This window comes from Escherichia sp. MOD1-EC6819, from assembly GCF_002965765.1.
Classification (GTDB): domain Bacteria; phylum Pseudomonadota; class Gammaproteobacteria; order Enterobacterales; family Enterobacteriaceae; genus Escherichia; species Escherichia ruysiae.
Genome location: NZ_PTRG01000012.1, coordinates 1 through 56695, shown reverse-complemented (window position 1 = coordinate 56695; position 56695 = coordinate 1). Strand labels below are relative to the sequence as shown.

Genomic DNA, 56695 nt, shown 5'->3' with positions numbered 1-56695 from the left:
ACCACCAGCGTAACCGATAGTGGTAAAAATCAACGCCCAGGCAAATGCGCCGAGAATATTCAGCGGCAGAAAGATTTTCGGTGGCAACTGGCTGGCACCAATCAGTGTCGGGCCAATGACCCGAAAGCCATACATAAAACGCGTGCCAATAACAAACAGATACGGATGGCGCTGGATCAGTTTCTGTGCCCGCTCAATTTTATCCTGATGCTTTGAGATACGACGCAACAGCTTGCCGCCAAACCGCCGTCCGCACAGATAAAGCACCTGGTCGCCAATCATGCCGCCAAGCGCCACAGAAAGAACCACCAGCGGGAATTTTAATAATCCCTGATGTGCCGCAACGCCTCCCAGCAAAGTCACGGTTTCACCCTCTGCCAGACTGCCGAGCACCAGCGCGGCATAACCATATTGTGAGATGAGTGTATTGAGATCCATAGGCCAGTCTGTCTCCCTTTGGTTGCCTGTAAGCATACACCCTGTGAATTGTTTGCGCAGAAAAAGGCGTTTCATCACGCGACGCAAATTTCACAACAGGGCAAAAAATAACCACAAGCTGACTTATACTTGAACTGTCAGGTTCAGCAACTCACAAAAAGGGGGCGGTATGAGCCATGTCTGGGGACTGTTTTCCCATCCCGATCGTGAAATGCAGGTGATTAATCGTGAAAACGAAACGATTTCTCATCACTACACCCACCACGTTTTGCTGATGGCGGCGATTCCGGTGATTTGCGCCTTCATTGGCACCACACAAATTGGCTGGAATTTTGGCGATGGCACTATTCTGAAGTTATCCTGGTTTACCGGACTGGCGCTGGCTGTCCTGTTTTATGGCGTTATGCTGGCAGGGGTCGCGGTGATGGGGCGAGTCATCTGGTGGATGGCGCGCAAATATCCGCAACGTCCATCGCTTGCGCACTGTATGGTCTTTGCCGGATATGTCGCAACGCCGCTGTTTTTAAGCGGCCTGGTGGCGCTTTATCCGCTGGTTTGGCTGTGCGCGCTGGTCGGCACGGTGGCGCTGTTTTACACCGGCTATCTGCTTTATCTCGGTATTCCGAGCTTCCTGAATATCAACAAAGAGGAAGGTCTTAGTTTCTCCAGTTCGACGCTGGCGATTGGCGTACTGGTGCTGGAAGTGCTGCTCGCTATTACCGTTATTCTGTGGGGGTACGGTTATCGGTTGTTCTAGAAAGTTCTTTTGCGTTGCATTGCTGACGTAAATGTCAGCAATGCAGCATTTCCTCACGATTCTCCTTTGACGATCGCACTTTTTGCTCGTTATGATGGCGTCGCTAGCCTCAGTAAATCCTTACTCCGGCGGTGCGCAACCCGTGCGCGTGAACCACTATCTGAATGCTCATCATGCCGAAATTTCGAGTTTCTTTATTTAGCCTGGCTCTAATGCTGGCTGTGCCTTTTGCACCGCAGGCCGTTGCGAAAACGACCGCCGCTACCACAGCTTCGCAGCCGGAAATCGCTTCCGGTAGTGCGATGATTGTTGATCTGAATACCAACAAAGTGATCTATTCGAACCACCCGGATCTGGTGCGTCCGATTGCGTCAATCACCAAATTAATGACCGCAATGGTGGTGCTTGACGCACGACTGCCGCTGGATGAAAAACTGAAAGTGGATATCAGCCAGACGCCAGAGATGAAAGGGGTCTATTCGCGCGTGCGACTGAACAGCGAAATCAGCCGTAAAGATATGCTGTTGTTGGCGCTGATGTCTTCGGAAAACCGCGCGGCGGCAAGCCTGGCGCACCATTATCCTGGTGGTTATAACGCTTTTATTAAAGCGATGAATGCGAAAGCGAAGTCGCTCGGAATGAACAACACGCGCTTTGTTGAACCGACCGGGTTGTCGGTGCATAACGTTTCGACGGCCCGTGACCTGACCAAATTGCTGATTGCCAGCAAACAATATCCGTTGATCGGTCAGTTGAGTACCACCCGTGAAGATATGGCGACCTTCTCTAATCCGACGTACACCCTGCCGTTCCGCAATACTAACCATCTGGTTTATCGCGATAACTGGAATATTCAGTTAACCAAAACCGGTTTTACCAATGCCGCAGGGCATTGCCTGGTGATGCGCACGGTTATCAATAATAAACCGGTGGCGCTGGTGGTGATGGATGCATTTGGCAAATATACCCATTTTGCCGATGCCAGCCGCCTGCGTACCTGGATTGAGACCGGTAAAGTGATGCCTGTTCCGGCTGCGGCGTTGAGCTATAAAAAACAAAAAGCCGCTCAGATGGCGGCGGCGGGGCAGACGGCACAGAACGATTAAGTTTGCTTGCCTGTAGGCCGGATCAGGCGTTTACGCCGCATCCGGCATTCGGGCACGATGCCTGATGCGACGCTTGCGCATTTTATCAGGCCTACAAACGTGATGCGTCTGTAGGCCGGATCAGGCGTTTACGCCGCATCCGGCATTCGGGCACGATGCCTGATGCGATGCTGGCGCATCTTATCAGGCCTACATCTGCATCAGGCATCCGGCTATATTTACTCTGCTTCCTGCCAGTTTTTCCGCTTGCTGGTTTTACCGATCCCAGGGTTCATACTGTTGGTTGGATCGTTCTCGCGATAAAACTTCTGCAACGTCTCCGGTGCTTTATACAAATGACCGACGTTATGCTCGGCAGGATATTGCGCGCCGCGCTGGCGTAACAGCTCCAGCATCTGTTCCTTCAACGCATGTACATCCACACCTTTTTTGACGATGTAATCCTGGTGGAAGACATAGCACATAAAATGGCCGTAATAGAGCTTGTGTACCAACTGGCTGTCGATCTCCGGTGGCAAATGCTCATACCACTCGGTATCGTTACGCCGCAGAGCAATATCCAGAGCCAGAATGTCTTCGACTTCATCGGAATGCACGGCCTGATAACGAATTGCCGCCCCCGCAGCGGCGAAACGGTGTAAAAATGCTTTGCTGCCTTCCTCCGGCGTACAGACAAAGAAATCACCTTCAGCCTGTTTGAAATAATCCACCAGCCACGATTTCGCTTCGCCAATGCCATCGCCCGCCATTTTTAACAGCAGATGATGTTCATATTTATCGCGCCAGTTGTTCATGCGCGGGGGTAAATGGCTGGGGAACAGATGACCGAATTTTTGCATCGCACGGTCGGTAAAATGCGGACGGAAGAATTTCACTTTCTCCAGCATCGCATCGGTACGCCCTTTGATGTTAAAGAAGAGAGGCATCTTGTCGGTGCCAAGTTTATCGATCATCAGGAAGGTGTCTTTGCCATATTTTTCCGCGATATCGTAGATATCCCGATGCATATATTCCCCTGCAACCGGCAGATTTTCGAAATTAGCCAGAATATGGCGGCGGATTTCAGTCAGCACTTCCGGCTGATTGGTGCCTATATAAAACACCTGCTGATTTTTTTCTGCTTCGAAGGTATCAAGACGTACCGCGAATACTGCCAGTTTTCCGGCGCAACCGGAGGATTCAAACAGGCGATCCGGGTCGGCGTTATAACGTGCGGGTGTGTCGGCTTCAATATCCCTAACGCGGTGAACATAATCATAATCGTGGGCGTGACGACCATCGTGGCGAACATCATCTTCTTTGATACGATCGTCATCCAGCTTGCTGAGGATCTGCTCTGGTGTTTCGCCCAGATCAATCCCCAGATGGTTCACCAGCGTCAGTTTGCCGTCTTCATTTATGCGCGCGAATAACGACATTTCGGTATATGCCGGGCCACGCTGCACCAGCGAGCCGCCGGAGTTATTACAGATACCGCCGATGACCGATGCACCTATGCACGACGAACCAATCACCGAGTGCGGTTCGCGACCCAGCGGTTTGAGAGCTTTTTCCAGCGAATAGAGCGTGGTACCAGGATATGCCAGCACTTGTTCGCCCTTGCCGAGAACGTGCAGTTTGTCGAGACGCAGGGTGCTGATGATCACGATATCGCGATCATAGTCGTTACCGTTTGGCGTCGAGCCTTCGGTCAGACCAGTATTGGCGGCCTGCATCAGAATAATTTTGTCGGCGGTGACGCAGGCTTTCAGCACCCGCCATAATTCCAGTAGTGAGCCAGGGAAAACGACAGCCAGCGCGTCGCCCTGACCAGAACGGAAGCCCTTGCGATAGCGGGCCGTTTTTGCGGGATCGGTGAGCAGGTGTGAATGACCGACCAGACGGGCAAGTTCATTCAAAAAGGCTTTATTATCAGTTGTTGTCATGGAAGACATTTTCCACTCCTTGTGGTGGCGAAAAAATATCACAAACTAGAATAGCGCCTTGTATGACAATTCAGCGAGTGAATATTTTGAAAATTCAGACAATAAACTGAGCATTCTTTTTCTCTCTCCATCATGCTTATGGCAAACTACGGTTTTTGCACCATTTTCGCTGCCACGTCGGGCAACAAAGGAAGAAAAATCCACATGAAATGGCTATGTTCAGTAGGTATCGCGGTAAGTCTGGCCTTACAGCCAGCACTGGCGGATGATTTGTTCGGTAACCATCCATTAACGCCCGAAGCGCGTGATGCGTTCGTCACCGAACTGCTCAAAAAAATGACGGTTGATGAGAAGATTGGTCAACTGCGCTTAATCAGCGTCGGCCCGGATAACCCGAAAGAGGCGATCCGCGAGATGATCAAAGACGGGCAGGTTGGGGCGATTTTCAACACCGTAACCCGTCAGGATATCCGCGCCATGCAGGATCAGGTGATGGAATTAAGCCGCCTGAAAATTCCTCTCTTCTTTGCCTATGATGTGCTGCACGGTCAGCGCACTGTCTTCCCGATTAGCCTCGGCCTGGCCTCTTCTTTTAACCTCGATGCGGTGAAAACAGTAGGGCGCGTCTCTGCTTATGAAGCGGCAGATGATGGCCTGAATATGACCTGGGCGCCAATGGTCGATGTCTCGCGCGATCCGCGCTGGGGACGTGCTTCCGAAGGTTTTGGCGAAGATACGTATCTCACCTCAACAATGGGTAAAACCATGGTGGAAGCGATGCAGGGTAAAAGCCCGGCAGATCGCTACTCGGTGATGACCAGCGTCAAACACTTTGCTGCATACGGCGCGGTAGAAGGTGGTAAAGAGTACAACACCGTCGATATGAGCCCGCAGCGTCTGTTTAATGACTATATGCCGCCGTACAAAGCGGGGCTGGATGCAGGCAGCGGCGCGGTGATGGTGGCGTTGAACTCGCTGAACGGCACGCCAGCCACCTCCGATTCCTGGCTGCTGAAAGATGTGCTGCGCGATCAGTGGGGCTTTAAAGGCATCACCGTTTCCGATCATGGCGCAATCAAAGAACTGATTAAACACGGTACGGCGGCAGATCCGGAAGATGCGGTGCGCGTGGCGCTGAAATCCGGGATCAACATGAGCATGAGCGACGAGTATTACTCGAAGTATCTGCCTGGTTTGATCAAATCCGGCAAAGTGACGATGGCTGAGCTGGACGATGCCGCGCGTCACGTACTGAACGTCAAATATGACATGGGACTGTTTAACGATCCGTACAGCCACCTTGGGCCGAAAGAGTCTGACCCGGTGGATACCAATGCTGAAAGCCGCCTGCATCGCAAAGAAGCGCGTGAAGTGGCGCGAGAAAGCCTGGTGCTGCTGAAAAACCGTCTCGAAACGCTGCCGCTGAAAAAATCTGCCACCATTGCGGTGGTTGGGCCACTGGCGGACAGTAAACGTGACGTGATGGGCAGCTGGTCCGCAGCCGGTGTTGCCGATCAATCCGTGACCGTACTGACCGGGATTAAAAATGCCGTCGGTGAAAACGGTAAAGTGCTGTATGCCAAAGGGGCGAACGTTACCAGTGACAAAGGCATTATCGATTTCCTGAATCAGTATGAAGAAGCGGTCAAAGTCGATTCGCGCTCGCCGCAAGAGATGATTGATGAAGCGGTGCAAACCGCGAAACAATCTGATGTGGTGGTGGCTGTGGTCGGTGAAGCACAGGGGATGGCGCACGAGGCCTCCAGCCGTACCGATATCACTATTCCTCAAAGCCAACGTGACTTGATTGCGGCGCTGAAAGCCACCGGTAAACCGCTGGTGCTGGTGCTGATGAACGGGCGTCCGCTGGCGCTGGTGAAAGAAGATCAGCAGGCTGATGCGATTCTGGAAACCTGGTTTGCGGGGACTGAAGGCGGTAATGCAATTGCCGATGTGTTGTTTGGTGATTACAACCCGTCCGGCAAGCTGCCAATGTCCTTCCCGCGTTCTGTCGGGCAGATCCCGGTGTACTACAGTCATCTGAATACCGGTCGCCCGTATAACGCCGACAAGCCGAACAAATACACTTCGCGTTATTTTGATGAAGCTAACGGGGCGCTGTACCCGTTCGGTTATGGTCTGAGCTATACCACTTTCACTGTCTCTGATGTGAAACTTTCTGCGCCGACCATGAAGCGTGACGGCAAAGTGACGGCCAGCGTGCAGGTGACGAACACCGGTAAACGCGAAGGGGCGACGGTAGTGCAGATGTACTTGCAGGATGTGACGGCTTCCATGAGTCGCCCGGTGAAACAGCTAAAAGGCTTTGAGAAAATCACCCTGAAGCCGGGCGAAACTCAGACCGTCAGCTTCCCGATCGATATCGAGGCGCTGAAGTTCTGGAATCAACAGATGAAATATGACGCCGAGCCTGGCAAGTTCAATGTCTTTATCGGCACTGATTCCGCACGCGTTAAGAAAGGCGAGTTTGAGTTGCTGTAATGCTTTAGTAAGGGCGCGACGTTTGCGCCCTTTGCCTGATGCGCTGCGCTTATTAGGTCTACAGAATGGTTACAACTTGTTGATTTTTCACCCGCTGTAGGCCGGGTAAGGCGCTTGCGCCGCATCCGGCAGGAAACGTCGGTCAGTATTTCCCCCTTTAAGTATTTATCTGTTTCTGCAACTGAATCCGCCCAGTCAGGCTAACCCCGCCATTATCAACTATGCTTTTCTCTTAATTCGCTGAAAACAACAGTAAAAGAATGAGGAAAGCATCATGCCACTCTCAAAGGTCTGGGCAGGTTCACTGGTTATGTTGGCAGCCGTGAGCCTGCCGCTGCACGCGGCTTCCCCCGTTAAAGTCGGTTCAAAAATCGATACCGAAGGCGCGCTGCTCGGCAACATTATTTTGCAAGTATTGGAAAGCCACGGCGTACCGACGGTGAATAAAGTGCAACTCGGAACGACTCCTGTGGTGCGCGGGGCGATTACTTCCGGTGAACTGGATATCTATCCGGAATATACCGGCAATGGCGCTTTCTTCTTTAAAGATGAAAACGATGCAGCGTGGAAAAATGCCGGACAGGGCTACGAGAAAGTCAAAAAACTCGATGCAGAGCAAAACAAGTTAATCTGGCTGACGCCCGCACCTGCGAATAACACCTGGACCATCGCCGTGCGTCAGGATGTGGCAGAGAAAAACAAACTCACTTCGCTTGCCGATCTCAGTCGTTATTTGAAAGAGGGGGGCAACTTCAAACTGGCGGCCTCCGCAGAGTTTATTGAACGCGCCGATGCGTTACCCGCTTTTGAAAAAGCTTACGACTTTAAACTCGATCAGGATCAGTTACTGTCACTTGCAGGCGGCGACACGGCGGTGACCATTAAAGCCGCTGCCCAACAAACATCCGGCGTTAATGCGGCGATGGCTTACGGCACTGACGGCCCGGTAGCGGCGCTGGGACTGCAAACCTTAAGCGATCCGCAAGGCGTGCAACCTATCTACGCGCCTGCACCAGTGGTGCGTGAATCGGTGTTGAAGGAGTATCCGCAAATGGCACAGTGGCTACAGCCAGTTTTCGCCAGCCTCGATGAAAAGACGTTACAGCAACTGAATGCCAGCATTGCCGTTGAAGGACTGGATGCCAAAAAAGTGGCTGCCGACTACCTGAAACAAAAAGGGTGGACGAAGTAATTTCTCGTGACTTATCTACGTATTAATCCTGTTCTGGCGCTGCTGCTGTTGCTGACGGCAATCGCAGCGGCACTGCCGTTTATCAGTTACGCGCCTAACCGGCTGGTCTCTGGTGAGGGGCGTCATCTCTGGCAACTGTGGCCGCAAACGATCTGGATGCTGGTGGGCGTTGGTTGCGCCTGGCTGACTGCCTGTTTTATTCCCGGTAGAAAAGGCAGCATTTTTGCACTCATCCTTGCGCAATTCGTCTTCGTATTGCTGGTGTGGGGCGCGGGAAAGGCAGCGACACAACTGGCGCAAAATGGCAGTGTGCTGGCGCGTACCAGCCTCGGCAGTGGTTTCTGGCTGGCAGCGGCGCTGGCACTGCTGGCCTGTAGTGATGCAATCCGCCGAATCTCCACGCATCCGCTGTGGCGCTGGTTGTTGCATATGCAGATTGCCATCATTCCGTTGTGGTTGCTGTACTCCGGCACGCTTAACGATCTCTCGCTAATGAAAGAATACGCCAACCGTCAGGATGTGTTTGATGACGCGCTGGCACAGCATCTGACCCTGCTGTTTGGCTCGGTACTGCCGGCGCTGGTGATTGGCGTGCCGCTGGGCGTCTGGTGCTACTTTTCCACCGCGCGGCAGGGGGCGATTTTTTCTCTGCTCAATGTCATTCAGACCGTGCCTTCGGTGGCGCTCTTTGGCCTGTTGATTGCGCCGCTTGCCGCGCTGGTTACGGCCTTTCCGTGGCTGGGGAAGCTCGGCATAGCAGGAACCGGAATGACACCCGCACTGATTGCGCTGGTGCTCTATGCCTTGCTGCCGCTGGTGCGCGGCGTGGTAGTCGGTTTGAACCAGATCCCGCGCGATGTGCTGGAGAGCGCCAGAGCGATGGGCATGAGCGGGGCGCAGCGTTTCCTGCATGTTCAGTTACCGCTGGCGTTACCGGTATTTCTGCGCAGCCTGCGGGTGGTGATGGTGCAAACCGTCGGCATGGCGGTGATTGCGGCGTTAATCGGCGCAGGCGGTTTTGGTGCGCTGGTTTTTCAGGGGCTGTTAAGCAGCGCCATTGATTTAGTGTTGCTGGGGGTGATCCCGGTAATTGTTCTGGCGGTGCTTACCGACGCGCTGTTCGATTTGCTTATCGCACTGCTGAAGGTGAAACATAATGATTGAATTTAGCCATGTCAGCAAACTGTTCGGCGCACAAAAAGCCGTTAACGATCTCAATCTCAATTTTCAGGAAGGGAGTTTTTCGGTGCTGATTGGCACCTCTGGCTCCGGCAAATCCACCACCCTGAAAATGATCAACCGCCTGGTGGAGCATGACAGCGGCGTGATCCGCTTTGCCGGTGAAGAAATTCGCTCGCTGCCAGTACTGGAGTTGCGCCGCCGGATGGGCTATGCCATTCAATCTATTGGCCTGTTTCCCCACTGGAGCGTGGCGCAAAACATCGCTACCGTGCCGCAATTGCAAAAATGGTCGCGGGCGCGGATTGACGATCGTATCGACGAATTAATGGCGCTACTGGGGCTGGAGTCAAATTTGCGTGAGCGTTATCCGCATCAGCTTTCCGGTGGTCAGCAGCAACGTGTGGGAGTGGCGCGCGCACTGGCTGCCGATCCGCAAGTCTTACTGATGGATGAACCGTTTGGCGCGCTGGATCCGGTGACGCGCGGCGCGTTGCAACAAGAGATGACGCGCATTCACCGTTTGCTGGGGCGCACCATTGTGCTGGTCACTCATGATATTGATGAGGCGCTACGGCTGGCAGAACATCTGGTGTTGATGGATCATGGTGAAGTGGTGCAGCAGGGCAATCCGCTGACGATGCTTACTCGTCCAGCGAATGATTTTGTCCGCCAGTTTTTTGGGCATAGTGAACTGGGGGTGCGCCTGCTTTCGTTACGTAGTGTGACTGATTATGTGCGCCGCAACGAACGCGCTGAAGGTGAGGCGCTGGCAGAAGAGATGACGCTACGTGATGCGCTCTCATTGTTTGTCGCTCGTGGTTGTGAAGTGTTGCCGGTGGTTGACGATCAAGGTAAACCTTGCGGCACATTACATTTTCAGGATCTGCTGGTGGAGGCGTAATCGTATGAAAATAATGCGCGATCCGCTGTTCTGGCTTATTGCTCTGTTTGTGGGGCTGATTTTCTGGCTACCCTATAGCCAGCCGTTGTTTGGTGCTTTATTTCCACAATTACCTCGGCCTGTTTATCAGCAGGAAAGTTTTGCTGCCCTGGCGCTGGCTCATTTCTGGCTAGTGGGGATCTCAAGTTTGTTTGCCGTGATCATTGGTACTGGTGCCGGAATTGCTGTCACTCGCCCGTGGGGCGCGGAGTTTCGCCCGATGGTCGAAACCATTGCCGCCGTTGGGCAGACGTTTCCGCCCGTAGCTGTGCTGGCGATTGCTGTTCCGGTGATGGGGTTTGGTCAGCAACCGGCGATTATTGCTTTGATCCTTTACGGCGTATTACCGATCTTACAGGCGACACTTGCCGGACTGGGAGCGATTGATGCCAGCGTGACAGACGTTGCCAAAGGGATGGGAATGAGCCGGAGTCAGCGATTGCGTAAAGTGGAGTTACCGCTGGCAGCGCCAGTGATTCTGGCTGGCGTGCGGACTTCAGTGATTATCAATATTGGTACGGCGACCATTGCCTCAACGGTAGGAGCCAGCACGCTGGGTACGCCCATCATCATCGGACTTAGCGGATTTAACACTGCTTATGTGATTCAGGGGGCGTTGCTGGTGGCACTGGCGGCGATCATCGTAGACCGCCTGTTTGAACGGTTGGTGCAGCTACTCAGCCAGCACGCAAAATAAAGGTATAACCTGCGAGCATGACGCCACCGATACCGCCTAACGCCATCAACAGGAACAGGGTGATAACCCCAATTTTCGCTATGCGCATAATGCACTCCTTATGTTAACGAAAGGATTGTACAGTAAAGCGCATTTGTTAACGAATCATTAAATGCCGAGTGGGAAAATATCATGGCCTTGTTCCTGCCAGTTGGTGAGCTGCTGCTGCTGGGCGGGAGACTGGTTTTCACCGCACCACACCAATAGCGTGCGGCCTTCAAACAGTTCCGGGCGGAGCTGGTTGAGGGAATGGGCGAGGACATCAATGCGCCATCCTTGCTGGCTGGCAATCCAACCCTCCAGCCACAGCCGCGTGGTATCCTGAATATTCCAGCCAACCACCAGCGCATCTTTACCCTGTTTTTTACGTGCCGAAGCCAGACAAATGGCGATGTAGTTGATCAGTACACCGTCGAGGATCGCCAGTAACGCCTGGAGAGTTGGTTGCTGACACTGAAGACGTCGGCGCAGAGGAATGAACAGATGTGTGGTGAGCGTCTGGGCGGGGTAATCCTGACCACGTTCTTTGATCCACATTCGCAGACTTTGTAGATTACCACTTTGCAGGTAATTAAGCAGAGTTTCTTGCTGATCGCGCCAGCCGTTTTGCACATCAACATTCTCATTACTGAGTAGCATTTTAACTTTGCTGACCTGCACACCGTTATCGATCCAGCGTTTGATCTCGCGGATCCGGTCGATATCGGCATCGTTGAACAGGCGATGACCGCCGTCTGTGCGCTGCGGTTTCAACAATCCGTAACGCCTCTGCCACGCGCGTAACGTGACAGGATTGATATCACAAAGCAACGCCACTTCACCAATTGTGTAAAGCGCCATCCTCTCACCCTTGCTCGCGAGGTCCCGGTTTAACTTTAGACGCAGATTTGCGAACCAGGTAGTTTTGTCCGTTTTTAGTTCATCGTTAGGGTGATTTTATTTTTGCCAGGTGATTTTGAGTGATCGTACTCACGAATTCTCATTTTTCTGCAAGAGTTCAAAGAAAGTTAAACACAGGCAATGTATGTTACGCGTTTTAAAGGGAAGTGTGGTTTGCGGGTATGTACGATTTTAATCTGGTGTTGCTGCTGCTTCAGCAGATGTGCGTTTTTTTAGTCATTGCGTGGTTAATGAGTAAAACGCCATTATTCATACCATTAATGCAGGTCACGGTTCGTCTGCCGCATAAATTTCTCTGCTACATCGTCTTTTCCATTTTCTGCATTATGGGCACCTGGTTCGGGTTGCACATCGACGATTCGATTGCTAATACGCGGGCGATTGGCGCGGTGATGGGCGGCTTACTCGGCGGTCCGGTCGTCGGTGGGCTGGTTGGTCTGACCGGCGGGTTACATCGATATTCGATGGGGGGCATGACCGCGCTAAGTTGCATGATCTCGACCATCGTTGAAGGATTGCTCGGCGGCCTGGTACACAGCATCCTGATCCGTCGCGGGCGCACTGATAAAGTCTTTAACCCCATTACCGCCGGTGCCGTCACGTTCGTCGCTGAAATGGTGCAAATGCTGATCATCCTGGCAATCGCCCGACCTTATGAAGATGCGGTGCGTCTGGTGAGTAATATTGCTGCGCCAATGATGGTCACCAATACCGTCGGCGCGGCGCTGTTTATGCGTATATTGCTCGATAAACGCGCGATGTTTGAAAAATACACTTCAGCTTTTTCTGCCACTGCGCTGAAAGTGGCGGCCTCGACGGAAGGCATTTTGCGCCAGGGGTTTAACGAAGTGAACAGCATGAAAGTGGCACAGGTGCTGTATCAGGAGCTGGATATTGGTGCAGTCGCGATTACCGATCGAGAGAAATTGCTGGCCTTTACCGGAATTGGTGACGATCACCATTTACCCGGCAAACCGATTTCTTCGACTTACACCTTAAAAGCGATTGAAACCGGTGAAGTGGTCTACGCTGATGGCAACGAAGTACCTTATCGTTGCTCTTTGCATCCGCAATGCAAACTGGGTTCGACGCTGGTGATTCCGTTGCGTGGTGAGAATCAGCGGGTGATGGGCACCATCAAATTGTATGAAGCGAAAAACCGTTTGTTCAGCTCAATCAACCGCACGCTGGGGGAAGGGATTGCGCAATTGCTTTCGGCGCAGATCCTCGCCGGGCAATATGAGCGGCAAAAAGCGATGCTCACGCAGTCAGAAATTAAACTGCTTCACGCCCAGGTGAATCCCCATTTCCTGTTCAATGCGCTTAACACCATTAAAGCCGTTATCCGCCGCGACAGCGAACAGGCCAGCCAACTGGTGCAGTATCTTTCCACTTTTTTCCGCAAAAACTTAAAGCGGCCTTCGGAGTTTGTTACTCTCGCCGACGAAATTGAACACGTGAATGCTTATCTGCAAATTGAAAAGGCGCGCTTCCAGTCACGGTTGCAGGTCAACATTGCTATTCCGGAGGAATTATCCCGGCAGCAGTTGCCCGCGTTTACCCTGCAACCAATAGTGGAAAACGCTATTAAACATGGAACCTCACAACTGCTGGATACAGGGCGAGTGGCAATTAGCGCAAGGCGTGAAGGGCAACATTTGATGCTGGAGATCGAAGACAATGCCGGTTTGTATCAACCGGCAACCAATGCCAGTGGGCTGGGGATGAATCTGGTGGATAAGCGTTTGCGTGAGCGGTTTGGCGATGACTATGGGATAAGCGTCGCCTGTGAGCCTGATAGTTACACCCGAATAACGTTACGACTGCCATGGAGGGACGAGGCATGATTAAAGTCTTAATTGTCGATGATGAACCGTTAGCACGGGAAAACCTGCGCGTATTTTTGCAGGAGCAGAGCGATATTGAAATTGTCGGCGAGTGCTCAAACGCCGTGGAAGGGATTGGGGCGGTGCATAAACTGCGCCCGGATGTGCTGTTTCTCGACATTCAGATGCCACGCATCAGCGGTCTGGAAATGGTGGGGATGCTCGACCCGGAACATCGTCCGTATATCGTTTTTCTCACCGCGTTTGACGAATACGCCATTAAAGCCTTTGAAGAACATGCCTTTGATTATCTGCTGAAGCCGATTGATGAAGCGCGGCTGGAGAAAACGCTGGCTCGTCTGCGTCAGGAGCGGAGCAAGCAGGATGTTTCGCTGTTACCGGAAAATCAGCAGGCGCTGAAATTTATTCCTTGTACGGGGCATAGTCGGATTTATTTACTGCAAATGAAAGATGTAGCGTTTGTCAGCAGTCGGATGAGCGGTGTTTACGTCACCAGTCACGAAGGGAAAGAGGGCTTTACTGAACTGACATTACGCACCCTGGAGAGTCGTACACCACTACTACGCTGCCATCGTCAGTATCTGGTTAACCTCGCGCATTTGCAGGAGATTCGCCTGGAAGATAATGGCCAGGCCGAGTTGATTTTGCGTAATGGCTTAACCGTGCCGGTCAGCCGCCGTTATCTGAAAAGCTTAAAAGAGGCGATTGGCCTGTAAAAGACTGCTAAAATGGCTTTTTGCCTCATCAACACCTGAAGGCCTCATGCTAAGTAATGATATTCTGCGCAGCGTGCGCTACATTTTAAAAGCCAATAATAACGACCTGGTGCGCATTCTGGCGCTGGGCAATGTCGAAACCACTGCCGAACAGATTGCCATCTGGTTGCGTAAAGAAGATGAAGAAGGTTTTCAACGTTGTCCGGACATTATTTTGTCCTCATTCCTGAATGGTCTGATTTACGAAAAACGCGGCAGGGATGAGTCTGCACCGGCACTGGAGCCGGAACGTCGTATTAATAACAATATTGTGCTGAAAAAATTGCGCATCGCGTTTTCACTGAAAACCGATGATATCCTGGCGATCCTCACCGAACAGCAGTTCCGCGTTTCTATGCCGGAAATTACTGCGATGATGCGCGCACCGGATCATAAAAACTTCCGCGAATGCGGCGATCAATTCTTGCGTTATTTTCTGCGTGGACTGGCTGCGCGCCAGCATGTGAAGAAAAACTAAGACAGATCTGGAGGCCATGCAGAGAGCATGGCCTCCGGCAGATTATTTCACTTCTTTAAAGCCAGCGGCTTTCATCACCAGTTCCATTTGCGCCATAGTGATACCTTTTTTGGCATCGTCAGCAGAAATGTTAATGCCGGAAATACCCTGCAGGGCTTTAAAATCAACTTTTTCCATATCGATAGTCACGTTTTCCTGCGCGTAAGTATCAGTAAAGGTTAATTTTTCTTCAACGCCAGCAATGTTTTTATATTTTGCACTTAACGGCTCAAGCTTTTTAGCCGCCTCTTCTTTGTTAGCTGCACCGATGGTTGCAAACTGAATTTTGGTTTCTGAAGATTGCTTAAGCACCTTGTCGCCTTTGTAGACATAGGTAATGGCAATTTCAGTACCGTTCAGATTGGCACTAAATTTCTTTGATTCTTCTTTGTCACCACAGCCAGCGAGAGAGAAAACCAGAACAGATGCAACAACGAGGGAAAATAGCTTGTTGAAAGCCTTCATGTAAAACTCCATTTTATCAAGATCAGAAAACTGGTGACTCTCACCAGGGCGCTATAGAATATTCTTTATACCTCGTCTTGAGCAGTCCGGAAATGGAGTAGATCTCTTAATAAAAAGCATTTTTTCCTCCTTGTTGCTCAAGCATCAGTAACAACTGTTCGCAGAGTAAAACACAATTATTCAATACTTCTGCCAGTGTCTCGCTTTCCGAATTGCGTAATTGCTTCAACACATGCGCCAGCCGATAAAAACCGATTACGGTGAGTTCGTTCGCCAGCAAATCAGCCTGACTAATGGCGCTCTGTTCCTGATAGCGTCAACCGTTATGGAGCAGTTGAATAATTATGTGATTTCTCGTCCTGATAGATAAAGTGTCTCATTCTGCATCCCTGTAATTTTATCCAGTTTAATACAGATGCTAACAGCATTTGCGCAGGTTACAGAGCGACAAAAAGGCGAGAAAACAACTTTAGGAATTTATAAAGAAAAGGCGCTGTTGATGCAGCGCCTTGAAGGGAGTTATTTCACTTGATGACCCGGTTTAGCACCGGCATCCGGGCTTAACAGGAAGATATCTTTCCCGCCAGGACCGGCAGCCATCACCATGCCTTCGGAGATACCGAAGCGCATTTTACGCGGAGCCAGGTTAGCCACCATAATGGTGTGACGACCAATCAGCGCCTGTGGGTCTGGGTAAGCAGAACGAATGCCGGAGAAGACATTGCGTTTTTCGCCACCCAGATCCAGCGTCAGGCGCAGCAGCTTGTCAGAACCCTCAACAAACTCTGCGTTTTCAATCAGCGCCACGCGCAGGTCAACTTTGGCGAAGTCGTCAAAGGTGATGGTTTCCTGAATCGGATCATCAGCCAGCGGGCCAGTAACTGGCGCGGCAGTTGCTTTCACTTCTTCTTTGGATGCTTCCACCAGTGCTTCCACCTGTTTCATATCGATACGGTTATACAGTGCCTTGAACGGATTCACTTTATGGCCCAGCAGCGGTTGCTGAATACCATCCCAGGTCAGTTCCGTATTGAGGAATGCTTCCGCACGTTCAGTCAGTTTCGGCAGTACCGGCTTCAGGTAAGTCATCAGCACGCGGAACAGGTTTATGCCCATTGAGCAAATCGCTTGCAGATCGGCATCGCGGCCTTCCTGTTTCGCCACCACCCACGGAGCCTGCTCGTCAACATAGCGGTTAGCCAGGTCAGCCAGCGCCATGATTTCGCGCACAGCTTTACCAAATTCGCGGCTTTCCCACGCTTCGCCAATAACTTCAGCGGCATCGGTAAAGGTTTTGTACAGTTCAGGGTCAGCCAGTTCGCTTGCCAACACGCCGTCAAAACGCTTGTTGATAAAGCCCGCGTTACGGGAGGCCAGGTTAACCACTTTGTTGACGATATCGGCATTCACGCGCTGAACGAAATCTTCCAGATTCAGGTCGATATCATCAATGCGCGAAGAGAGTTTCGCAGTGTAGTAATAACGCAGGCTGTCAGCGTCAAAATGATTCAGCCAGGTGCTGGCTTTAATGAAGGTGCCACGAGACTTGGACATCTTCGCGCCGTTCACCGTCACATAGCCGTGAACAAATAGGTTGGTCGGCTTGCGGAAGTTGCTGCCTTCCAGCATGGCAGGCCAGAACAGGCTGTGGAAGTAAACAATATCTTTACCGATGAAGTGGTACAGCTCGGCGACGGAATCTTTCTTCCAGTATTCATCGAAGCTTACGGTATCGCCGCGCTTGTCGCACAGATTCTTGAAGGAACCCATGTAACCAATCGGCGCGTCCAGCCAGACGTAGAAGTATTTGCCTGGTGCGTTCGGAATTTCAAAACCGAAGTAAGGCGCATCGCGGGAGATATCCCACTGTTGCAGGCCGGATTCAAACCACTCCTGCATTTTGTTTGCCACCTGCTCCTGCAACGCGCCGCTGCGGGTCCATGCCTGCAACATTTCGCTGAAAGAGGGCAGATCAAAGAAGAAGTGTTCGGAATCACGCATCACCGGCGTAGCACCAGAAACCACAGATTTCGGCTCGATCAGTTCAGTCGGGCTGTAGGTCGCGCCGCAGACTTCACAGTTATCGCCGTATTGATCTGGCGCTTTACATTTCGGGCAGGTGCCTTTCACAAAACGATCCGGCAGGAACATACCTTTTTCCGGGTCGTACAACTGAGAGATGGTGCGGTTTTTAATAAAACCGTTCTCTTTCAGGCGAGTATAGATAAGCTCAGACAACTGACGGTTCTCTTCGCTGTGCGTCGAGTGATAGTTGTCGTAGCTGATATTAAAGCCTGCGAAATCAGTCTGATGCTCCTGACTCATTTCGCCAATCATCTGCTCCGGGGTAATACCAAGCTGCTGGGCTTTCAGCATGATCGGCGTACCGTGGGCATCGTCGGCGCAGATGAAGTTGACCTCGTGGCCGCGCATTCGCTGGTAACGGACCCAGACATCAGCCTGGATGTGCTCCAGCATATGGCCGAGGTGGATAGAGCCGTTAGCGTACGGCAGTGCGCACGTCACCAGAATTTTCTTCGCGACTTGAGTCATAGTAGGCATTACTTCTTAGTAGTGAAAAGGGGTTAGATAGTACCAAATGGGAAAATGTTAAGTAAGTACTTATCTATTTTCTTCAGGTAAACTATTTAGCTGATGGTTTATCTATATAAATAAGGAGTCGGGATGAACGAACAATCCCAGGCCAAATCACCAGAAGCCTTGCGCGCAATGGTCGCCGGGACACTGGCTAATTTTCAGCACCCAACCCTGAAGCATAACCTTACCACGCTGAAAGCGTTGCATCATGTCGCCTGGATGGACGACACGCTGCATGTGGAGCTGGTTATGCCGTTCGTCTGGCATAGCGCGTTCGAAGAGTTAAAAGAGCAATGTAGCGCCGAATTGCTGCGTATCACCGGGGCAAAAGCTATCGACTGGAAACTGTCGCATAACATTGCCACGCTGAAACGCGTGAAGAATCAGCCGGGAATTAACGGCGTGAAGAACATTATCGCGGTCAGTTCCGGCAAAGGTGGCGTGGGTAAATCCTCCACGGCGGTAAACCTGGCGCTGGCGCTGGCGGCGGAAGGAGCGAAAGTCGGCATTCTGGATGCCGACATTTATGGTCCGTCTATCCCAACCATGCTGGGGGCAGAAAATCAGCGTCCGACCTCGCCGGACGGGACTCATATGGCACCGATTATGTCTCATGGCCTGGCAACCAATTCAATTGGTTATCTGGTCACTGACGACAACGCGATGGTGTGGCGTGGCCCGATGGCGAGCAAGGCGTTGATGCAAATGTTGCAAGAAACCTTATGGCCGGATCTGGATTATCTGGTGCTCGACATGCCGCCAGGCACCGGTGACATTCAATTGACACTGGCGCAAAACATTCCTGTAACCGGTGCAGTAGTGGTCACCACGCCACAGGACATCGCGCTGATTGATGCGAAAAAAGGTATCGTGATGTTCGAGAAAGTCGAAGTTCCGGTACTGGGTATTGTCGAGAACATGAGCGTCCATATTTGCAGTAACTGTGGTCATCATGAGCCGATTTTCGGCACTGGTGGGGCAGAGAAACTGGCCGAGAAATACCATACGCAGTTGTTGGGGCAAATGCCGTTACACATTAGCCTGCGTGAAGATCTCGACAAAGGAACACCTACCGTTATCAGCCGTCCGGAGAGCGAATTTACTACTATCTACCGCCAACTGGCTGACCGGGTTGCTGCTCAGCTCTACTGGCAAGGTGAAGTTATTCCAGGTGAGATCTCCTTCCGCGCGGTCTAACGTGCATTAGCCTTTCTGGTTGTTCGTCATACACCGCAGAAATGATACATTGATGCGGTGTATTTATTTTGTGGCTTTAAATGAACACTTTTTTAATGCTGTGAATATTCAGTGGATCTTAGTCCTAAACTGTACAAAGTAGATTGATCGTACAGGTAAAGCCTCTTTATCATCCTTCGTGGCTGTGTAGCGGATGTACAGCTATAGTTTGTTATGCACTCAATCTATCCAGGCATAACCTTTACTACAGGGATAACGTTCAATGAATAAGTATTGGCTGTCAGGAATCATTTTTCTTGCCTATGGATTGGCTTCTCCCGCGTTCTCTTCAGAGACTGCCGCATTAACGATTAATGGCAGGATCAGCCCCCCAACATGCAGTATGGATATTGTTAATAGCCAGCCCCAACAGCATTGCGGTCAGGTATCGCAAAGCGTTGATACTCGTCATCGGATTTCTTCGCCGGTAAAAGGCGTCACTACAGAGCTGGTTACAGCGGGCAACGATAGCAAACGTCGAATCGTATTAAATCGCTACGATTAATCAGGCAACACTCTTTTAATAATATTTGGAAAGCCTAAATCATTCCCGTGAATGATTTAGGCTTTTTTATTTATTTTAAGAATGTGGTTAACAGTAAATTATGTCAATTAATAGATGTGGTAAATATTTAATTCCCTTAAGTATTTGTTGTAATTATATTGCAATGGTTAACTTGTTTTAAATCAATAAAACAATACGTTTACATTGCGGTAACTTTTTTGATGTGAGAAATTTGTTTCCACGAGATACAGAGTCTTAACAATCAAAATAAACTATATTAAGGAGCCTATTATGAAACATTCAATTATTGCTACCGCTGTCTTTTCTTCTTTTTTTATGAGTGCTGGCGTATTTGCTGCAGACGTTGATACCGGAACATTAACTATTAAAGGGAATATTGCAGAGTCTCCGTGTAAATTCGAAGCGGGTGGTGATTCAGTAAGTATTAATATGCCAACTGTACCAACCACTGTCTTTGAAGGTAAAGCGAAATATTCTACCTATGATGATGCAGTCGGTGTAACCAGCAGCATGTTAAAAATTAGCTGCCCGAAAGAAGTTGCTGGTGTAAAACTCTCGTTAATTACCAACGATAAAATAACTGGTAACGATAAAGCGATAGCCAGTAGCAACGATACCGTGGGTTACTATCTCTATTTAGGTGATAACAGCGATGTCCTGGATGTTTCTGCACCTTTTAACATTGAGAGTTATAAAACAGCGGATGGTCAGTATGCGATTCCGTTTAAAGCAAAATACCTGAAACTGACAGAAGACTCAGTACAATCAGGTGATGTGGTCTCTTCTTTAGTTATGCGTGTGGCGCAGGATTAATAATTAAATAATTTCGCAAGTTTCTCCAGGAAATAAACATGGCCGCTATCTCCATGGCGGCCTTTTAATTTTAAGAGGCATTAAGATGAAAGGGTTATTAGCTTTACTCATTTCTTCTATGGTTCTTCCTGCACATGCCGGAATTGTCATCTACGGGACGCGAATTATTTACCCGGCTGAAAATAAAGAAGTGATGGTGCAGTTGATGAATCAGGGAAACCGATCTTCATTACTTCAGGCGTGGATTGATGATGGCGACACATCACTGCCGCCGGAAAAGATTCAGGTTCCTTTCATGCTAACGCCACCAGTGGCAAAAATAGGGGCTAACTCCGGACAGCAAGTAAAAATTAAAATCATGCCGAATAAGTTGCCCAGTAATAAAGAGAGCATTTTTTATCTGAACGTTCTGGATATTCCACCTAATAGTCCAGAACAAGAAGGCAAGAATGCACTGAAGTTTGCGATGCAAAACAGAATCAAATTGTTTTACCGACCGGCGGGTATTGCTCCGGTTAATAAAGCAACGTTTAAGAAATTGCTGGTAAATCGTAGCGGCAATGGGCTGGTGATAAAAAATGATTCGCCGAACTGGGTGACGATTTCCGATGTAAAAGCGAATAATGTCAAAGTCAATTATGAAACCATCATGATTGCGCCATTAGAAAGCCAGAGTGTAAACGTCAAAACTAATAATGCGAATAGCTGGTATCTGACCATTATTGATGATGATGGCAACTATATTAGCGACAAAATTTAATTGCAGGAGCTGCCCGTGTTGAGAATAACCCCACTCGCATCAGCAATCGTAGCGTTATTGCTCGGCATTGAAGCGTATGCAGCAGAAGAAACCTTTGATACCCATTTTATGATGGGGGGAATGAAAGACCAACAGGTTGCTCATATTCGCCTTGATGATAATCAACCTTTACCGGGCCAATATGACATCGATATTTATGTCAATAAACAATGGCGTGGGAAATATGAGATTATCGTTAAAGATAACCCCGAAGAAACATGCCTGGCGAGAGAAATTATCAAGCGGTTAGGTATTAATACCGATAACTTCGCCAGTAGTAAGCAATGTTTAACATTAGAGCAACTTGTTCAGGGTGGGAGTTATGCCTGGAATATCGGTGTTTTTCGTTTAGATTTCAGCGTTCCGCAAGCCTGGGTTGATGAACTGGAAAGTGGTTATGTCCCGCCGGAAAACTGGGAACAGGGTATTAATGCTTTTTATACCTCTTATTATATGAGCCAGTATTACAGCGACTATAAAGCGTCGGGTAATAACAAGAGTAGTTATGTTCGTTTTAACAGTGGATTAAATCTGCTGGGGTGGCAACTGCATTCTGATGCCAGTTTCAGCAAAACGGATAACAATCCTGGGGAGTGGAAAAGCAATACCCTATATCTGGAACGCGGGTTTGCACAAATTCTCGGCACGCTGCGTGTCGGTGATATGTACACCTCAAGCGATATTTTTGACTCTGTTCGCTTCAGTGGCGTGCGACTTTTTCGTGATATGCAGATGTTGCCTGACTCGAAGCAAAATTTTACCCCACGAGTGCAGGGGATTGCGCAGAGTAACGCGCTGGTAACCATTGAACAAAACGGTTTTATTGTTTATCAGAAGGAGGTTCCACCTGGCCCATTTTCGATTACTGATTTGCAATTGGCCGGTGGTGGAGCGGATCTTGATGTTAGCGTGAAAGAGGCTGACGGTTCGGTTACCACGTACCTGGTGCCTTATTCGGCGGTGCCAAATATGTTGCAACCGGGCGTGTCGAAATATGATTTTGCGGCGGGTCGTAGCCATATTGAAGGAGCAAATAAGCAAAGCGATTTTGTTCAGGTCGGTTACCAGTATGGCTTTAATAATTTATTAACGCTGTATGGCGGCACGATGATTGCCAATAATTACTACGCATTTACTCTTGGGACTGGCTGGAATACACGCATTGGCGCGATTTCTGTCGATGCAACAAAATCTCATAGTAAGCAAGATAATGGCGATATTTTTGACGGACAAAGTTATCAGATAGCCTACAACAAATTTGTGACTCAAACATCGACGCGTTTTGGCCTGGCAGCTTGGCGTTATTCTTCGCGCGATTACCGGACGTTTAATGATTATGTCTGGGCAAATAATAAAGATAATTATCGTCGCGATAAAAATGATGCCTATGACATTGCAGATTATTACCAGAATGATTTTGGGCGCAAAAATAGCTTTTCCGCCAATATGAGTCAGTCATTGCCAGAAGGCTGGGGTTCTGTGTCATTAAGCACATTATGGCGAGATTACTGGGGGCGTAGCGGCAGCAGTAAAGATTATCAGTTGAGTTACTCCAATAACTTGCAACGGATAAGCTATACCCTCGCAGCAAGTCAGGCTTATGACGAGAATCATCATGAAGAAAAACGCTTTAATATTTTTATATCGATTCCCTTTGATTGGGGTGATGATGTCACGACACCACGGCGGCAAATATATATGTCTAACTCAACGACCTTTGACGATCAGGGTTTTGCCTCAAACAATACAGGAATATCGGGAACGGTTGGGAGCCGCGATCAGTTTAACTATGGTGCCAACTTGAGTCATCAGCATCAGGGGAACGAAACGACAGCTGGGGCGAATTTAACCTGGAACGCGCCGATGGTGACAGTGAATGGCAGTTATAGTCAGTCGAGTATTTATCGACAGGCTGGAGCCAGTGTTTCAGGGGGCATTGTCGCCTGGTCTGGTGGTGTGAATCTGGCGAATCGTCTTTCTGAAACGTTTGCTGTGATGTATGCACCAGGAATTAAAGATGCTTATGTTAATGGACAAAAATATCGCACTACAAATCGTAATGGGGTGGTGGTATACGACGGAATGACGTCTTATCGGGAAAATCACCTGATGCTGGATGTGTCGCAAAGTGATAGCGAAACCGAATTGCGCGGTAACCGGAAAATTTCCGCCCCTTATCGCGGCGCGGTCGTGCTGATTAATTTTGATACCGATCAGCGCAAACCCTGGTTTATAAAAGCGTTAAGAGTGGATGGGCAACCATTAACGTTTGGTTATGAAGTTAATGATATCCATGGTCATAATATTGGTGTTGTCGGTCAGGGAAGCCAGTTATTTATTCGCACCAATGACGTACCGCCATCGGTTAATGTAGCAATTGATAAACGACAAGGACTTTCATGCATAATCACCTTCGGTAAAGAGATTGATGAAAGTAAAAATTATATTTGCCAGTAATAGTCAGGTGGTTCTATGAAAAATCGCATAATGTTATTTATATTAATGATGATGGCTATTCCTGTGAGCTATGCGGCATGTTATGGAGAGTTGTCAGCGCAGCATAATTTGGTTGTTCAGGGAGATTTTGCGCTAACTCAAACACAAACGGCGACATATGAGCATAATTTTAATGACTCGTCATGCGTGAGTACGAATACCATCAACCCCATGAGTCCGTCGGATATTGTTGTTGGACTTTATAACGATACCATTAAATTAAATTTACATTTTGAATGGACTAACAAAAACAGCATCACATTATCAAATAACCAGACCAGTTTCACCAGTGGTTATTCAGTAACGGTGACATCGGCAGCCAGTAACGCGAAAGTGAATGTTTCTGCAGGGGGCGGCGGAGCAGTGATGATTAATGGTGTCGCGACATTATCCAGTGCTTCATCAACAACGCGTGGAAGTGCTGCAGTGCAATTTTTACTGTGTTTGCTAGGAGGAAAGTCGTGGGATGCATGTGTGAATAGCTACAGAAATGCATTGGCACAAAATGCAGGTGTCTATTCCTTTAATCTGGCATTGTCATACAACCCGATAACAACGACCTGCAAACCTGATGATTTATTAATTACTTTAGAGAGTATTCCCGTTTCACAATTACCAGTCACAGGTAACAAAACAACAATAAATAGCAAGAAAGGGGATATTATTCTGCGTTGTAAAAATTTATTAGGTCAACAAAATCAAACATCACGGAAAATGCAGGTGTATTTATCAAGTTCTGATTTGTTAACCAGCAGTAACACGATACTGAAAGGTGCGGAAGATAATGGCGTAGGATTTATTCTTGAAAGTAATGGTTCACCAGTCACACTTTTAAATATCACTGACAGCAGTAAAGGATACACAAATTTAAAGGAAATTGCGGCGAAGTCAAAAATTACAGATACAACAGTCTTAATTCCGGTAACAGCCAGTTACTATGTATATGATAAAAATAAAGTTAAATCTGGCGCACTGGAGGCTACTGCCTTGATCAACGTGAAATACGACTAATAACAAGTAAGACGAGCAAGTGGCTAATAATAAAAAATAACAAGGTGTCTGCATTTCCCCCTCATGATGAGGGGGCTTTTTTTAGCGATGGTAGAATATTTCGCCGTCGTAGGCTTTAATGATTTTACCGTCAGTGTCGTTGATCAACACATATGCGCCACCCATATAGGTCCAGTGGGTTCCGGCGTCAGGGGCAGGCAGGTTACGTAACTGCCACTGCTTAATATTGTACTCATCGGTGCGGTACATCTCTGGAACGGTATCGCCTGGTTTGAAATGCTTAAAGTCAGCGATGAAACTGCTCAACTCATACTTTGAAATTCCAGAGGCATTGGTCGAACCCGCAGTGACCGGTGCGGCCCACGCTACGCTGGTTGCCAGCAACAGCGCACCCAACAATAACTTATTTCTTATGGTCATATACTCTCCACGTTGGGGATCAGCAAAATCAGTCGCATATCTTTCCTGTCATACAATATAACCGACAAGCGATATTTTGTTAGTGATCCCATGATTTCGTAAAAAGTGTAAATGAAAGGATGCTGTAAAAGCATCCTCATCGGGCGAAGAGTCAGCGGAAATAGCTGATTTAAGAATCATCCTGGGCTGAAGATAACATGCAAGCCCAAAGGATTGAGTTATCGCATTATGCCCATAAAGCCATGCACGCCCATATACACTCCGACTAAGCCAATTAACAAGCTGGAAAAATAGGGGGCTTTTTGGGCTAGTGTGTTAAATCCGCTCCAGCGTTTTGCCACTTGCTGGACACTGATTGCCGCGCCAACGCCCACGGTGACCAGCGTTAACGCAAGGCCAATACTGAAACTAACGACCAGAGTTGCTCCCAGAGTGAGGGCTTTCAGTTGAATACAAATCAGCAGCACAGTTATCGCTGCAGGGCAGGGGATCAGTCCGCCAGTCAAGCCAAACAGTAAAATCTGCCAGTTCGTGACATCCCTGCCATCAAAGCGTCGTTTAATGTCATTTGCGTGAGCCAGCTCATGGGCGTCCTGATATTCGACATTCTCGCCATGTCCGTGATGGTGATGATGTTCGTGATCATGGTCATGATGGTGGTGCTCGTGATCATGCCCGTGCATATTCTCAAGCCAGTTTCGTTCACCGCGCCATGTGCGCCAGAACATCCATAATGCGGTGCCGAGAATGATGACCGCAGAAATTAACTGTAGCCACGGTTCCGCCGACTGCGCAGTAAAGCGTTTGCTGATCACCATCCCGCCAAAGGCAATCAACCAGACTACCGCAGTATGCGAAATGGTTGCTGCCAGTCCAAGCATCACCGCCTGTTTAATCGTACCTTTAATGGCGATGATAAACGCCGCCATCATCGTTTTTGAGTGCCCAGGCTCCAGACCATGAAGTGCACCGAGTAAGATGGCGCTGGGGATGAAGAACCAGGCGTTTCCTTGCTGAAGAAGAGTGGTAAATTCAGTCATGATAATAATTCTTAGTATTAAATGGATGCAGAGATTCTACTCCCCCCCAGTACATGATACTACCCCCCAGTAGATTAATAGTGCTATGATTTTTCATTATCTTGTTAACCAGGTGTTGTTATGTCTCATACCATCCGCGACAAACAGAAACTGAAAGCGCGCGCCAGTAAGATTCAGGGACAGGTCGTCGCGCTTAAGAAAATGCTCGACGAACCGCATGAATGTGCTGCCGTTCTACAACAGATTGCCGCCATTCGTGGCGCGGTAAACGGCCTGATGCGGGAAGTGATTAAAGGTCATCTGACGGAACACATTGTTCACCAGGGCGATGAACTAAAGCGTGAAGAAGACCTGGATGTTGTCCTTAAGGTGCTGGATTCGTATATAAAATAGTTTCGTGACGTTATTGTAATACTGCCGTTTTTCCTCGTTTACAACGCGCGCGCCGGACATTACCATCCTCCTCTGCGATTTATTATCGCAACCAAACGACTCGGGGTGCCCTTCTGCGTGAAGGCTGAGAAATACCCGTATCACCTGATCTGGATAATGCCAGCGTAGGGAAGTCACAGACCATCAGGTCATTGCTTCTTCACGTTATGGCAGGAGCAAATTATGCAAGTCGACCTGCTGAGTCCGGCGCAATCAGCGCCCGTGTTACACCTTTTTCACCAATATTCCCCCCTTGTGCATTGCATGACTAATGATGTGGTGCAAACCTTTACTGCCAATACTTTACTGGCGCTCGGCGCATCGCCAGCGATGGTTATCGAAACCGAAGAGGCCAGTCAGTTTGCGGCAATTGCCAGTGCTTTACTGATTAACGTTGGTACACTGACGCAGCCACGCGCACAGGCGATGCGTGCCGCCGTAGAACAGGCAACACGCTCCCAAACACCCTGGACACTTGACCCGGTCGCGGTTGGTGCACTCGATTATCGCCGCCGTTTTTGTCTGAAACTCCTGTCTCTTAAACCAAGCGCCATACGCGGTAATGCTTCGGAAATCATGGCATTAGCAGGCATCGCTAATGGTGGTCGTGGTGTGGATACCACTGACGCAGCAGCCAATGCGTTGCCCGCCGCACAAACTCTGGCACGGGAAACCGGCGCAATCGTCGTGGTCACTGGCGAGGTGGATTATGTTACTAATGGTCGTCGCACCGTTGGTATTCACGGCGGTGACCCGTTAATGACCAAAGTGGTGGGAACTGGCTGCGCATTATCGGCAGTTGTCGCTGCGAGCTGTGCATTACCGGGCGATACGCTGGAAAATGTTGCATCTGCCTGTCACTGGATGAAACAAGCCGGAGAACGCGCAGTCGTCAGAAGCGAAGGGCCGGGCAGTTTTGTTCCACATTTCCTTGATGCGCTCTGGCAGCTGACGCAGGAGGTGCAGGCATGAAACGGATTAACGCTCTGACCATTGCTGGTACTGATCCGAGCGGTGGTGCGGGGATTCAGGCCGATCTTAAAACCTTCTCGGCACTTGGCGCTTATGGTTGCTCAGTTATTACTGCACTGGTGGCGCAAAATACCCGTGGCGTACAGTCGGTGTATCGCATTGATCCTGATTTTGTCGCCGCCCAGCTCGATTCGGTGTTCAGCGATGTGCGAATCGACACCACCAAAATCGGCATGTTGGCAGAAACCGATATCGTTGAAGCGGTGGCAGAACGGTTGCAACGTTATCAGATCCAAAACGTGGTACTCGACACCGTTATGCTGGCAAAAAGCGGCGACCCGCTGCTTTCACCTTCGGCGGTTGCTACGCTGCGCAGTCGATTATTGCCACAGGTTTCATTAATTACACCGAACTTGCCGGAAGCAGCTGCTTTGCTCGATGCGCCACACGCGCGTAATGAACAGGAAATGCTGGAGCAGGGACGTGAATTATTGGCGATGGGCTGTGGCGCTGTGCTAATGAAAGGCGGTCATCTGGATGATGAACAAAGCCCGGACTGGCTGTTTACCCGCGACGGTGAACAACGTTTTACCGCACCGCGCATTATGACCAAAAACACCCACGGCACCGGTTGTACGCTCTCTGCGGCACTGGCGGCGTTGCGTCCGCGCCATACAAACTGGGGCGACACCGTACAGGAGGCAAAAAGCTGGCTGTCGGCAGCGTTAGCCCAGGCCGACACGCTGGAAGTCGGTCACGGGATTGGTCCGGTTCACCACTTCCACGCCTGGTGGTAAGCGCCGTACTATAGCTGCTTTGGTTATTGTCAGCTTTTTTTGTGCTGAAATTCAGGGATGAAACCAATGCAGCTAAAAATCGTCAGTCGCAAAAAATTCACCGCCTTGTTATGCGCTTTGGGGCTAATTTCCATCGTGGCGATTTATCCCCGCCAGACGGTGAATTTTTTCTATTCGACAGCAATTCAGATCAAAGACTACATCCACTTCTACGGTTATCGCCCGGTTAAATCTTTTGCTATTCGCATTCCTGCCAGTTATACCATTCACGGAATAGATGTTTCGCGCTGGCAGGAGCGGATCGACTGGCAGCGGGTGGCAAAAATGCGCGATAACGGTATCCGCTTACAATTTGCCTTTATCAAGGCGACGGAAGGCGAAAAGCTGGTGGACCCGTATTTTTCGCGCAACTGGCAAAGAAGCCGTGAAAATGGCCTGCTGCGTGGGGCGTATCACTATTTTTCCCCGTCGGTATCCGCTTCAGTTCAGGCCAGATTATTTCTGCAAACGGTGGATTTTGCCCACGGCGATTTCCCTGCCGTGCTGGACGTAGAAGAGCGAGGAAAATTATCGGCAAAAGAATTACGCAATCGGGTCAGTCAGTGGCTAAAAATGGTCGAAAAAAGCACGGGAAAAAAGCCGATTATTTATGCTGGCGCGACGTTTTATCACACGAATCTGGCGGGCCATTTCAATGAATATCCGTGGTGGGTGGCTCACTATTATCAACGTCGTCCGGACAATGACGGAATGGCCTGGCGTTTCTGGCAGCATTCCGACCGTGGACAGGTGGATGGCATTAATGGTTCGGTAGATTTTAATGTGTTTAATGGCACGGCGGAGGAGTTGCAGGCATTCGTTCATGGGATTAAAGAAACGCCTTAAATAAGAAGCAGTGATATACTCCCACCAGACTCCCCGGCAGGAAAAAGACAAATGGAACAAGCGCATACCCAGCTTATTGCCCAACTGAATGAACGTATTTTAGCGGCGGACAACACGCCGCTTTATATTAAGTTTGCCGAAACGGTAAAAAATGCCGTGCATAGCGGGGTGCTGGAGCATGGCAATATTTTGCCCGGCGAACGCGATTTAAGTCAGTTAACCGGCGTTTCGCGCATTACGGTGCGCAAGGCGATGCAGGCGCTGGAAGAAGAGGGCGTGGTGACGCGTTCGCGTGGTTACGGCACGCAGATCAACAACATCTTCGAATACTCGTTAAAAGAAGCGCGAGGCTTTTCGCAGCAGGTGGTGTTGCGCGGTAAAAAGCCCGACACGCTGTGGGTTAACAAGCGAGTGGTAGAGTGCCCTGAAGAAGTCGCGCAGCAGCTGGCGGTTGAAGCAGGAAGTGATGTCTTCTTGCTTAAGCGCATTCGCTACGTGGATGAAGAAGCGGTATCGATTGAGGAGTCGTGGGTTCCTGCGCATTTAATTCATGATGTTGATGCCATCGGTATTTCTCTCTATGACTACTTTCGCAGTCAGCATATTTTTCCAAAGCGTACCCGTTCCCGCGTTAGCGCCCGAATGCCGGATGCCGAGTTTCAGTCACATATTCAGTTAGATAGCAAAATACCGGTGCTGGTGATCAAGCAAGTGGCGCTTGACCAACAGCAACGGCCTATTGAGTACAGCATCAGTCACTGTCGCAGCGATCTATACGTTTTTGTGTGCGAGGAGTAGTTCCTCGCGCGTTGGCGCGCAATCACCGCCGCGATGTCCGACAACCCACGATGCCACCGCATTACCCAGCAGCACTGCGTCTGCCAGCGGTAAACCGGAGGCCAGCCCGGCAAGTACGCCACCTGCATGACTGTCGCCTGCACCAATCGTATCAACGATTTGCGTGGGAAATGCCGGAACGCAGCCAGAAGCGCCGTTGCTGAAATACCAGGCACCTTCTTTATCCAGACGAACGATCAATGGCGCGGAAAATTTCTCCTGCCACTGCTTGCCAAGTGTTGTTATATCTGCGGATAAAGCAAAACGTTCGGCAGCAATCTCAGCCTCCTGGCGATTAAGCGACACCAGCGGTCGACAAGCCATGATCCGCGCCAGTAATGCATCCGGGATATCGCCAATACGAGGGCCAAAATCAATAAACGGCGTCACGTCTTGCAGTCCCTCCAGCCAATCCACTAACAATTCGCCGCAGGGCGAGGCCAGTTGATAACCAGAAAAATAGAGCAGGCTACCAGGTGCAACGGTTAGTCGCGCCAGCCACTGGTGATTCCACTGATTTTCCACACCGCTGAACGACATAAAAGTGCGTTCGCCATCCGGCTCAACCAGCGCCAGACACCAGCCGTTATCACCTTCGGCGTTATCGATCAGGCTGATTAATCCCTCTTTTGCCATCCGGTTGCGAATAATCTCCGCCCACACCCCCTGACCGAGCGGCAGGGCGTTACCCGCTTCGATACCGAGGCGCTTTAACGCTACGGCAATGTTCAACGCACAGCCGCCAACGTTAACGCTCTGCTGTTTCAGTTCGATATCGCACCCACGCCAGGGGAGGGCATAAGCGTCGGCGATCACATCAATGACCGCCGCGCCAATCACCATAACTGGCTGACGCGTGGTTAATTCAGGCAGCAGCGTGTGTAATCGAGCGCCGCTCATACCGCCTCCCGTTGTTGACGATATTTCGCCAACGCTGTGGCATAGCGGTTGAAATCAAGCTGATTTACCGCATCCAGTTCCGCCTTTAACGTAGGATCGATAGCCTTAACGCCATGCAACGCGCCGCAAATCGCCGTCGCCATAGCACCGATGGTGTCTGTGTCGCCGCCAAGGTTAGCGCACAGGACGGCGCAGCGATTCGGGTCGGTTTGTGCCAGTTCAACCAGCGCAATGGCGCACGGAACGGACTCAATAGTGCTGGTACCTGCGCCAACGACCTGGTAAAGCTGTTCGCTGGCGGATTCGGTGCCGTCGGCATTGCGCACAATTTTCAGCGCAATCTCCAGACGTGCTGCCAGTGATGCGCTGAAGGTAGTGATGCGTTTTTGCTGTGCATGTCGCGCAATTGAAGGCAGTGAATCAACAATCGCTGACCAGCTTTCTCCGTCAATGGCACGAGAAATCGCCCATGCGATGACTACCGCACCTGCAACTGCCAGATCGGATTTATGGGTCGGGCTGGACGCCAGCGCCACATCATCAATAAAGGAATCAACATCACGCGCCGGAAGCAAACAGCCTAATGGCGAGACGCGCATCGCTGCGCCGTTGGTCACGCCGTTGTTTTCCAGTTCAGCAACGGGTTTACCGTCGCGAATGGCGTTAAGCGCAATTTTTGAGGTCGGGCCAAGCACGTTTTTGTTGAAAGCGTCGAAACGCAGCGCCCAGTCGAGAATATTACGCCCAATCAGATCCGGGTCTATCTCGCCTTCACGTTCCAGCAGCGCATCCGCCAGACACAGCGCCATCGAGGTATCATCGGTGAATTCGGCGCGGTTAAAATAACAGGCCGCGTTATTCTCCTTTGGTCCAGGCAGAAATCGGTCAATCCAGCCAAAGTGTGCTTTGACGCGGGAACGAGGCCAAAGCTCGGAGGGCATCCCCATCGCATCCCCTAACGCCTGCCCGTAAAGAGCACCGAGAATACGTTCTGTTTTCATTTTGCTTCCTCTTGTGTCAACGCAATATCGCGATCATCGACCTTGATAGCCGTAATTTCGTTGTCTGATTCGCGGAAAAAAATCATGAACAGCACGGCGATAATGGCAATCATCACCGCGCCAAAAGTCCACATCCCGGCCCAGTTGAAAGTCAGTCCGTTTACCGGTTCCGGATAAGCGAACATCTTTTCCATCATCACACCGCCAAGACGATAGCCGAGCAAACTGCCGAAGCCCTGGCAGCAGAGCGTGATCAGCCCCTGCGCAGCGGTACGCATATGCTCGGGGGCTTTTTTATCGACATAGATGTAGGCGGTAACGTAGTAAAAATCGTAACTTACGCCGTGCAGCAAAATGCCGAGGAACAATAGCGCGTAGGTGAAATATTCATCCGCACTACCGTAAATAAAGAAGCCATAGCGGATCGCAGCGGTGACCAGACCAAGCAATAATACCTTTTTGATACCAAAGCGTTTAGTGAAAAACGGCAATGCCAGCATAAAGAAGATTTCAGAGAACTGGCCGAGCGTCATCCAGCCGGTGGCGTTTTTCATGCCGACTTCGGTCAGATAACCGTTGGCAAAGATGTAATAGAACGCCAGTGGCATCGCAAACAAGAATGAACAGAAGAAAAAGACGAGGAAGTTTTTATCGCGCAGCAGGATCAGCGCATCCAGGCCGAGCATGACTTTAATGTCCATTTTGCCGGTGCTTTTTGGCGGCGTGTCGGGCAGGAAAAACGCAAACACACCGAGCAGAGCAGAACTTCCGGCAGTAATCAGCAGCGGGATGTTAGTCGGTGAGATATCGGCATACCCCAGCATTTGCGGCAAGAATCCACATGCCAGACCAGAGGCAATCCAGCCGATGGTGCCCATCACACGAATGCGCGGGAAATCACGCTCCACATCCGGCACGTTGGCAAAAGCGATACTGTTAGTCAGCGCAATGGTCGGCATATAGGTTAGCGAGTAGGCCAGCAGTAACGGGAAGAACCCGGCAAAAGTGGTCTGTTGCGCGGCGAAATACATCAGCACCGCACCAGCGAACATCAATACCGCCAGCACTTTCTGCGCCGAGAAAAAGCGGTCAGTGATGGAGCCAACCAGAATCGGCGACAGGATCGCCGCAATGGCAGTACAGGCATACGACCAGCCAATCTCTCCGGCACTAAAACCACTTTTACTTAACCACAACCACAATGGCACAAACCACGCGCCCCAGATAAACCATTCAACAAACATCATGAACGACAGCTTTGCTGTTGTTTTCATCTTTTAATTCCTTCATGACAGGTAATGTAAGGTACGCGCTGACAATACCACCTAACAATACCTTTTAAATACCTTTGCGATGAAAACTTGACCGCTGTAACACTTTTTTTGATGAATCGAGCCAACAGAAAACGCTGAAAAAACATCCTGAGAATGGAAAAAATAGCCCGTAACGACCAGGATTATGATTGCCCGCAAAGGCGGGCCAGGACAATCCATAGCCGATATCCAATCGGAATTTACGGGAGCATAGTAATGACAGATATTGCGCAGTTGCTTGGCAAAGATGCCGACAACCTTTTACAGCATCGTTGTATGACTATTCCTTCTGACCAGCTTTATCTCCCCGGACATGACTACGTAGATCGCGTGATGATTGACAATAATCGCCCGCCAGCGGTGTTACGTAATATGCAGACGCTGTACAACACCGGGCGTCTGGCGGGAACGGGATACCTTTCCATTTTGCCGGTTGATCAGGGCGTCGAGCACTCTGCCGGAGCTTCATTTGCCGCTAACCCGCTCTACTTTGACCCGAAAAATATTGTTGAACTGGCGATTGAAGCGGGCTGCAACTGTGTAGCGTCAACTTACGGCGTGCTGGCATCGGTATCGCGGCGTTACGCGCACCGCATTCCGTTCCTCGTCAAACTCAACCATAACGAGACGCTAAGTTACCCGAACACCTACGATCAAACGCTATATGCCAGCGTAGAGCAGGCGTTCAATATGGGCGCGGTGGCGGTTGGTGCGACCATTTATTTTGGCTCAGAAGAGTCACGTCGCCAGATTGAAGAAATTTCTGCGGCCTTTGAACGTGCGCATGAACTGGGCATGGTGACAGTGCTGTGGGCCTATTTGCGTAATTCCGCCTTTAAGAAAGAGGGCGTTGATTACCACGTTTCCGCCGACCTGACCGGTCAGGCGAACCATCTGGCGGCGACCATTGGCGCGGACATCGTCAAACAGAAAATGGCGGAAAATAACGGTGGCTATAAAGCGATTAATTACGGCTACACCGACGATCGCGTGTACAGCAAGCTGACCAGCGAAAACCCGATTGATCTGGTGCGTTATCAGTTAGCTAACTGCTATATGGGGCGCGCAGGGTTGATTAACTCCGGTGGTGCTGCGGGCGGTGAAACTGACCTTAGCGATGCGGTGCGTACTGCGGTTATCAACAAACGCGCAGGCGGAATGGGGCTGATCCTCGGACGTAAAGCGTTCAAGAAATCGATGGCCGACGGCGTGAAACTGATTAACGCCGTGCAGGACGTTTATCTTGATAGCAAAATTACTATCGCCTGATACGTTTTAAACGAACAGCACTGCCCCGTAGGTCGGATAAGGCGTTCACGCCGCATCCGACATAAAACAACGTGCACTTTGTTACGGCCTCCTTCTCGGGAGGTCGTTTTTTTGGCCTGTCATTCTGTATTTGTTTTCATTTTGTCGTTTTTGTGATCGCTATCTCGACATTTAAAAACAAATAATTTCATTATATTTTGAAATCGAAAGAAAACGATAGGATGTGAAAGTGTACGTGGTATCGACAAAGCAGATGCTGAACAACGCGCAGCGCGGCGGCTACGCGGTTCCGGCATTCAATATTCACAATCTCGAAACGATGCAGGTGGTGGTGGAAAGCGCAGCCAGCCTGAATGCGCCGGTCATCATCGCCGGAACGCCAGGTACATTTAACCATGCCGGAACAGAAAACTTACTGGCGCTGGTTAGCGCGATGGCGAAGCAGTATCACCATCCGCTGGCGATTCACCTTGACCATCACACAAAGTTTGAAGATATCGCTCAAAAAGTGCGCTCCGGCGTGCGCTCAGTAATGATTGACGCCTCGCATTTGCCTTATGCGCAAAATATTTCACGGGTCAAAGAGGTGGTGGATTTTTGCCATCGCTTTGATGTCAGCGTCGAAGCGGAGCTGGGGCAACTTGGCGGCCAGGAAGATGATGTGCAAGTCAATGAAGCCGATGCGTTGTACACCAACCCCGTACAGGCGCGTGAATATGCCGAGGCAACCGGGATTGATTCCCTGGCGGTCGCCATCGGCACCGCTCACGGTATGTATGCCAGTGCTCCGGCGCTGGATTTCTCCCGCCTTGAGGCCATCCGTCAGCAGGTTGCGCTACCGCTGGTACTGCATGGTGCGTCGGGACTGTCTTCTGCGGACATTCGTCAAAGCATTAACCTGGGAATTTGCAAAATCAATGTCGCGACGGAGCTGAAAAATGCCTTCTCGCAGGCGTTAAAACGTTATCTGACGGAGCATCCAGAGGCGACCGATCCCCGGGATTATTTACAGTCGGCAAAATTCGCAATGCGCGATGTGGTGCGCAAAGTGATTGCCGATTGCGGCTGCGAAGGCAGGGCATAACGCATCTGCCATTTAACAAGGAAAAACCATGAAAACGTTAATTGCCCGGCATAAAGCCGGTGAACATATCGGAATTTGTTCAGTCTGTTCGGCGCATCCGTTGGTTATTGAAGCGGCGCTGGCTTTCGATCTCAACAGCACACGCAAAGTGCTGATTGAAGCAACGTCAAACCAGGTCAATCAATTTGGCGGTTATACCGGAATGACACCGGCAGATTTTCGCGAATTTGTTTTTGCGATTGCTGATAGAGTTGGGTTTGCGCGCGAGCGCATTATTCTCGGCGGTGATCATCTGGGGCCAAACTGCTGGCAGCAAGAAAATGCGGATGCGGCGATGGAAAAATCCGTCGAGCTGGTAAAGGCATATGTTCGTGCCGGTTTCAGTAAAATTCATCTTGATGCGTCAATGTCCTGCGCGGGTGATCCTGTACCGTTAGTGCCAGAAACGGTTGCTGAACGTGCCGCTGTACTTTGCTTTGCTGCGGAAAGCGTGGCGACAGATTGCCAGCGTGAACAACTGACTTATGTGATTGGCACCGAAGTTCCGGTTCCGGGCGGCGAGGCCAGCGCCATTCAGTCGGTGCACATCACAAGGGTAGAAGATGTCGCCAATACTTTACGTACACATCAAAAAGCGTTTATTGCCCGTGGCCTGACAGAGGCGTTAACGCGCGTGGTTGCGATAGTGGTACAGCCTGGCGTTGAATTTGATCACAGCAATATTATCCATTATCAGCCGCAAGAAGCGCAGGCGCTGGCGCAATGGATAGAAAACAGCAAAATGGTTTATGAAGCACATTCCACCGATTACCAGACCCGGACGGCGTATCGGGAATTAGTACGCGATCACTTTGCCATTTTGAAAGTAGGGCCAGCATTAACCTTTGCTTTACGCGAGGCGATATTTGCTCTGGCGCAAATTGAGCGGGAACTTATCGCGCCGGAAAATCGCAGCAGTTGTCTTGACGTGATTGAAGAAGTCATGCTCGACGAACCGCAATACTGGAAAAAATATTACCGTACTGGATTTAACGATTCTTTACTGGATATTCGTTATAGCCTTTCTGATCGTATCCGTTATTACTGGCCGCATAGCCGAATTAAAAATAGCGTCGAGATGATGATGGCGAACCTTGACGGTGTCGAAATTCCACTGGGTATAATTAGTCAGTATTTACCAAAGCAATTTGAACGCATCCAGAGTGAGGAACTCAAGGCGATACCACATCAGCTTATTATGGATAAAATTTTTGATGTTCTGCGCGCCTATCGTTACGGTTGTGCAAAATAATAAGGATGTAATATGACAAAGTTATTTGTTCGTAGCGGAATTTCTTTTGCCAATCGCCGCGAAGCACTAACCCATATTGGCAACGAAATGGTCGCACAAGGCGTTGTTCATGACTCCTGGCCGCAGGCATTAATCGCCAGAGAAGCGGAGTTCCCCACCGGGATCATGCTGGAACAGCACGCCATTGCAATACCGCACTGCGAGGCGATTCATGCAAAAACGTCAGCCATTTATCTGTTAAGACTCGCGGATAAAATCAATTTTCAGCAAGCCGATGATGATAACGAAGTGGCGGTTTCATTAATCATCGCCCTGATTGTAGAAAATCCACAGCAGCAACTGAAACTTTTACGCCGTTTATTTGGCAAGCTGCAACAACCCGATGTGGTCGAAACGCTTATCAGCATTCCTGAAGTGCAATTAATGGAATATTTCAAAACATCTGTTTTAGATTCAAATGAATAAAATCCCTCTGTACTAATAAAAAGGACTATTTATGAAACGCAAGATTATTGTCGCTTGCGGAGGCGCGGTTGCGACTTCTACGATGGCGGCGGAAGAAATTAAAGAGCTGTGTCAGAGCCATAATATCCCTGTTGAATTAATCCAGTGTCGGGTTAATGAAATAGAAACTTATATGGATGGTGTCCATTTGATTTGTACGACAGCCAAAGTTGACCGCAGTTTTGGTGATATTCCGTTAGTTCACGGTATGCCTTTTGTTTCTGGTGTAGGGATCGAAGCATTACAAAATAAAATTCTGACTATCTTACAGGGGTGACCTATGTTTTCAGAAGTCATGCGTTATATTCTCGACCTTGGCCCTACGGTCATGTTGCCGATTGTCATTATTATTTTTTCAAAAATATTAGGCATGAAAGCAGGCGATTGCTTTAAAGCGGGTCTGCATATCGGGATTGGCTTTGTTGGCATCGGTCTGGTGATTGGCTTAATGCTGGATTCCATTGGCCCGGCGGCGAAAGCGATGGCGGAAAATTTCGACTTAAATCTGCATGTGGTCGATGTCGGCTGGCCGGGATCATCTCCAATGACCTGGGCGTCGCAAATTGCGCTGGTGGCTATTCCGATTGCGATTCTGGTTAACGTGGCAATGCTGCTCACGCGTATGACGCGGGTAGTGAATGTCGATATCTGGAATATCTGGCATATGACCTTCACCGGCGCGTTGCTGCATCTGGCGACGGGTTCATGGATGATTGGCATCGCGGGTGTGGTGATTCACGCAGCGTTTGTTTATAAGCTGGGCGACTGGTTTGCACGCGATACCCGTGATTTCTTTGAGCTGGAAGGCATTGCCATTCCGCACGGCACATCGGCGTATATGGGGCCGATTGCGGTGCTGGTCGATGCCATTATCGAAAAAATCCCTGGTATTAACCGGATTAAATTTAGCGCCGACGATATTCAGCGCAAATTTGGCCCTTTTGGCGAACCGGTCACCGTGGGTTTTGTGATGGGACTGATTATCGGCATTCTTGCCGGTTACGATGTCAAAGGTGTATTGCAACTGGCAGTAAAAACGGCAGCGGTGATGCTGCTGATGCCACGGGTGATCAAGCCCATCATGGATGGTTTAACACCCATCGCGAAGCAGGCGCGTAGCCGTTTACAGGCGAAGTTCGGCGGTCAGGAATTTTTGATTGGACTTGATCCGGCGTTGTTGCTGGGGCATACGGCTGTGGTGTCGGCAAGCCTGATTTTTATCCCGCTCACTATATTGATTGCCGTTTGTGTGCCGGGTAATCAGGTGCTGCCGTTTGGCGACCTTGCCACCATCGGCTTCTTTGTAGCGATGGCGGTCGCGGTGCATCGTGGAAACCTGTTCCGCACCCTGATCTCTGGCATCATCATTATGAGCATCACCCTGTGGATTGCGACGCAAACTATTGGCCTGCATACCCAACTGGCTGCCAATGCGGGCGCGTTAAAAGCCGGAGGCATGGTGGCTTCGATGGATCAGGGCGGCTCACCGATTACCTGGTTACTGATTCAGGTTTTCTCCCCGCAGAATATCCCCAGTTTCATTATTATCGGCGCTATTTATCTCACCGGTATTTTTATGACCTGGCGTCGGGCGCGCGGTGTTATTAACAAAGATAAAGCTGCTGTCGCACAATAAATTATACCCAAGGGGGAGAATATCCCCCTTTATCACTCAGGAGTTTTTATGAAATCAGTTGTTAATGATACTGATGGTATTGTCCGCGTGGAAGAGCACGAGTTACCCGAAATTCATCATCAGGATGATGTGCGAATTAAAATTGCCAGTTCGGGATTATGTGGTTCCGATTTGCCCCGGATATTTAAAAATGGTGCACATTATTACCCCATAACATTAGGGCATGAATTTAGTGGTTTTGTTGATGCTGTGGGGAGTGGGGTAAATGATTTACAACCTGGCGATGCGGTCGCCTGTGTGCCGTTATTACCCTGTTTTCAATGTCCGGAATGTCTGAAAGGCTTTTATTCCCAGTGTGCGAAATATGATTTTATTGGATCACGGCGCAACGGGGGATTGACAGAATATATTGTGGTGAATCGAAAAAATGTCTTCGCACTACCGGAGGAAATGCCGATTCAGGATGGCGCTTTTATTGAACCAATTACCGTCGGCCTGCACGCTTTCCATTTGGCGCAAGGCTGTGAAAATAAAAACGTCATTATTATTGGTGCCGGAACTATCGGCCTGCTGGCGATCCAGTGCGCCAGTGCGCTGGGGGCGAAGAGTGTGACGGCTATCGACATTAGCCCAGAAAAACTGGCACTGGCAAAATCCTTTGGTGCCACGCAAACATTTAACAGCAGTGAAATGAGTGCGCCACATATGCAGGCTGTTTTACGCGAACTGCGTTTTAATCAGCTTATCCTTGAGACGGCTGGCGTACCGCAAACTGTCGAACTGGCGGTAGAGATTGCCGGGCCTCATGCACAACTGGCGTTGGTGGGCACGTTGCATCAGGATCTGCATTTAACGTCGGCGACGTTTGGCAAAATATTGCGTAAAGAGCTGACGGTTATCGGCAGTTGGATGAACTACTCCAGCCCGTGGCCTGGGCAGGAGTGGGAAACAGCGAGCCGGTTGCTGGCAGAGCGTAAGTTAAGCCTGGAGCCATTAATCGCTCACCGTGGCGGTTTTGAAAGCTTCGCTCAGGCGGTGCGTGACATCGCTCGCAATACCATGCCGGGTAAGGTGTTACTCATTCCCTGAAACCGTGGGCCAGCGTGATGCTGGCTCACCGTTGTGAAAAACAGATCATTCACCAATGCCCCCCCTTCGTTTACACTATGCGCAATTGAATATGGGTAAATGACGATGAATTCATTCGAGCGAAGGAATAAGATCATCCAATTAGTGAATGAACAGGGGACCGTGCTTGTTCAGGATCTGGCGGGAATATTTGCTGCCTCGGAAGCGACAATCCGTGCCGATTTGCGCTTTCTCGAACAAAAAGGCGTGGTCACGCGCTTTCATGGTGGTGCGGCGAAAATAATGTCCGGCAATAGCGAAACCGAGACACAGGAAGTAGGATTTAAAGATCGCTTTCAGCTCGCCAGTGCGCCGAAAAACAGAATTGCACAGGCAGCAGTAAAAATGATCCACGAAGGGATGACCGTTATTCTCGACAGCGGAAGTACGACAATGCTTATCGCCGAAGGATTAATGACTGCCAAAAATATCACGGTGATTACCAACAGTCTCCCGGCGGCATTTGCCCTTTCTGAAAATAAAGATATTACGCTGGTGGTTTGTGGTGGCACGGTACGCCATAAAACGCGCTCGATGCATGGTTCTATTGCCGAGCGTTCATTGCAGGATATCAATGCCGATTTAATGTTTGTCGGCGCTGACGGTATCGATGCGGTAAATGGCATTACCACCTTTAATGAAGGTTATTCGATTAGCGGTGCTATGGTCACCGCAGCAAATAAAGTGGTTGCGGTACTGGACTCAACGAAATTTAACCGCCGTGGATTTAATCAGGTACTGCCAATCGAAAAAATTGACATTATTATTACTGATGATGCCGTGTCAGAGGTGGATAAACTGGCATTGCAGAATACACGGGTGAAATTAATTACGGTGTAGAGCAAAGCGAATAAGGTGATCATTCAGTTTATAAAAATCCCGATAACCTGTGCTATCGGGATTTATTTCGCAAGCAGAAGATGAAATAGTTCCAGGCGGGGGCTAGCGAGTCAATAACCAACGTGCGGTGTGTTCATCGGTCACCAGGCCGTTGATCCATCCGCCTTTTAACGCCGCGAGAATTGCCGGGCGTTTATCTTCACCGCAGGCGGCGGCGATGCGCGGGCACTGACTTTCGCGGATATCGTAGCTGGTGATCATCCGGTTAATATGGTTTTCCACCACGTTGCCGTCGGCGTCGATAAAGCGCCCGAGAATTTCCCCAACGCCGCCGAGCATCGTTAACTCTTCCAGTTGCTGTTCATTGATAAAGCCATCTTTGAAGATCGGGCTTTGCCGACCTAATGCGCCAATACCGACAAAAATGACATCGGAATTACAGGCGACCGCAGAGACATTGCGAAACAGTCGGTTGGTTGACCACATTTGATGCTCTTCCCGCGACTGGGCATAGCGCGGGGCAGGCCATTGATAATATTTGCCCTGAATCTTTCTCGCCAGCAGTAGTGGTACATCGTCGTAATAGTTACATTGTCCGTGTTCGTTCATGGCGCTGATCAGGGCAACACAACGGGTGTTTTGGCTATCAAAATCAATCCGTCTGATGGTTTTCTTTAGGGTTAAGCCAGAACCGATACCGACAATAGTCGGTTTATCACCTTGTAAATAACGCGCCATCAGTTGATAACAGCCAAATGTCACGCTATCGAGGGTACTTTCAACACTGTATACCGGCACAATATTACAGTCGGTTAAATGGTACTTTTCCTTTAAAAGTTGCGCGTAATCGAGACAATTCGCCACAGGATGATGCAATCCAATCGACACAATCCCTTCGTCTTTAGCGGCGGCAATGAGCCGCTGGACTACCGGACGAGAAGTTCCTAACTGACTGGCGATTTCGCTTTGGTTAAGTCCGGCGATGTAATACATCCATGCTGCTCGTACTTTTTGATCGAGCCTGATGTCATCTTCTTTGTTCACGTTTCCCTGCCTCAAGATTGCGTGTGGGATAGAGAAAATCCCACAACAGATAGCGTCATTCTGGCGACAGCTCTGCCGTGAGGCAAGTTTTTACCTGCATCTGGTCATTTGTAATTTTAAAGATCATTTGCTCTTTTGTGATCTAACGCTCTTATTTGAGCTAAATGTTCATTTACAGTGCAGCCATAACGTCAATGGAGAACAGACAATGAACGAAAAATACACATGGCTGCATATCGGTTTAGGTTCTTTCCACCGCGCACACCAGGCGTGGTATCTGCATCGCCTGTTGGTGGCGGGGGATACTCGCTGGAGTATCGCGGCGGGCAATATTCGTAACGATGCCGAACACGTTGTGCAGGCGTTGATGGCGCAAAAAGGCCGCTATGTTCTGGAAACGGTTAGCCCGGAAGGGGAGAACGAATATGAAGAGATCACCTCAATTCAGAAATTGTTGCCCTGGCAGGCCGACTTACAACCGCTGATTACCGAAGGCGCTGACCCGAAAACCAAAGTGATTGCCTTTACGGTGACTGAGGGGGGCTACTACCTCAATACCAGCCATAAGCTGGAAGTTACAAACTCTGATTTAGCTGCCGACCTCAAGGGGGAATGCAAAACCATTTATGGTGTTGTTACCCGCATTCTTGAAGCTCGTATGGCAAATAACGCCGGATCGCTGACCCTGCTGAACTGCGATAACGTGCGGCATAACGGCGAGCGTTTCCATGATGGCCTGGTGGAGTTCTTACAACTTACGGGTAAACAGACCGTTATCGACTGGTTAAGCGCCAATGCGACCTGCCCGAATACCATGGTGGATCGTATTACGCCACGCCCGTCGGCAGAACTTCCGGCACGTATCAAAGCGCAAACCGGGATGAGTGATAAAGCCCCGGTCATGGGCGAAACCTTTATCCAGTGGGTAGTGGAAGATAATTTCCGCGATGTACGTCCGGCGCTGGAGAATGTCGGCGTGGAGCTGGTGGAGTCGGTTATTCCTTATGAAGAAGCGAAAATTCGTATTCTTAACTCTTCTCATAGCTGTATCGCCTGGGCAGGTACTCTGGTTGGTCAGAAATATATCCACGAAAGTACGCTGACTGATTTTATTTATCAGATTGCCGATCGCTACGTAACGGAGGATGTCATACCTTGCCTGGGTGACAACGGCATTGATCTTGCGACTTATCGTGATGTGGTGCTCAGACGTTTTACCAATCCACATATTCAGGACACCAACCAGCGCGTTGCCGCAGATGGCTTCTCAAAAATTCCGGCGATGATTGCGCCTACTCTGCGCGAATGTTACCAGCGCGGTGTCCGTCCGAACGCTACCGCCATGTTACCGGCACTGTTCTATGTGTTTATGCAGCAGTGGCATCTCGGCAAACTTCCGTATGAATACCAGGACGGGATTCTTGATGCGCCTGCGGTACATGCGATGTTCGAATCCGCCGACCCGATAGCCGTTTATGCCAGTGACAAGGCGCTGTTCGGCGATTTAACCGACCGTGCCGATTTTGCCGCGCTGCTGCGCGAAAAAATTGCTGACGTCTACACGCTGATTAATTAACCTGGAGGCGGTTATGTATCTGGGCATCGATCTGGGAACATCGGAAGTTAAGGCGCTGGTCATTGATGAAAATAATGAAATAGTCGCCACACATAGCGCGCCACTGACTATTCAGCGGCCCCATCCACACTGGTCAGAACAATCGCCGCAGGCCTGGTGGGAGGCGACGGAATATCTGATGTCAACGCTACGGGAAAAATGTGGTCATCACTGGCAGGCGATTAAAGCGATTGGCCTTTCTGGCCAGATGCACGGCGCAGTGCTGCTGGATGCTACCGGGGAGGCGATTCGTCCGGCGATTTTATGGAACGATACCCGCAGTGCACTTGAGTGTGCGGAGCTGGAAGAGATAGCACCGGAGCTGCATCAGGTGGCTGGCAATCTGGCGATGCCCGGATTTACTGCGCCGAAACTGTTGTGGGTACGGCGCCATGAACCGCAGCACTTTGCGCGTATTGCGACGGTGTTACTGCCGAAAGACTACTTGCGTTTCAAAATGACCGGCAAAAAAATCTCCGATATGTCGGATTCGGCGGGCACGTTGTGGCTCGACGTGGCAAAACGTGACTGGTCAGACACGCTGTTGCAAAAGTGCGGCCTGACGCGGGCAAATATGCCGGAACTGGTGGAAGGTTGTGATGTCTCTGCCACGCTCGATCCGCGCGTAGCCGAACGCTGGGGGCTGACGCCTTCGGTGGTGGTGGCAGGCGGCGGAGGGGATAACGCGGTCAGCGCCATCGGTGTGGGCGCAGTATCTCCCGGCGATGCGTTTATTTCTCTGGGGACATCGGGCGTTCTGTTTGTGGTGACTGATGCTTATCGTCCGGCACCGCAATCAGCCGTTCACGCATTTTGCCATGTGCTGCCGAATTTATGGCATCAGATGAGCGTTATGCTTAGCGCCGCCAGTTGTTTGCAATGGTTTTGCCGTCTGGTGGGCGTTACCGAAACAGAATTACTCGAAGAGATAGCCCAGCTTTCACCAGCAGAAAAAGCCAGTGCCCCGATGTTTCTGCCATATCTTTCCGGAGAACGGACACCACATAACGATCCTGATGCCAGAGGGATGTTCTGGGGGCTGACCCATTCCAGCCAGCGGGCACTGATGGGCTATGCCGTACTGGAAGGCGTGAGTTTTGGTATCGCTGACGGGCTGCGTGTTTTGCAAGAGAGTGGAACGGCTATTGAACAATGTTCGCTGGTGGGAGGCGGGGCGAGAAGTCCGTTCTGGGCGCAACTGCTGGCGGATATTCTCAACATGCCGGTGGTAACGCATAAAGGTGGGGAAACCGGTGGCGCGCTTGGCGCGGCGCGTCTGGCTTGTCTCGCCGCCGGTAAACCGCTGGTGGCGGTCTGCGAAAAACCGGAAGTCTACCAAACCTGGCACGGCGATGCTGAACGTCATCAGGCTTTGATGCAACGTTATCAACAATTTAACTCGCTATATAGCAACGATCTTAACTATCGCAACCAATAACAACTGTCATTAATGCTCTCCGGTGGTGACGCCGGAGCGGCGTTTTGTACCCTACAAACGAGGTCACTATGTCGTTAACGAATAAACAATGGCTGGGATTACCTTTAAATCTGGTCTGGGGATATATTGCCATTGCTATCTTTATGACCGGCGATGGTTTTGAACTGGCATTCCTCTCGCACTATATTAAGGCGCTGGGCTTTACGCCTGCACAAGCCTCATTTGCTTTTACGCTGTATGGCCTGGCGGCGGCGCTCTCTGCATGGGTATCCGGCGTGGTGGCGGAAATTATCACGCCGCAAAAAACCATGTTCATCGGTTTTGTGCTGTGGTGTATTTTCCATGTGCTGTTTCTGGTCTTCGGTCTGGGGCAGGCGAACTATGCATTAATTCTGCTGTTCTACGGCATTCGTGGTCTGGCATATCCTCTCTTCCTTTACGCCTTTATCGTTGCCGTTGTGCATAACGTGCGCAGCGACAGTACCAGTGCCGCGCTGGGCTGGTTCTGGGCCGTTTATTCCATTGGTATTGGTGTTTTCGGTAGTTACATTCCCAGCTTTACCATCCCGGTTATCGGCGAAATGGGTACTCTATGGTTGGCGCTGGCGTTTTGCGTAACTGGCGGTATTCTTGCGCTGGTTTCAATGCGTAAAATCCAGACTCCGCATCATATGCAAGCTCTGACGACTAAAGAGAAGTTCAGCGAGCTTGGCCGTGCTGTCACCTTGCTCTATACCAACCGCAATATTTTGCTCTCCAGTATTGTGCGAATTATCAATACATTGTCACTGTTTGGCTTTGCGGTGATTATGCCGATGATGTTTGTCGATGAGCTGGGCTTTACCACGTCCGAGTGGCTACAGGTGTGGGCGGTCTTCTTCTTCACGACGATTTTCACCAACATTTTCTGGGGCGTACTGGCAGAGAAAATTGGCTGGATGAAAGTTGTTCGCTGGTTCGGCTGTGTGGGAATGGCGCTTTCCAGTCTGGCTTTCTACTACATGCCGCAATACTTCGGGCATAACTACTGGATGGCAATGGTGCCCGCCGTTGCGCTGGGGATCTTTGTTGCAGCGTTCGTGCCGATGGCGGCGGTTTTCCCGGCGCTGGAGCCAAAACACAAAGGCGCGGCGATTTCGGTTTATAACCTTTCTGCCGGTCTGTCTAACTTTTTGGCCCCTGCGATAGCGGTGGTGCTGTTACCTTATTTCAGTACAATTGGTGTGGTTATCGCTTATACAACCCTGTACATCATCGCGTTTATCATTTGTCCGTTTATTCGCGTCGAACAACCGGGATTCTCAAACCAGCAAGTCTGTGAAGGTGAACCCGCCGTTATTTCCTGATGGAGGCAGCCTGGTGTAAGGCCAGGCTTTATTGTGAGGAACGATGTTTAATTGCAAAGCAGTCATTTTTGATATGGACGGCGTCATTATTGATTCGGAAGGATTATGGCGTCAGGCGCAACAAGGGGCGCTGGCACGATGGGGTGCCAGCGTTAGCGATGAAGAGTGTATCAGGCTGACGAAAGGGAAAAGGCTTGATGAGATAGCCCGAACCTGGTGCGAATACTGTCATCTGTCTGTTACGCCCACGCAACTGGAGGCGGAGATCCGTCGCCTGATTACTGCATTAATTGCTGAAAAAGGGGAAGCCATGCCGGGGGTAAAGGATGTGCTCACCTTTTTATGCCAGTCAGGATACCAACTGGCACTGGCGACCTCTTCATCTTATCAGGTGATAGATGCGGTGCTGACAAAACTCAAAATCGAACACTGTTTTTCGGTGATTTGCAGTGCCGACGACGAAAGCCACGGCAAACCACATCCGGCAGTTTACCTCTCCGCACTACGAAAATTACGCCTGCCTGCCGCAGATTGTCTGGTTATAGAAGATAGCCTGAGTGGTTTTAAAGCTGCACAGGCAGCGGGAATTAAAACGGTTGTTGTAGCCGAGGATTTTCAACAGCCGTGCTTTAACTCTGCGGTAGCCAGGTATGCATCACTTGAGCAGTTACTGGAAACGGTGGCCGCATGAAAAAATTGCGAGCGCAGAAGAATCCTGGGATGATGCCGGTCTGCGGATCCTGCTTCTGCGCTTGCTTTGTACTTACCTTAACAGCGGGCAATCTGGTGGTAGCCGGCAACGCAATGCTGCCGGAAGTATTTCGATATGAAAACGTTGTCCGCTTAACGGTTCGCCATCAAGATTAAAGGTGATTTCATGCGGCGCTTGTATCTCGAACCATGCCGAAGCGCCATCAATAATATTCGGGTTTTCTTCGTCAGGTTTTAAGGTTGAGAAGAGAGCTGGAAGAATTTCATCGCCGGTGAAAATACGCAGTTGTAACAAACCATCATTGATCAGCGCATATGGGCACAGTTGTTGACCGCCACCGGCTTGACGCCCGTTGCCAATACCAATAACCAGCGCATCGCCTTGCCAGTGAAAATTTTCACCACGGATTTCACAGCGATCCGGTTGCAGCGTATCCATGCGCATTAAGCCGTGAATGATATAAGAGACGCCACCCAGCGCGGCTTTTAATTTCTCGGGTGTTTCCGTGGTGATGCGCGTACCAAATCCGCCCGTCGCCATGTTGATAAAACAGGTTTGTTTGTTGACCTGCGCCATATCAATCGCAATAGCGTTACCAGCAATTGCCAGTTTAAGTGCCTTATCCAGCGCCTCAGGAATACCCACACTGGTGGCAAAATCGTTCGCTGTACCTAGCGGCAATATCCCCAAAGCAGGAATTTCATTGCCCTCACACTGAATCAACGCCGTGGAGACTTCATTAATAGTGCCATCGCCACCGCCGGCAATCACCGTTGCAACGCCAAGCTGGCGGGCTTCCTCAACAAAACGCGCAGCATCACCTTTCTCCCAGGTAACCCGCACATGGATCGTCATTCCTTCCTCACGCAGCAGCATAATTGCTTCGCGTAATGTTTCATTGTCAGCACTTTTGCCGTTAAGAATCAGTAAGCTGGCGGGAAAATCTGCCATGGTCGTATGCCTTTATGATTGGTCTGTAGATAGTGTAGAGTAGAAAAGAAAAGGCGGTGTCAGAACAGGATGAAAGTCGTGGTACAAAAAAAATAAGCCCGTGTAAGGGAGATTTAGGGTGTCACCAGTAGGGGCTTTCAACGGTACAATGCGGGTTTGAGCGGCATAAATTACCACTGAAAGCCCTTAAACGTTACTCTACTGTGGACACTGTGTGGACACTCTCGACCTCAGTACCACCTCTTAGCGGATTAAGAGAAATGGCGTCCTGAAGGTACTCTGGCGCAAAATGAGCGTAAACCATAGTTTGCTCAATCCGCGTGTGACCTAGTATCCGTTGTAGCGTGATAATACTTCCTCCATTAATCATGAAATGAGTGGCAAAGCTGTGCCTTAGTGCATGTGTAGCTTGCCCCATTGGCAAATCCGGTTTTATTGCTTTCATTGTTCGTCTGAAGCGAGGGTAATCAGCATCAGGGAATAAAAAACCTCGTTTGTTATCCGCGATCATTTTGGCAACAGCCTCTGAGATCGGGACGGTGCGTGGTTTGTTTGTTTTCGTTTTAACAAACGTGACGCGGTTATGGATGATATTTTCTGCTTTCAAACGAGCTGCTTCTCCCCAACGTGCTCCAGTACTCAGGCAAAGAATCGCAATCTTTTTGTTGTCGCCGTCAAGAGCAGCAAGCAGTAAGGCAATTTCTTCCTGCGTGAGATAGCCTGTGTCTGGTTTTTCCTCCTTAAGCCTTTTTGTCCCTCTGATAGGGTGCTCACCAAAGAATAACTCCGCTTCAATCAGGGCTGTAAACATGCCGCTAATACATGTTAAATCACGATTGATACTCGAAGGTTTAATACCCTGACTTCTTCGGGTGGCGCAGTACTGGCTGATAAGCGATTTCGTAATTTGAAATGCGCATGGGTCATTCGTTATTTTTGTGAAGATTTCAATTTTTCCAAGATTAGATTTCCCATGCTCTTCGTGTTTACCCTTTAAATCCCACCAGATCTGTGTCAGCTCCGACAGACGTCGCTTGTCTGTTGGTTTTGATAGCCATTCTTTATTGTGGTGGTTGTACAACGTGTATTTCTCGAAAGCGACAGCTTCGCTTTTCTTATCAAACTTCCTACGGATGCGTTTTCCATTACGTCCAGTAGGGCGGATGTCCACTTCATATCGACCATCATCGAGTTTTTTGATTGCCATCAGAAAACCCTCCGAGTGGTGTGTTTTTTTGCGACTACTAATCGCTTTTTTCGTGGTGGCTGAAATTTAGCCACCAATAGTAGGCACTTGTGATGAATATATTCACGATGAATTGTTAACCAGTCTTTTGACCGGAGTGGGGCGACGTTGTTTCGTTTTGCCCAAAGTGTGCGAGAGCGGGCGCAATTTGCCCGGACTCAGGAGCGATCTGATTGGTCATGAACCATAAAGTGTATTTGGTGAATTGTGGGGTCTGCAGGATGTTCATCATGACATCTGTTGGAGGTGTTGAACGACCACTTTCATAGTAACTCAGCGTGCCATACGGAACCCCTGTTAAATCAGCAAGTTGTTGTCTGCTCAAATACTCTGATTTTCGCATTAAGACTATCTTCTCGCTTATCGTGTTTGACATGGTGTTTAGATCTCAATAGTATTTAGTTTAGATGTAGATTGTTTAGTGCTTGGATGTGGGCACTAAAAGGCATTATAAGACATTAAACGCAATTCATGAGGGCTAGAGGACGACATGAGCAAGCAAGTAACACTCATGACTGATGCGATTCCTTATCAGGAGTTCGCAAAACTAATAGGAAAATCGACAGGAGCGGTTCGTCGGATGATCGATAAAGGAAAGCTGCCTGTAATTGATATGACCGATCCACAATCAGCTTCAGGTCGTGCAGGTGAATATTGGGTATACCTTCCGGCATGGAATAACGGACTAAAACTGGCTTATGAAAGCCGCCCTAAAGAGATTCGTGACGGCTGGTTGATGTGGTTAGGTCTCGGTGAACCACGTTAAGGAGAACCGTATGAATGAGCCTCGTTGTATTGCTCAGTTACTGCGTAACGAAAGCCCCAGGGCGATTGACTTCACCATCACCCACGGTAAGGGGCGTAAGGGAATCATTATCCGCACCAAAAAGCAGAGTCCGTTAAAAAAGGCTCTGACCTTTCTGAAAAGCCGGAGGGTATGGAAATGACAGTGATGACGCTCAATCTCGTTGAAAAACAGCCAGCAGCTATGCGCCGGATAATTGGCAAGCATCTTGCCGTCCCTCGCTGGCAGGATACATGTGATTATTATAATCAGATGATGGAGCGCGAACGGCTAACGGTTTGCTTTCATGCACAGTTAAAACAGCGTCACGCAACGATGCGTTTTGAAGAAATGAACGACGTCGAACGTGAACGACTGGTTTGTGCAATTGATGAATTGCGTGGCGCATTCTCAAAACGCCGTCAGGTTGGTGCAAGTGAGTATGCATATATTAGTTTTTTAACAGTCAGTCAGCGTCGCACTTTATTTATGCACGCACGACTGACTGAAAAAGAATTCAACCAGCCATACTGGCGAATTAATGAAGAATCATGTTACTGGGGTGATGCTTTGTTCCGTGCATTACGTGAATTATTCAGCCTGTTTGAGTATGCACCGACAATTCTGACGTCGGTAAAACCAGAGCAATATCTGCATTAAATAATTAACCAGAGTTTTTAACGCACTTAATCGTGCGGGGCTTCTTTTTGCCTGGAGAAAGTCATGCATACAGTTTCTGAAAATCAGTGCGGTATATACGCATTACTGCTGCAACAGGCCAGAACCGAAGCACAGGCCGACGCTGCGACGCGCTTTTCTTCTCATCTTGACGCCATGATTCGCCACATCACAAAGGCGGAGTTATCCCGCGTGGAGATAGTCGAGCTGCTCAGTCAGGAGTCGGAAAAATTTCACAATATCGGATTGTCTCGCGGGAAGGTGCTTTGATGTCCTGTTCTCATTCAGTTGTATTACTGAATAACGCCTTAAAAATCGCCGTTATGAAAAATGGCGATTTGTCTCTTATTCAACTTTGTCTTGATAAAGAAAAACGCGACATAACTGAATCTGTTATCGCGATTTATCAGAATGAATTAAACCTCCTGTCTGATGTGGTCAATTTACTTGTTAAACGCGCTGTATTCCACAAGCAAATTTCATCCGTGGATGAGCTGACAAAATTAACGACAGAAATCGCCAGCTATTGCGCTGATGAATTCAAGAAACTGAACGATAAAAGGAGCTGGTAATGCCGGACAACGTAGATTTTATTCAGGAACAACAGGCTGAATTACTGGAGCGCCAGATTAACGCGGCAAGGGTAAAACATTGCGGTGTTTCTTCGCTGGTTTGCGAAGAGTGTGATGCGCCAATACCTGCTGCCCGTCGTGCGGCTTATCCGTCAGCCACGCGTTGTGTTTCCTGTCAGTCAGTCTTTGAAGCAAAAAACAAACATTACCGGAGAACGGCATGAGTATTCGTATTGAAATTGGCGAACGTTATGTCGTTACCAGTGACAGCTTTCAGTTTATTCTCCATGAGAAAAAGAGAGCGGAAAGCGGTAAAAACGCCGGTCAGGAATGGCTGGCGGTGGTTGGTTATTACCCGAAATTAAGCCAGCTCGTTTCCGGCATGATGCATCACGATATTCTGACCGGAAGCGCAAAGTCTTTTGCTGATTTAAACGCGCAGGTTGAGCAACTCAGCAAGCGTTGTTCAGAGGCTTTTGGCTCATATGGCCGTTAAAGCCTCCGGGCGTTTTGTCCCTCCATCAGCATTTGCCGCAGGCACCGGTAAGGCGTTTACCGGTGCTTATGCATGGAACGCGCCACGCGAGGCTGTCGGGCGCGAAAGACCCCTTACACGTGACGAGATGCGTCAGGTGCAAGGTGTTTTATCCACGATTAACCGCCTGCCTTACTTTTTGCGCTCGCTGTTTACTTCACGCTATGACTACATCCGGCGCAATAAAAGCCCGGTGCACGGGTTTTATTTCCTCACATCCACTTTTCAGCGTCGTTTATGGCCGCGCATTGAGCGCGTGAATCAGCGCCATGAAATGAACACCGACGCGTCGTTGCTGTTTCTGGCAGAGCGTGACCATTATGCGCGTCTGCCGGGGATGAATGACAAGGAACTGAAAAAGTTTGCCGCCCGTATCTCATCGCAGCTTTTCATGATGTATGAGGAACTCTGCGATGCATGGGTTGATGCACATGGCGAGAAAGAATCGCTGTTTACGGATGAGGCTCAGGCGCATCTGTATGGTCATGTTGCTGGCGCTGCACGAGCTTTCAATATTTCCCCTCTCTACTGGAAAAAATACCGTAAAGGACAGATGACCACGAGGCAGGCATATTCTGCCATTGCCCGTCTGTTTAACGATGAGTGGTGGACTCATCAGCTTAAAGGTCAGCGTATGCGCTGGCATGAGGCGTTACTGATTGCTGTCGGGGAGGTGAATAAAGACCGTTCTCCTTATGCCAGTAAACATGCCATTCGTGATGTGCGTGCGCGCCGCCAGGCAAATCTGGAATTTCTTAAATCGTGTGACCTTGAAAACAGGGAAACCGGCGAGCGCATCGACCTTATCAGTAAGGTGATGGGAAGTATTTCTAATCCTGAAATTCGCCGGATGGAGCTGATGAACACCATTGCCGGCATTGAGCGTTACGCCGCCGCAGAGGGTGATGTGGGGATGTTTATCACGCTGACCGCGCCGTCAAAGTATCACCCGACACGTCAGGTCGGAAAAGGCGAAAGTAAAACCGTCCAGCTAAATCACGGCTGGAACGATGAGGCATTTAATCCAAAGGATGCGCAGCGTTATCTCTGCCATATCTGGAGCCTGATGCGCACGGCATTCAAGGATAATGATTTACAGGTCTACGGTTTGCGAGTCGTCGAGCCACACCACGACGGAACGCCGCACTGGCATATGATGCTTTTTTGTAATCCACGCCAGCGTAACCAGATTATCGAAATCATGCATCGCTATGCGCTCAAAGAGGATGGCGACGAAAGAGGAGCCGTGCGAAACCGTTTTCAGGCAAAACACCTTAACCGGGGCGGTGCTGCGGGATATATCGCGAAATACATTTCAAAAAATATCGACGGCTATGCACTGGATGGTCAGCTCGATAACGATACCGGCAGACCGCTGAAAGATACTGCGGCGGCTGTTACCGCATGGGCGTCAACGTGGCGCATCCCGCAATTTAAAACGGTTGGCCTGCCGACAATGGGAGCTTACCGTGAGCTACGTAAATTGCCTCGCGGCGTCAGCATTGCTGATGAATTTGACGAACGCGTCGAGGCTGCTCGCGCCGCCGCAGACAGTGGTGATTTTGCGTTGTATATCAGCGCGCAGGGTGGGGCAAATGTTCCGCGCGATTGTCAGACTGTCAGGGTTGCCCGTAGTCCGTCGGATGAAGTTAACGAGTACGAGGAAGAAGTCGAGAGAGTGGTCGGCATTTACGCGCCGCATCTCGGCGCGCGTCATATTCATATCACCAGAACGACGGACTGGCGCATTGTGCCGAAAGTTCCGGTCGTTGAGCCTTTGACTTTAAAAAGCGGCATCGCCGCGCCTCGGAGTCCTGTCAATAACTGTGGAAAGTTCACCGGCGGTGATGCTTCGTTACCGGCTCCCACACCTTCTGAACACGCCGCAGCAGTGCTTAATCTGGTTGATGACGGTGTTATCGAATGGAATGACCAGGAGGTCGTGAGGGCGCTCAGGGGCGCATTAAAACACGACATGAGAACACCAAATCGTCAGCAAAGAAACGGAAGCCCGTTAAAACCGCATGAAATTGCGCCATCGGCCAGACTGACCCGGTCGGAACGAATGCAAATCACCCGTATCCGCGTTGACCTTGGTCAGAACGGTATCAGCCCTCAGCGATGGGAGCTTGAGGCGCTGGCGCGTGGGGCAACCGTAAATTATGAGGGGGTAAACTTCAGGTATCCGGTAAATGATGAGTGGCCGGGATTTAATTAATGCTTTGATTTTTTAGTTAGGCTGCTCTAGAATCCACGCCAGTTACCGCTTGGGGTATCCTTGCATTGCTCTTGGTATTAGCTTTATACAAAGGGTGTAAAGGCTGCTATTGGCAACAATAGTGCTGGCATGGAGATAATCTCATGTTAAAGTTAGTGAAAGTACGTCAGTACAATCGCTATCGTTTCGGTAAGTGGGAGACGGTGTGTGAACACCGTCGTTCTTACCCAACCCGATGATATGCGGCCTAAGCGGTAACGGTTTCCTCTTCCTCTTCGTCCATCATTTTCAAATAATGTTTTTCATCACCAGTCATACGAAAAATGGTTTTTAGTTGCTCCATATATTTCTCTGGAGATATATCTCCCATGTCTGTGATGTTAACTGCATCTGAATGGGAACCTCTATTAATGTATCTATAAAATGCTCTAAAATCATTATTCTTATCATCGCTAGCAAGTTTATTTAACTCTGTCTGTAATGCATCCGTTCTATGAACAAATGCGAAGTAGTATTCCAATATATTTCTCATGATGTTAGGTATTATAACTTTATTTACCTTTCCATCCTTCGCATCTTTTAATACTTGCCATAGGGACTGGTATTCATTCTGAATGCTCTTTTTCTCTATTTCTGTAATTATGCTATATTCATTTTTTGTTACTCGTCCAAGATAATAATCACGCTTGAATGTTCTATCTTCTTTGCTTCTAGGAGCTAATTTGATAAGTTCATGAAAGAAATAAAGATTATGTGTGAGTATTAATGTTTTCTTTACTGCTTTGTTATTGTTGATTATTTCATGGTGAATTATTGAGGCAATATCGTACACATAATTTTGAGAGAGGCTGGATATTGGATCATCAATAACGATAAATACATCTCGCATATCCGTATCATTCTTATCTGTCTTACCTTTACAGCATTCTAGAAAGTAGAGAAAGGTAATTAAGGTTTTTTCACCCTCGCTAAGAGATCTGTATACATCTTTATCTGTTGTGTTTTCAGAACGTGATATAATATATTTATCATTGCTCTCAGTGTGTTTTTTTATGCTAAAACCATAGATTCCTAATAATTTTAGACGTTGATTTATAGAATCTATGGTTGCATCAATATTAGATATTTGATCGCGTAGCTCTTTGATCTTTTTGTTATTGTTATCTCCTTGTTCTTTTATGGCATTTAATTCAAGTTGATATTGTTCATAAATGATTTTATAGTCATTCTCATATTTTGAGAAAGCTTCAAACTCAGCGTTGCATAATTCTCTTATTGCTCCCCATATTTTGTAACGTATAGACTTTTCACTATTCTTAAATTGTTTGACTTTAATATTTATTTCTTTAATTCTATTGTTGTACTCTGTTATATTATCAACTACCTTTGCTTCAAGGTCGCTATTGGATTCCAAAATAATAGATATAGATGGGTTATTGATTTTATCTAACATCAATTTTAAATTTTTGTTTGCTATTTCCTCTAATAACGCTATATGAGATGATGTTATATCTTTTTCTTTTGAGGTGATTAATTCACAAGATGAAATCTCTTGTTTTATTTTTTTTAAATTATCTATGGTAGCGGATTCATAAGACGATCTGATAATGCGTATTTGGTCAACTTTCTTGGAGTAGCTATCATCAAAGATAGATTCTATTGCTTCTAAAAATTTGTCTTTAATAGTGTCTTCTTGGCAGAATGGGCAACATGTGCCATTTAAATATAATTCCTTCCCTTTTTTCACCCAGTCAAGGTTTTGAAGTTGTTTAATTGTTTCTGACAAATAGCTATTACTTGAGTCTATAATCGGAGTGGATAAAAATTCTTTATCTTTTTCTGAAATGATATATTTTTCTAAAGGTGTAATTGATGCAGTGAATTTATCTTTGTTCTTTAAAAGAATACTATATTCTTGAGCAAGTGACTCGATATTAACGTCAGTGGTTTGAGGGGCTTTTTTAACTTGCTCATAAAATGATCTCTTGCTTCCTAACTGACCTTTCATCAAGATCTTTAAGTCAGATGATCTAAAAGGTTCTGCTTTATTCCATATTAAATCAATATATTCATTTTCTTTATTGTTTTTATCTTTAATTAAACGCTCAATAACGTTTTTTTATCTTTGTATTTTGTAAGTAGGTCTTGTCTTATAGCTTCTTTTTCCAGCAATTCTTTTTCAATGTCAGCATTTTCCTTACTTAAAGTGAATACTCCTTTTTGCTCTTTTGCATTATAAAAATTATCCTCAACAAACTTGGTATTATAAACCAATAAGCGAAAAGTATCTATGAAAGGACATTCGCATTCTTTGTAGTCCGTGTTATTTGGATTATAGAAATAATTAGATATAGTTGATTTTCCACAACCGTTGTGTCCATAAAGTATATTAATTTTTTTTGAGAGATTAAGAGTCGTGAAGCTATCTTTCTTATAGCTGGTTATATTCTTTAATTTAAGTTCCAT

Annotated in this window: 58 protein-coding genes, 1 pseudogene and 1 riboswitch (1 of these 60 cut by a window edge); of the genes and pseudogenes, 41 read left to right on the top strand and 18 right to left on the bottom strand. The window is 49.0% G+C overall.

The annotated features are described in order from the left end of the window. Positions 1-438 carry the 5' portion of a DedA family protein gene (locus A7Z06_RS17555; RefSeq protein ID WP_024212410.1) on the bottom strand. The gene continues 141 nt to the left of window position 1, outside the view, so only the first 438 of its 579 coding nucleotides appear in the window; the start codon lies at positions 436-438; its stop codon lies off the left edge, out of view. Between the two features lie 169 nt (positions 439-607). On the opposite strand from A7Z06_RS17555, the gene A7Z06_RS17550 reads away from it, so the two are divergent. Both A7Z06_RS17550 and pbpG read left to right on the top strand, forming a co-directional pair. Continuing rightward, entirely contained in the window at positions 608-1195 is a 588-nt protein-coding gene (locus tag A7Z06_RS17550) for a Yip1 family protein (protein ID WP_000020073.1), read from the top strand. Between the two features lie 173 nt (positions 1196-1368). Then, positions 1369-2301 (top strand): D-alanyl-D-alanine endopeptidase, encoded by a 933-nt coding sequence (pbpG, locus tag A7Z06_RS17545; RefSeq protein WP_010347193.1) that lies wholly within the window; start codon positions 1369-1371, stop codon positions 2299-2301. Positions 2302-2519: 218 nt separating this feature from the next. Here pbpG and dld read toward each other — a convergent pair whose 3' ends face one another. Then, on the bottom strand, positions 2520-4235 hold the full coding sequence (gene dld / locus A7Z06_RS17540) for a D-lactate dehydrogenase (RefSeq protein WP_000097383.1): 1716 nt from the start codon (positions 4233-4235) through the stop codon (positions 2520-2522). Positions 4236-4430: 195 nt separating this feature from the next. Between dld and bglX the strand changes: the two genes are divergently transcribed. From bglX to yehW, 5 genes are all read left to right on the top strand, one after another. Then, the gene (bglX, locus tag A7Z06_RS17535) at positions 4431-6728 is read left to right on the top strand and encodes a beta-glucosidase BglX (RefSeq protein ID WP_000871508.1); all 2298 of its coding nucleotides are present in this window, start codon (positions 4431-4433) and stop codon (positions 6726-6728) included. Between the two features lie 274 nt (positions 6729-7002). Further along, positions 7003-7920 (top strand): glycine betaine ABC transporter substrate-binding protein OsmF, encoded by a 918-nt coding sequence (gene osmF, locus A7Z06_RS17530; RefSeq protein ID WP_001131272.1) that lies wholly within the window; start codon positions 7003-7005, stop codon positions 7918-7920. A gap of 6 nt (positions 7921-7926) precedes the next feature. After that, positions 7927-9084, top strand: coding sequence for a glycine betaine ABC transporter permease YehY (gene yehY, locus A7Z06_RS17525; RefSeq protein ID WP_000221801.1), 1158 nt, complete (start codon positions 7927-7929; stop codon positions 9082-9084). Then, positions 9077-10003: a glycine betaine ABC transporter ATP binding protein YehX gene (gene yehX / locus A7Z06_RS17520; protein WP_000569350.1), complete on the top strand. Its 927-nt coding sequence runs from the start codon at positions 9077-9079 to the stop codon at positions 10001-10003. The genes yehY and yehX overlap by 8 nt, the downstream gene beginning before the upstream one ends. A 4-nt stretch (positions 10004-10007) precedes the next feature. Next, positions 10008-10739 (top strand): glycine betaine ABC transporter permease YehW, encoded by a 732-nt coding sequence (yehW, locus tag A7Z06_RS17515; protein ID WP_000700017.1) that lies wholly within the window; start codon positions 10008-10010, stop codon positions 10737-10739. Here the strand turns inward: yehW and A7Z06_RS17510 are convergent. Both A7Z06_RS17510 and mlrA read right to left on the bottom strand, forming a co-directional pair. Then, positions 10720-10827 (bottom strand): protein YohO, encoded by a 108-nt coding sequence (locus tag A7Z06_RS17510; protein ID WP_001216965.1) that lies wholly within the window; start codon positions 10825-10827, stop codon positions 10720-10722. The two genes, yehW and A7Z06_RS17510, sit on opposite strands and share 20 nt — an antisense overlap. Before the next feature lie 59 nt (positions 10828-10886). Next, positions 10887-11618, bottom strand: coding sequence for an HTH-type transcriptional regulator MlrA (mlrA, locus tag A7Z06_RS17505; RefSeq protein WP_001240389.1), 732 nt, complete (start codon positions 11616-11618; stop codon positions 10887-10889). Positions 11619-11839: 221 nt separating this feature from the next. Here mlrA and btsS point away from each other — a divergent pair, with 221 nt between their 5' ends. Genes btsS through A7Z06_RS17490 form a run of 3 tightly spaced genes read left to right on the top strand, consistent with a single transcriptional unit; the run spans position 11840 to position 14758 of the window. Beyond that, positions 11840-13525 (top strand): two-component regulatory system sensor histidine kinase BtsS, encoded by a 1686-nt coding sequence (gene btsS / locus A7Z06_RS17500; protein ID WP_010347186.1) that lies wholly within the window; start codon positions 11840-11842, stop codon positions 13523-13525. Continuing rightward, positions 13522-14241 (top strand): two-component system response regulator BtsR, encoded by a 720-nt coding sequence (btsR, locus tag A7Z06_RS17495; protein ID WP_000598641.1) that lies wholly within the window; start codon positions 13522-13524, stop codon positions 14239-14241. The genes btsS and btsR overlap by 4 nt, the downstream gene beginning before the upstream one ends. A gap of 46 nt (positions 14242-14287) precedes the next feature. Next, positions 14288-14758 (top strand): DUF1456 family protein, encoded by a 471-nt coding sequence (locus A7Z06_RS17490; RefSeq protein ID WP_010347183.1) that lies wholly within the window; start codon positions 14288-14290, stop codon positions 14756-14758. Between the two features lie 42 nt (positions 14759-14800). Here the strand turns inward: A7Z06_RS17490 and A7Z06_RS17485 are convergent, their stop codons facing one another. The 3 genes and pseudogenes from A7Z06_RS17485 to metG form a co-directional block, all read right to left on the bottom strand. After that, complete coding sequence (locus A7Z06_RS17485) at positions 14801-15262, bottom strand: YehR family lipoprotein (RefSeq protein ID WP_010347181.1); 462 nt, start codon at positions 15260-15262, stop codon at positions 14801-14803. Between the two features lie 106 nt (positions 15263-15368). Then, positions 15369-15608: pseudogene (locus tag A7Z06_RS22115) on the bottom strand (SWIM zinc finger family protein); the annotation flags it as partial. Positions 15609-15781: 173 nt separating this feature from the next. Beyond that, complete coding sequence (gene metG, locus A7Z06_RS17475; RefSeq protein WP_010347178.1) at positions 15782-17815, bottom strand: methionine--tRNA ligase; 2034 nt, start codon at positions 17813-17815, stop codon at positions 15782-15784. Positions 17816-17947: 132 nt separating this feature from the next. Between metG and apbC the strand changes: the two genes are divergently transcribed. The 6 genes from apbC to A7Z06_RS17445 all read left to right on the top strand — a co-directional run bounded on the left by apbC (position 17948) and on the right by A7Z06_RS17445 (position 24741). Next, positions 17948-19057, top strand: a complete 1110-nt coding sequence (gene apbC / locus A7Z06_RS17470) for an iron-sulfur cluster carrier protein ApbC (protein ID WP_001005449.1) — start codon at positions 17948-17950, stop codon at positions 19055-19057. 262 nt (positions 19058-19319) lie between these two features. Then, positions 19320-19601: a YehE family protein gene (locus A7Z06_RS17465; protein WP_032225669.1), complete on the top strand. Its 282-nt coding sequence runs from the start codon at positions 19320-19322 to the stop codon at positions 19599-19601. A gap of 291 nt (positions 19602-19892) precedes the next feature. Continuing rightward, positions 19893-20435: a fimbrial protein gene (locus tag A7Z06_RS17460; protein ID WP_000682827.1), complete on the top strand. Its 543-nt coding sequence runs from the start codon at positions 19893-19895 to the stop codon at positions 20433-20435. 85 nt (positions 20436-20520) lie between these two features. Next, positions 20521-21195, top strand: a complete 675-nt coding sequence (locus tag A7Z06_RS17455; protein ID WP_000677336.1) for a fimbria/pilus periplasmic chaperone — start codon at positions 20521-20523, stop codon at positions 21193-21195. Positions 21196-21210: 15 nt separating this feature from the next. Continuing rightward, on the top strand, positions 21211-23691 hold the full coding sequence (locus A7Z06_RS17450) for a fimbrial biogenesis outer membrane usher protein (RefSeq protein ID WP_105279516.1): 2481 nt from the start codon (positions 21211-21213) through the stop codon (positions 23689-23691). Positions 23692-23706: 15 nt separating this feature from the next. Then, positions 23707-24741, top strand: a complete 1035-nt coding sequence (locus tag A7Z06_RS17445; protein WP_000797247.1) for a putative fimbrial-like adhesin protein — start codon at positions 23707-23709, stop codon at positions 24739-24741. 81 nt (positions 24742-24822) lie between these two features. Here A7Z06_RS17445 and rcnB read toward each other — a convergent pair whose 3' ends face one another. Both rcnB and A7Z06_RS17435 read right to left on the bottom strand, forming a co-directional pair. Then, positions 24823-25161 (bottom strand): Ni(II)/Co(II) efflux transporter accessory subunit RcnB, encoded by a 339-nt coding sequence (rcnB, locus tag A7Z06_RS17440; RefSeq protein WP_000155513.1) that lies wholly within the window; start codon positions 25159-25161, stop codon positions 24823-24825. Positions 25162-25379: 218 nt separating this feature from the next. Next, positions 25380-26201, bottom strand: a complete 822-nt coding sequence (locus A7Z06_RS17435) for a nickel/cobalt efflux protein RcnA (RefSeq protein ID WP_000134643.1) — start codon at positions 26199-26201, stop codon at positions 25380-25382. A gap of 120 nt (positions 26202-26321) precedes the next feature. Here A7Z06_RS17435 and rcnR point away from each other — a divergent pair, with 120 nt between their 5' ends. The 5 genes from rcnR to A7Z06_RS17410 all read left to right on the top strand — a co-directional run bounded on the left by rcnR (position 26322) and on the right by A7Z06_RS17410 (position 30085). Beyond that, on the top strand, positions 26322-26594 hold the full coding sequence (gene rcnR / locus A7Z06_RS17430) for a Ni(II)/Co(II)-binding transcriptional repressor RcnR (RefSeq protein WP_000019944.1): 273 nt from the start codon (positions 26322-26324) through the stop codon (positions 26592-26594). A 91-nt stretch (positions 26595-26685) separates the two neighbouring features. Then, positions 26686-26782: riboswitch (TPP riboswitch) on the top strand. Positions 26783-26816: 34 nt separating this feature from the next. Beyond that, the gene (gene thiM, locus A7Z06_RS17425) at positions 26817-27605 is read left to right on the top strand and encodes a hydroxyethylthiazole kinase (RefSeq protein ID WP_085460887.1); all 789 of its coding nucleotides are present in this window, start codon (positions 26817-26819) and stop codon (positions 27603-27605) included. Beyond that, positions 27602-28402 (top strand): bifunctional hydroxymethylpyrimidine kinase/phosphomethylpyrimidine kinase, encoded by an 801-nt coding sequence (gene thiD, locus A7Z06_RS17420; RefSeq protein WP_000822251.1) that lies wholly within the window; start codon positions 27602-27604, stop codon positions 28400-28402. Before thiM ends, thiD begins: the two co-directional genes overlap by 4 nt. A 66-nt stretch (positions 28403-28468) precedes the next feature. Next, positions 28469-29287 (top strand): glycoside hydrolase family 25 protein, encoded by an 819-nt coding sequence (locus A7Z06_RS17415; protein ID WP_010347161.1) that lies wholly within the window; start codon positions 28469-28471, stop codon positions 29285-29287. 51 nt (positions 29288-29338) lie between these two features. After that, positions 29339-30085 carry a GntR family transcriptional regulator gene (locus A7Z06_RS17410; protein WP_000434020.1) on the top strand — a complete coding sequence of 249 codons (747 nt, stop codon included), beginning with the start codon at positions 29339-29341 and terminating at the stop codon, positions 30083-30085. Here the strand turns inward: A7Z06_RS17410 and A7Z06_RS17405 are convergent. The 3 genes from A7Z06_RS17405 to A7Z06_RS17395 are packed head-to-tail and all read right to left on the bottom strand — an operon-like array spanning position 30059 to position 33299. After that, positions 30059-31024, bottom strand: coding sequence for a carbohydrate kinase family protein (locus A7Z06_RS17405; protein ID WP_000011964.1), 966 nt, complete (start codon positions 31022-31024; stop codon positions 30059-30061). The two genes, A7Z06_RS17410 and A7Z06_RS17405, sit on opposite strands and share 27 nt — an antisense overlap. Continuing rightward, entirely contained in the window at positions 31021-32025 is a 1005-nt protein-coding gene (locus A7Z06_RS17400; RefSeq protein WP_105279515.1) for an ADP-ribosylglycohydrolase family protein, read from the bottom strand. The genes A7Z06_RS17405 and A7Z06_RS17400 overlap by 4 nt, the downstream gene beginning before the upstream one ends. Beyond that, positions 32022-33299: a nucleoside permease gene (locus tag A7Z06_RS17395; protein ID WP_000858522.1), complete on the bottom strand. Its 1278-nt coding sequence runs from the start codon at positions 33297-33299 to the stop codon at positions 32022-32024. The genes A7Z06_RS17400 and A7Z06_RS17395 overlap by 4 nt, the downstream gene beginning before the upstream one ends. 255 nt (positions 33300-33554) lie before the next feature. On the opposite strand from A7Z06_RS17395, the gene fbaB reads away from it, so the two are divergent. From fbaB to A7Z06_RS17355, 8 genes are all read left to right on the top strand, one after another. After that, a complete protein-coding gene (gene fbaB, locus A7Z06_RS17390) occupies positions 33555-34607 on the top strand; it encodes a class I fructose-bisphosphate aldolase (RefSeq protein WP_000129560.1) in 1053 nt (350 codons plus the stop codon). A gap of 229 nt (positions 34608-34836) precedes the next feature. Next, positions 34837-35691 (top strand): tagatose bisphosphate family class II aldolase, encoded by an 855-nt coding sequence (locus A7Z06_RS17385; RefSeq protein WP_000289781.1) that lies wholly within the window; start codon positions 34837-34839, stop codon positions 35689-35691. A 28-nt stretch (positions 35692-35719) separates the two neighbouring features. Further along, the gene (gene gatZ, locus A7Z06_RS17380; protein WP_000853823.1) at positions 35720-36982 is read left to right on the top strand and encodes a tagatose-bisphosphate aldolase subunit GatZ; all 1263 of its coding nucleotides are present in this window, start codon (positions 35720-35722) and stop codon (positions 36980-36982) included. Between the two features lie 12 nt (positions 36983-36994). Next, a complete protein-coding gene (gatA, locus tag A7Z06_RS17375; protein ID WP_000163640.1) occupies positions 36995-37447 on the top strand; it encodes a PTS galactitol transporter subunit IIA in 453 nt (150 codons plus the stop codon). 31 nt (positions 37448-37478) lie between these two features. Next, entirely contained in the window at positions 37479-37763 is a 285-nt protein-coding gene (gene gatB / locus A7Z06_RS17370; RefSeq protein WP_000823282.1) for a PTS galactitol transporter subunit IIB, read from the top strand. A gap of 3 nt (positions 37764-37766) precedes the next feature. Then, the gene (locus A7Z06_RS17365; RefSeq protein WP_000490657.1) at positions 37767-39122 is read left to right on the top strand and encodes a PTS galactitol transporter subunit IIC; all 1356 of its coding nucleotides are present in this window, start codon (positions 37767-37769) and stop codon (positions 39120-39122) included. Between the two features lie 48 nt (positions 39123-39170). After that, positions 39171-40211 carry a galactitol-1-phosphate 5-dehydrogenase gene (gene gatD / locus A7Z06_RS17360; protein ID WP_105279514.1) on the top strand — a complete coding sequence of 347 codons (1041 nt, stop codon included), beginning with the start codon at positions 39171-39173 and terminating at the stop codon, positions 40209-40211. A 105-nt stretch (positions 40212-40316) separates the two neighbouring features. Further along, the gene (locus A7Z06_RS17355) at positions 40317-41090 is read left to right on the top strand and encodes a DeoR/GlpR family DNA-binding transcription regulator (RefSeq protein ID WP_010347143.1); all 774 of its coding nucleotides are present in this window, start codon (positions 40317-40319) and stop codon (positions 41088-41090) included. Between the two features lie 102 nt (positions 41091-41192). Here the strand turns inward: A7Z06_RS17355 and A7Z06_RS17350 are convergent, their stop codons facing one another. Next, entirely contained in the window at positions 41193-42134 is a 942-nt protein-coding gene (locus tag A7Z06_RS17350; protein ID WP_001030843.1) for a sugar-binding transcriptional regulator, read from the bottom strand. 208 nt (positions 42135-42342) lie between these two features. On the opposite strand from A7Z06_RS17350, the gene dalD reads away from it, so the two are divergent. The 4 genes from dalD to A7Z06_RS17330 all read left to right on the top strand — a co-directional run bounded on the left by dalD (position 42343) and on the right by A7Z06_RS17330 (position 47224). Next, positions 42343-43710 carry a D-arabinitol 4-dehydrogenase gene (dalD, locus tag A7Z06_RS17345; RefSeq protein ID WP_001003647.1) on the top strand — a complete coding sequence of 456 codons (1368 nt, stop codon included), beginning with the start codon at positions 42343-42345 and terminating at the stop codon, positions 43708-43710. Positions 43711-43723: 13 nt separating this feature from the next. Next, entirely contained in the window at positions 43724-45187 is a 1464-nt protein-coding gene (gene xylB / locus A7Z06_RS17340; protein ID WP_105279513.1) for a xylulokinase, read from the top strand. A 68-nt stretch (positions 45188-45255) separates the two neighbouring features. Further along, on the top strand, positions 45256-46533 hold the full coding sequence (locus A7Z06_RS17335; protein ID WP_000060036.1) for an RbtT/DalT/CsbX family MFS transporter: 1278 nt from the start codon (positions 45256-45258) through the stop codon (positions 46531-46533). Between the two features lie 43 nt (positions 46534-46576). Beyond that, the gene (locus A7Z06_RS17330) at positions 46577-47224 is read left to right on the top strand and encodes an HAD family hydrolase (RefSeq protein ID WP_000481299.1); all 648 of its coding nucleotides are present in this window, start codon (positions 46577-46579) and stop codon (positions 47222-47224) included. Between the two features lie 72 nt (positions 47225-47296). Here A7Z06_RS17330 and yegS read toward each other — a convergent pair whose 3' ends face one another. The 3 genes from yegS to A7Z06_RS17315 form a co-directional block, all read right to left on the bottom strand. Beyond that, positions 47297-48196, bottom strand: coding sequence for a lipid kinase YegS (yegS, locus tag A7Z06_RS17325; protein WP_000753100.1), 900 nt, complete (start codon positions 48194-48196; stop codon positions 47297-47299). 193 nt (positions 48197-48389) lie between these two features. Further along, positions 48390-49403, bottom strand: coding sequence for a site-specific integrase (locus A7Z06_RS17320; RefSeq protein WP_001512914.1), 1014 nt, complete (start codon positions 49401-49403; stop codon positions 48390-48392). 115 nt (positions 49404-49518) lie between these two features. Next, entirely contained in the window at positions 49519-49818 is a 300-nt protein-coding gene (locus A7Z06_RS17315) for a helix-turn-helix domain-containing protein (RefSeq protein ID WP_001306384.1), read from the bottom strand. 114 nt (positions 49819-49932) lie between these two features. Here A7Z06_RS17315 and A7Z06_RS17310 point away from each other — a divergent pair, with 114 nt between their 5' ends. From A7Z06_RS17310 to A7Z06_RS17280, 8 genes are all read left to right on the top strand, one after another. After that, positions 49933-50208, top strand: a complete 276-nt coding sequence (locus A7Z06_RS17310; RefSeq protein ID WP_000043869.1) for a regulatory phage cox family protein — start codon at positions 49933-49935, stop codon at positions 50206-50208. A 10-nt stretch (positions 50209-50218) separates the two neighbouring features. Continuing rightward, a complete protein-coding gene (locus tag A7Z06_RS21885) occupies positions 50219-50389 on the top strand; it encodes a hypothetical protein (RefSeq protein ID WP_001005162.1) in 171 nt (56 codons plus the stop codon). Further along, on the top strand, positions 50386-50886 hold the full coding sequence (locus tag A7Z06_RS17305; protein ID WP_105279524.1) for a replication protein B: 501 nt from the start codon (positions 50386-50388) through the stop codon (positions 50884-50886). The genes A7Z06_RS21885 and A7Z06_RS17305 overlap by 4 nt, the downstream gene beginning before the upstream one ends. Positions 50887-50949: 63 nt before the next feature. Further along, positions 50950-51174, top strand: coding sequence for a DUF2732 family protein (locus tag A7Z06_RS17300; protein ID WP_033560981.1), 225 nt, complete (start codon positions 50950-50952; stop codon positions 51172-51174). Further along, positions 51174-51476, top strand: a complete 303-nt coding sequence (locus tag A7Z06_RS17295) for a DUF5405 family protein (RefSeq protein ID WP_001277897.1) — start codon at positions 51174-51176, stop codon at positions 51474-51476. Before A7Z06_RS17300 ends, A7Z06_RS17295 begins: the two co-directional genes overlap by 1 nt. Continuing rightward, positions 51476-51700, top strand: coding sequence for a TraR/DksA family transcriptional regulator (locus A7Z06_RS17290; protein WP_001113273.1), 225 nt, complete (start codon positions 51476-51478; stop codon positions 51698-51700). The genes A7Z06_RS17295 and A7Z06_RS17290 overlap by 1 nt, the downstream gene beginning before the upstream one ends. Further along, a complete protein-coding gene (locus A7Z06_RS17285) occupies positions 51697-51972 on the top strand; it encodes a DUF5405 family protein (protein WP_033553688.1) in 276 nt (91 codons plus the stop codon). The genes A7Z06_RS17290 and A7Z06_RS17285 overlap by 4 nt, the downstream gene beginning before the upstream one ends. Beyond that, positions 51962-54229, top strand: a complete 2268-nt coding sequence (locus tag A7Z06_RS17280) for a replication endonuclease (RefSeq protein WP_105279512.1) — start codon at positions 51962-51964, stop codon at positions 54227-54229. The genes A7Z06_RS17285 and A7Z06_RS17280 overlap by 11 nt, the downstream gene beginning before the upstream one ends. 247 nt (positions 54230-54476) lie before the next feature. Here A7Z06_RS17280 and A7Z06_RS17275 read toward each other — a convergent pair whose 3' ends face one another. Next, on the bottom strand, positions 54477-56237 hold the full coding sequence (locus A7Z06_RS17275; RefSeq protein ID WP_241957197.1) for an AAA family ATPase: 1761 nt from the start codon (positions 56235-56237) through the stop codon (positions 54477-54479). Between the two features lie 89 nt (positions 56238-56326). Next, on the bottom strand, positions 56327-56695 hold a 369-nt coding region (locus A7Z06_RS22110; RefSeq protein WP_241957196.1), incomplete at its 5' end, for an AAA family ATPase.

Bases quoted from the DNA above. Each gene is read 5' to 3' on its own strand.
- A7Z06_RS17550 (WP_000020073.1), top strand. From the start codon at position 608: ATGAGCCATGTCTGGGGACTGTTTTCCCATCCCGATCGTGAAATGCAG.
- pbpG (WP_010347193.1), top strand. From the start codon at position 1,369: ATGCCGAAATTTCGAGTTTCTTTATTTAGCCTGGCTCTAATGCTGGCT.
- dld (WP_000097383.1), bottom strand. From the start codon at position 4,235: ATGTCTTCCATGACAACAACTGATAATAAAGCCTTTTTGAATGAACTT.
- bglX (WP_000871508.1), top strand. From the start codon at position 4,431: ATGAAATGGCTATGTTCAGTAGGTATCGCGGTAAGTCTGGCCTTACAG.
- osmF (WP_001131272.1), top strand. From the start codon at position 7,003: ATGCCACTCTCAAAGGTCTGGGCAGGTTCACTGGTTATGTTGGCAGCC.
- yehX (WP_000569350.1), top strand. From the start codon at position 9,077: ATGATTGAATTTAGCCATGTCAGCAAACTGTTCGGCGCACAAAAAGCC.
- yehW (WP_000700017.1), top strand. From the start codon at position 10,008: ATGAAAATAATGCGCGATCCGCTGTTCTGGCTTATTGCTCTGTTTGTG.
- A7Z06_RS17510 (WP_001216965.1), bottom strand. From the start codon at position 10,827: ATGCGCATAGCGAAAATTGGGGTTATCACCCTGTTCCTGTTGATGGCG.
- mlrA (WP_001240389.1), bottom strand. From the start codon at position 11,618: ATGGCGCTTTACACAATTGGTGAAGTGGCGTTGCTTTGTGATATCAAT.
- btsS (WP_010347186.1), top strand. From the start codon at position 11,840: ATGTACGATTTTAATCTGGTGTTGCTGCTGCTTCAGCAGATGTGCGTT.
- btsR (WP_000598641.1), top strand. From the start codon at position 13,522: ATGATTAAAGTCTTAATTGTCGATGATGAACCGTTAGCACGGGAAAAC.
- A7Z06_RS17490 (WP_010347183.1), top strand. From the start codon at position 14,288: ATGCTAAGTAATGATATTCTGCGCAGCGTGCGCTACATTTTAAAAGCC.
- A7Z06_RS17485 (WP_010347181.1), bottom strand. From the start codon at position 15,262: ATGAAGGCTTTCAACAAGCTATTTTCCCTCGTTGTTGCATCTGTTCTG.
- metG (WP_010347178.1), bottom strand. From the start codon at position 17,815: ATGACTCAAGTCGCGAAGAAAATTCTGGTGACGTGCGCACTGCCGTAC.
- apbC (WP_001005449.1), top strand. From the start codon at position 17,948: ATGAACGAACAATCCCAGGCCAAATCACCAGAAGCCTTGCGCGCAATG.
- A7Z06_RS17465 (WP_032225669.1), top strand. From the start codon at position 19,320: ATGAATAAGTATTGGCTGTCAGGAATCATTTTTCTTGCCTATGGATTG.
- A7Z06_RS17460 (WP_000682827.1), top strand. From the start codon at position 19,893: ATGAAACATTCAATTATTGCTACCGCTGTCTTTTCTTCTTTTTTTATG.
- A7Z06_RS17455 (WP_000677336.1), top strand. From the start codon at position 20,521: ATGAAAGGGTTATTAGCTTTACTCATTTCTTCTATGGTTCTTCCTGCA.
- A7Z06_RS17445 (WP_000797247.1), top strand. From the start codon at position 23,707: ATGAAAAATCGCATAATGTTATTTATATTAATGATGATGGCTATTCCT.
- rcnB (WP_000155513.1), bottom strand. From the start codon at position 25,161: ATGACCATAAGAAATAAGTTATTGTTGGGTGCGCTGTTGCTGGCAACC.
- A7Z06_RS17435 (WP_000134643.1), bottom strand. From the start codon at position 26,201: ATGACTGAATTTACCACTCTTCTTCAGCAAGGAAACGCCTGGTTCTTC.
- rcnR (WP_000019944.1), top strand. From the start codon at position 26,322: ATGTCTCATACCATCCGCGACAAACAGAAACTGAAAGCGCGCGCCAGT.
- thiM (WP_085460887.1), top strand. From the start codon at position 26,817: ATGCAAGTCGACCTGCTGAGTCCGGCGCAATCAGCGCCCGTGTTACAC.
- thiD (WP_000822251.1), top strand. From the start codon at position 27,602: ATGAAACGGATTAACGCTCTGACCATTGCTGGTACTGATCCGAGCGGT.
- A7Z06_RS17415 (WP_010347161.1), top strand. From the start codon at position 28,469: ATGCAGCTAAAAATCGTCAGTCGCAAAAAATTCACCGCCTTGTTATGC.
- A7Z06_RS17410 (WP_000434020.1), top strand. From the start codon at position 29,339: ATGGAACAAGCGCATACCCAGCTTATTGCCCAACTGAATGAACGTATT.
- A7Z06_RS17405 (WP_000011964.1), bottom strand. From the start codon at position 31,024: ATGAGCGGCGCTCGATTACACACGCTGCTGCCTGAATTAACCACGCGT.
- A7Z06_RS17400 (WP_105279515.1), bottom strand. From the start codon at position 32,025: ATGAAAACAGAACGTATTCTCGGTGCTCTTTACGGGCAGGCGTTAGGG.
- A7Z06_RS17395 (WP_000858522.1), bottom strand. From the start codon at position 33,299: ATGAAAACAACAGCAAAGCTGTCGTTCATGATGTTTGTTGAATGGTTT.
- fbaB (WP_000129560.1), top strand. From the start codon at position 33,555: ATGACAGATATTGCGCAGTTGCTTGGCAAAGATGCCGACAACCTTTTA.
- gatZ (WP_000853823.1), top strand. From the start codon at position 35,720: ATGAAAACGTTAATTGCCCGGCATAAAGCCGGTGAACATATCGGAATT.
- gatA (WP_000163640.1), top strand. From the start codon at position 36,995: ATGACAAAGTTATTTGTTCGTAGCGGAATTTCTTTTGCCAATCGCCGC.
- gatB (WP_000823282.1), top strand. From the start codon at position 37,479: ATGAAACGCAAGATTATTGTCGCTTGCGGAGGCGCGGTTGCGACTTCT.
- A7Z06_RS17365 (WP_000490657.1), top strand. From the start codon at position 37,767: ATGTTTTCAGAAGTCATGCGTTATATTCTCGACCTTGGCCCTACGGTC.
- gatD (WP_105279514.1), top strand. From the start codon at position 39,171: ATGAAATCAGTTGTTAATGATACTGATGGTATTGTCCGCGTGGAAGAG.
- A7Z06_RS17355 (WP_010347143.1), top strand. From the start codon at position 40,317: ATGAATTCATTCGAGCGAAGGAATAAGATCATCCAATTAGTGAATGAA.
- dalD (WP_001003647.1), top strand. From the start codon at position 42,343: ATGAACGAAAAATACACATGGCTGCATATCGGTTTAGGTTCTTTCCAC.
- xylB (WP_105279513.1), top strand. From the start codon at position 43,724: ATGTATCTGGGCATCGATCTGGGAACATCGGAAGTTAAGGCGCTGGTC.
- A7Z06_RS17335 (WP_000060036.1), top strand. From the start codon at position 45,256: ATGTCGTTAACGAATAAACAATGGCTGGGATTACCTTTAAATCTGGTC.
- A7Z06_RS17330 (WP_000481299.1), top strand. From the start codon at position 46,577: ATGTTTAATTGCAAAGCAGTCATTTTTGATATGGACGGCGTCATTATT.
- yegS (WP_000753100.1), bottom strand. From the start codon at position 48,196: ATGGCAGATTTTCCCGCCAGCTTACTGATTCTTAACGGCAAAAGTGCT.
- A7Z06_RS17320 (WP_001512914.1), bottom strand. From the start codon at position 49,403: ATGGCAATCAAAAAACTCGATGATGGTCGATATGAAGTGGACATCCGC.
- A7Z06_RS17315 (WP_001306384.1), bottom strand. From the start codon at position 49,818: ATGTCAAACACGATAAGCGAGAAGATAGTCTTAATGCGAAAATCAGAG.
- A7Z06_RS17310 (WP_000043869.1), top strand. From the start codon at position 49,933: ATGAGCAAGCAAGTAACACTCATGACTGATGCGATTCCTTATCAGGAG.
- A7Z06_RS21885 (WP_001005162.1), top strand. From the start codon at position 50,219: ATGAATGAGCCTCGTTGTATTGCTCAGTTACTGCGTAACGAAAGCCCC.
- A7Z06_RS17305 (WP_105279524.1), top strand. From the start codon at position 50,386: ATGACAGTGATGACGCTCAATCTCGTTGAAAAACAGCCAGCAGCTATG.
- A7Z06_RS17300 (WP_033560981.1), top strand. From the start codon at position 50,950: ATGCATACAGTTTCTGAAAATCAGTGCGGTATATACGCATTACTGCTG.
- A7Z06_RS17295 (WP_001277897.1), top strand. From the start codon at position 51,174: ATGTCCTGTTCTCATTCAGTTGTATTACTGAATAACGCCTTAAAAATC.
- A7Z06_RS17290 (WP_001113273.1), top strand. From the start codon at position 51,476: ATGCCGGACAACGTAGATTTTATTCAGGAACAACAGGCTGAATTACTG.
- A7Z06_RS17285 (WP_033553688.1), top strand. From the start codon at position 51,697: ATGAGTATTCGTATTGAAATTGGCGAACGTTATGTCGTTACCAGTGAC.
- A7Z06_RS17280 (WP_105279512.1), top strand. From the start codon at position 51,962: ATGGCCGTTAAAGCCTCCGGGCGTTTTGTCCCTCCATCAGCATTTGCC.
- A7Z06_RS17275 (WP_241957197.1), bottom strand. From the start codon at position 56,237: ATGAAAGGTCAGTTAGGAAGCAAGAGATCATTTTATGAGCAAGTTAAA.